50 protein-coding genes and 4 tRNA genes (1 of these 54 cut by a window edge) are annotated in these 57,457 nt (G+C 71.9%); 20 read left to right on the top strand and 34 right to left on the bottom strand.

What is annotated here, in order from left to right:
• Both ACI791_RS16680 and ACI791_RS16675 read right to left on the bottom strand, forming a co-directional pair.
• A protein-coding gene (locus ACI791_RS16680; RefSeq protein WP_456587057.1) for a hypothetical protein crosses the window boundary here: on the bottom strand, window positions 1-51 show its start. The gene continues 114 nt to the left of window position 1, outside the view; only the first 51 of its 165 coding nucleotides appear in the window; it begins with the start codon at window positions 49-51; the stop codon falls past the left edge of the window.
• Between the two features lie 76 nt (window positions 52-127).
• A complete protein-coding gene (locus ACI791_RS16675) occupies window positions 128-517 on the bottom strand; it encodes an ATP-binding protein (RefSeq protein WP_456587056.1) in 390 nt (129 codons plus the stop codon).
• 202 nt (window positions 518-719) lie between these two features.
• On the opposite strand from ACI791_RS16675, the gene ACI791_RS16670 reads away from it, so the two are divergent.
• Complete coding sequence (locus tag ACI791_RS16670; protein ID WP_456587055.1) at window positions 720-1,100, top strand: hypothetical protein; 381 nt, start codon at window positions 720-722, stop codon at window positions 1,098-1,100.
• 1,094 nt (window positions 1,101-2,194) lie between these two features.
• Here ACI791_RS16670 and ACI791_RS16665 read toward each other — a convergent pair.
• Window positions 2,195-2,974, bottom strand: a complete 780-nt coding sequence (locus ACI791_RS16665; RefSeq protein ID WP_456587054.1) for an enoyl-CoA hydratase-related protein — start codon at window positions 2,972-2,974, stop codon at window positions 2,195-2,197.
• A 193-nt stretch (window positions 2,975-3,167) separates the two neighbouring features.
• Between ACI791_RS16665 and ACI791_RS16660 the strand changes: the two genes are divergently transcribed.
• Window positions 3,168-3,431 (top strand): hypothetical protein, encoded by a 264-nt coding sequence (locus ACI791_RS16660; RefSeq protein ID WP_456587053.1) that lies wholly within the window; start codon window positions 3,168-3,170, stop codon window positions 3,429-3,431.
• 88 nt (window positions 3,432-3,519) lie between these two features.
• Here ACI791_RS16660 and ACI791_RS16655 read toward each other — a convergent pair whose 3' ends face one another.
• Window positions 3,520-3,669, bottom strand: a complete 150-nt coding sequence (locus ACI791_RS16655; protein ID WP_456587052.1) for a hypothetical protein — start codon at window positions 3,667-3,669, stop codon at window positions 3,520-3,522.
• 910 nt (window positions 3,670-4,579) lie between these two features.
• Between ACI791_RS16655 and ACI791_RS16650 the strand changes: the two genes are divergently transcribed.
• Window positions 4,580-4,981, top strand: coding sequence for a VOC family protein (locus tag ACI791_RS16650; RefSeq protein ID WP_456587051.1), 402 nt, complete (start codon window positions 4,580-4,582; stop codon window positions 4,979-4,981).
• Between the two features lie 46 nt (window positions 4,982-5,027).
• On the opposite strand, the gene ACI791_RS16645 is transcribed toward ACI791_RS16650, so the two are convergent.
• The 17 genes from ACI791_RS16645 to ACI791_RS16565 form a co-directional block, all read right to left on the bottom strand.
• Window positions 5,028-6,740 (bottom strand): thiamine pyrophosphate-binding protein, encoded by a 1,713-nt coding sequence (locus tag ACI791_RS16645; RefSeq protein ID WP_456587050.1) that lies wholly within the window; start codon window positions 6,738-6,740, stop codon window positions 5,028-5,030.
• The gene (locus ACI791_RS16640; protein WP_456587049.1) at window positions 6,740-7,969 is read right to left on the bottom strand and encodes an MFS transporter; all 1,230 of its coding nucleotides are present in this window, start codon (window positions 7,967-7,969) and stop codon (window positions 6,740-6,742) included. The genes ACI791_RS16645 and ACI791_RS16640 overlap by 1 nt, the downstream gene beginning before the upstream one ends.
• Window positions 7,970-8,025: 56 nt before the next feature.
• Complete coding sequence (locus ACI791_RS16635; protein WP_456587048.1) at window positions 8,026-8,991, bottom strand: MBL fold metallo-hydrolase; 966 nt, start codon at window positions 8,989-8,991, stop codon at window positions 8,026-8,028.
• Window positions 8,992-9,037: 46 nt separating this feature from the next.
• Window positions 9,038-10,039 (bottom strand): zinc-binding dehydrogenase, encoded by a 1,002-nt coding sequence (locus ACI791_RS16630; RefSeq protein WP_456587047.1) that lies wholly within the window; start codon window positions 10,037-10,039, stop codon window positions 9,038-9,040.
• Between the two features lie 51 nt (window positions 10,040-10,090).
• The gene (locus ACI791_RS16625) at window positions 10,091-10,864 is read right to left on the bottom strand and encodes an SDR family NAD(P)-dependent oxidoreductase (RefSeq protein WP_456587046.1); all 774 of its coding nucleotides are present in this window, start codon (window positions 10,862-10,864) and stop codon (window positions 10,091-10,093) included.
• Window positions 10,861-11,700: an enoyl-CoA hydratase-related protein gene (locus tag ACI791_RS16620; protein ID WP_456587045.1), complete on the bottom strand. Its 840-nt coding sequence runs from the start codon at window positions 11,698-11,700 to the stop codon at window positions 10,861-10,863. Before ACI791_RS16620 ends, ACI791_RS16625 begins: the two co-directional genes overlap by 4 nt.
• Before the next feature lie 84 nt (window positions 11,701-11,784).
• Window positions 11,785-12,576: an enoyl-CoA hydratase/isomerase family protein gene (locus ACI791_RS16615; protein WP_456587044.1), complete on the bottom strand. Its 792-nt coding sequence runs from the start codon at window positions 12,574-12,576 to the stop codon at window positions 11,785-11,787.
• Between the two features lie 74 nt (window positions 12,577-12,650).
• Window positions 12,651-13,700: an acyl-CoA dehydrogenase family protein gene (locus tag ACI791_RS16610; RefSeq protein ID WP_456587043.1), complete on the bottom strand. Its 1,050-nt coding sequence runs from the start codon at window positions 13,698-13,700 to the stop codon at window positions 12,651-12,653.
• Complete coding sequence (locus ACI791_RS16605; RefSeq protein ID WP_456587042.1) at window positions 13,697-14,872, bottom strand: acyl-CoA dehydrogenase family protein; 1,176 nt, start codon at window positions 14,870-14,872, stop codon at window positions 13,697-13,699. Before ACI791_RS16605 ends, ACI791_RS16610 begins: the two co-directional genes overlap by 4 nt.
• A 12-nt stretch (window positions 14,873-14,884) precedes the next feature.
• Window positions 14,885-17,032, bottom strand: coding sequence for an acetate--CoA ligase family protein (locus tag ACI791_RS16600; protein WP_456587041.1), 2,148 nt, complete (start codon window positions 17,030-17,032; stop codon window positions 14,885-14,887).
• Window positions 17,029-18,018, bottom strand: coding sequence for a quinone oxidoreductase family protein (locus tag ACI791_RS16595; RefSeq protein ID WP_456587040.1), 990 nt, complete (start codon window positions 18,016-18,018; stop codon window positions 17,029-17,031). Before ACI791_RS16595 ends, ACI791_RS16600 begins: the two co-directional genes overlap by 4 nt.
• Window positions 18,019-18,058: 40 nt before the next feature.
• Entirely contained in the window at window positions 18,059-18,817 is a 759-nt protein-coding gene (locus ACI791_RS16590) for an SDR family NAD(P)-dependent oxidoreductase (RefSeq protein WP_456587039.1), read from the bottom strand.
• Window positions 18,818-18,894: 77 nt separating this feature from the next.
• Window positions 18,895-19,947, bottom strand: coding sequence for an ABC transporter ATP-binding protein (locus ACI791_RS16585; RefSeq protein WP_456587038.1), 1,053 nt, complete (start codon window positions 19,945-19,947; stop codon window positions 18,895-18,897).
• Window positions 19,944-21,014 (bottom strand): ABC transporter ATP-binding protein, encoded by a 1,071-nt coding sequence (locus ACI791_RS16580; RefSeq protein ID WP_456587037.1) that lies wholly within the window; start codon window positions 21,012-21,014, stop codon window positions 19,944-19,946. The genes ACI791_RS16585 and ACI791_RS16580 overlap by 4 nt, the downstream gene beginning before the upstream one ends.
• Window positions 21,011-21,928, bottom strand: a complete 918-nt coding sequence (locus ACI791_RS16575) for an ABC transporter permease (RefSeq protein WP_456587036.1) — start codon at window positions 21,926-21,928, stop codon at window positions 21,011-21,013. Before ACI791_RS16575 ends, ACI791_RS16580 begins: the two co-directional genes overlap by 4 nt.
• Entirely contained in the window at window positions 21,925-22,875 is a 951-nt protein-coding gene (locus ACI791_RS16570) for an ABC transporter permease (protein WP_456587035.1), read from the bottom strand. Before ACI791_RS16570 ends, ACI791_RS16575 begins: the two co-directional genes overlap by 4 nt.
• 116 nt (window positions 22,876-22,991) lie before the next feature.
• Window positions 22,992-24,572, bottom strand: a complete 1,581-nt coding sequence (locus ACI791_RS16565) for an ABC transporter substrate-binding protein (RefSeq protein ID WP_456587034.1) — start codon at window positions 24,570-24,572, stop codon at window positions 22,992-22,994.
• A gap of 318 nt (window positions 24,573-24,890) precedes the next feature.
• Between ACI791_RS16565 and ACI791_RS16560 the strand changes: the two genes are divergently transcribed.
• The gene (locus tag ACI791_RS16560) at window positions 24,891-25,601 is read left to right on the top strand and encodes a TetR/AcrR family transcriptional regulator (RefSeq protein WP_456587033.1); all 711 of its coding nucleotides are present in this window, start codon (window positions 24,891-24,893) and stop codon (window positions 25,599-25,601) included.
• A gap of 19 nt (window positions 25,602-25,620) precedes the next feature.
• Here the strand turns inward: ACI791_RS16560 and hrpA are convergent, their stop codons facing one another.
• Entirely contained in the window at window positions 25,621-29,580 is a 3,960-nt protein-coding gene (hrpA, locus tag ACI791_RS16555) for an ATP-dependent RNA helicase HrpA (RefSeq protein ID WP_456587032.1), read from the bottom strand.
• 200 nt (window positions 29,581-29,780) lie between these two features.
• Here hrpA and ACI791_RS16550 point away from each other — a divergent pair, with 200 nt between their 5' ends.
• Entirely contained in the window at window positions 29,781-30,311 is a 531-nt protein-coding gene (locus ACI791_RS16550; protein ID WP_456587031.1) for a MarR family winged helix-turn-helix transcriptional regulator, read from the top strand.
• Entirely contained in the window at window positions 30,308-32,071 is a 1,764-nt protein-coding gene (locus tag ACI791_RS16545; protein ID WP_456587030.1) for an MDR family MFS transporter, read from the top strand. The genes ACI791_RS16550 and ACI791_RS16545 overlap by 4 nt, the downstream gene beginning before the upstream one ends.
• A 70-nt stretch (window positions 32,072-32,141) precedes the next feature.
• On the opposite strand, the gene ACI791_RS16540 is transcribed toward ACI791_RS16545, so the two are convergent.
• Window positions 32,142-33,311 (bottom strand): zinc-dependent alcohol dehydrogenase, encoded by a 1,170-nt coding sequence (locus ACI791_RS16540; RefSeq protein WP_456587029.1) that lies wholly within the window; start codon window positions 33,309-33,311, stop codon window positions 32,142-32,144.
• A gap of 76 nt (window positions 33,312-33,387) precedes the next feature.
• Window positions 33,388-33,843: a hypothetical protein gene (locus tag ACI791_RS16535; RefSeq protein WP_456587028.1), complete on the bottom strand. Its 456-nt coding sequence runs from the start codon at window positions 33,841-33,843 to the stop codon at window positions 33,388-33,390.
• Between the two features lie 113 nt (window positions 33,844-33,956).
• Here ACI791_RS16535 and ACI791_RS16530 point away from each other — a divergent pair, with 113 nt between their 5' ends.
• Entirely contained in the window at window positions 33,957-35,753 is a 1,797-nt protein-coding gene (locus tag ACI791_RS16530) for an acyl-CoA dehydrogenase (protein WP_456587027.1), read from the top strand.
• A gap of 66 nt (window positions 35,754-35,819) precedes the next feature.
• Here ACI791_RS16530 and ACI791_RS16525 read toward each other — a convergent pair whose 3' ends face one another.
• Window positions 35,820-35,999, bottom strand: coding sequence for a hypothetical protein (locus tag ACI791_RS16525; protein WP_456587026.1), 180 nt, complete (start codon window positions 35,997-35,999; stop codon window positions 35,820-35,822).
• A gap of 184 nt (window positions 36,000-36,183) precedes the next feature.
• Here ACI791_RS16525 and ACI791_RS16520 point away from each other — a divergent pair, with 184 nt between their 5' ends.
• Window positions 36,184-37,692 (top strand): MFS transporter, encoded by a 1,509-nt coding sequence (locus ACI791_RS16520; protein WP_456587025.1) that lies wholly within the window; start codon window positions 36,184-36,186, stop codon window positions 37,690-37,692.
• 116 nt (window positions 37,693-37,808) lie between these two features.
• Window positions 37,809-38,849, top strand: a complete 1,041-nt coding sequence (locus ACI791_RS16515; RefSeq protein ID WP_456587024.1) for a YihY/virulence factor BrkB family protein — start codon at window positions 37,809-37,811, stop codon at window positions 38,847-38,849.
• A 166-nt stretch (window positions 38,850-39,015) separates the two neighbouring features.
• Here the strand turns inward: ACI791_RS16515 and ACI791_RS16510 are convergent, their stop codons facing one another.
• Window positions 39,016-39,723, bottom strand: a complete 708-nt coding sequence (locus tag ACI791_RS16510; protein ID WP_456587023.1) for a hemerythrin domain-containing protein — start codon at window positions 39,721-39,723, stop codon at window positions 39,016-39,018.
• Between the two features lie 123 nt (window positions 39,724-39,846).
• Here ACI791_RS16510 and ACI791_RS16505 point away from each other — a divergent pair, with 123 nt between their 5' ends.
• The 3 genes from ACI791_RS16505 (at window position 39,847) to phaZ (ending at window position 43,817) form a co-directional block, all read left to right on the top strand.
• Window positions 39,847-41,028 (top strand): acyl-CoA dehydrogenase family protein, encoded by a 1,182-nt coding sequence (locus ACI791_RS16505; protein WP_456587022.1) that lies wholly within the window; start codon window positions 39,847-39,849, stop codon window positions 41,026-41,028.
• A gap of 217 nt (window positions 41,029-41,245) precedes the next feature.
• A complete protein-coding gene (locus ACI791_RS16500) occupies window positions 41,246-43,009 on the top strand; it encodes a PHA/PHB synthase family protein (RefSeq protein ID WP_456587021.1) in 1,764 nt (587 codons plus the stop codon).
• Window positions 42,993-43,817, top strand: coding sequence for a poly(3-hydroxyalkanoate) depolymerase (gene phaZ, locus ACI791_RS16495; RefSeq protein ID WP_456587020.1), 825 nt, complete (start codon window positions 42,993-42,995; stop codon window positions 43,815-43,817). The genes ACI791_RS16500 and phaZ overlap by 17 nt, the downstream gene beginning before the upstream one ends.
• A gap of 10 nt (window positions 43,818-43,827) precedes the next feature.
• Here the strand turns inward: phaZ and betT are convergent, their stop codons facing one another.
• Window positions 43,828-45,804, bottom strand: coding sequence for a choline BCCT transporter BetT (betT, locus tag ACI791_RS16490; protein WP_456587019.1), 1,977 nt, complete (start codon window positions 45,802-45,804; stop codon window positions 43,828-43,830).
• A gap of 245 nt (window positions 45,805-46,049) precedes the next feature.
• Here betT and ACI791_RS16485 point away from each other — a divergent pair, with 245 nt between their 5' ends.
• Entirely contained in the window at window positions 46,050-46,190 is a 141-nt protein-coding gene (locus ACI791_RS16485) for a hypothetical protein (protein WP_456587018.1), read from the top strand.
• Window positions 46,191-46,255: 65 nt separating this feature from the next.
• On the opposite strand, the gene ACI791_RS16480 is transcribed toward ACI791_RS16485, so the two are convergent.
• From ACI791_RS16480 to ACI791_RS16470, 3 genes are all read right to left on the bottom strand, one after another.
• A complete protein-coding gene (locus ACI791_RS16480) occupies window positions 46,256-47,113 on the bottom strand; it encodes a hypothetical protein (protein WP_456587017.1) in 858 nt (285 codons plus the stop codon).
• The gene (locus ACI791_RS16475) at window positions 47,103-47,327 is read right to left on the bottom strand and encodes a hypothetical protein (RefSeq protein WP_456587016.1); all 225 of its coding nucleotides are present in this window, start codon (window positions 47,325-47,327) and stop codon (window positions 47,103-47,105) included. Before ACI791_RS16475 ends, ACI791_RS16480 begins: the two co-directional genes overlap by 11 nt.
• Window positions 47,328-48,252: 925 nt before the next feature.
• A tRNA-Lys gene (locus ACI791_RS16470) sits at window positions 48,253-48,325 on the bottom strand.
• Window positions 48,326-48,743: 418 nt separating this feature from the next.
• Here ACI791_RS16470 and ACI791_RS16465 point away from each other — a divergent pair.
• Window positions 48,744-50,243, top strand: a complete 1,500-nt coding sequence (locus ACI791_RS16465) for a malate:quinone oxidoreductase (protein WP_456587015.1) — start codon at window positions 48,744-48,746, stop codon at window positions 50,241-50,243.
• 831 nt (window positions 50,244-51,074) lie between these two features.
• On the opposite strand, the gene ACI791_RS16460 is transcribed toward ACI791_RS16465, so the two are convergent.
• A complete protein-coding gene (locus tag ACI791_RS16460) occupies window positions 51,075-51,950 on the bottom strand; it encodes a Rieske 2Fe-2S domain-containing protein (protein ID WP_456587014.1) in 876 nt (291 codons plus the stop codon).
• Window positions 51,951-52,152: 202 nt separating this feature from the next.
• Between ACI791_RS16460 and ACI791_RS16455 the strand changes: the two genes are divergently transcribed.
• From ACI791_RS16455 to ACI791_RS16445, 3 genes are read left to right on the top strand one after another with little or no spacing between them, the layout of a single operon-like run.
• Window positions 52,153-52,671 (top strand): GtrA family protein, encoded by a 519-nt coding sequence (locus ACI791_RS16455; RefSeq protein ID WP_456587013.1) that lies wholly within the window; start codon window positions 52,153-52,155, stop codon window positions 52,669-52,671.
• Between the two features lie 54 nt (window positions 52,672-52,725).
• Window positions 52,726-54,264, top strand: a complete 1,539-nt coding sequence (locus tag ACI791_RS16450) for a metallophosphoesterase family protein (protein WP_456587012.1) — start codon at window positions 52,726-52,728, stop codon at window positions 54,262-54,264.
• 24 nt (window positions 54,265-54,288) lie between these two features.
• A complete protein-coding gene (locus tag ACI791_RS16445; protein WP_456587011.1) occupies window positions 54,289-54,621 on the top strand; it encodes a hypothetical protein in 333 nt (110 codons plus the stop codon).
• Between the two features lie 24 nt (window positions 54,622-54,645).
• On the opposite strand, the gene ACI791_RS16440 is transcribed toward ACI791_RS16445, so the two are convergent.
• Window positions 54,646-55,281, bottom strand: a complete 636-nt coding sequence (locus ACI791_RS16440) for an AMIN-like domain-containing (lipo)protein (protein WP_456587010.1) — start codon at window positions 55,279-55,281, stop codon at window positions 54,646-54,648.
• An 84-nt stretch (window positions 55,282-55,365) separates the two neighbouring features.
• Between ACI791_RS16440 and ACI791_RS16435 the strand changes: the two genes are divergently transcribed.
• The 3 genes from ACI791_RS16435 to ACI791_RS16425 all read left to right on the top strand — a co-directional run bounded on the left by ACI791_RS16435 (window position 55,366) and on the right by ACI791_RS16425 (window position 55,624).
• Window positions 55,366-55,438, top strand: a tRNA-Glu gene (locus ACI791_RS16435).
• Window positions 55,439-55,452: 14 nt separating this feature from the next.
• Window positions 55,453-55,526, top strand: a tRNA-Asp gene (locus ACI791_RS16430).
• A 24-nt stretch (window positions 55,527-55,550) separates the two neighbouring features.
• A tRNA-Phe gene (locus ACI791_RS16425) sits at window positions 55,551-55,624 on the top strand.
• Window positions 55,625-55,671: 47 nt separating this feature from the next.
• On the opposite strand, the gene ACI791_RS16420 is transcribed toward ACI791_RS16425, so the two are convergent.
• Complete coding sequence (locus ACI791_RS16420; RefSeq protein ID WP_456587009.1) at window positions 55,672-56,700, bottom strand: hypothetical protein; 1,029 nt, start codon at window positions 56,698-56,700, stop codon at window positions 55,672-55,674.
• 163 nt (window positions 56,701-56,863) lie between these two features.
• Window positions 56,864-57,280 (bottom strand): hypothetical protein, encoded by a 417-nt coding sequence (locus tag ACI791_RS16415; protein ID WP_456587008.1) that lies wholly within the window; start codon window positions 57,278-57,280, stop codon window positions 56,864-56,866.
• Window positions 57,281-57,457 lie beyond the last annotated feature (177 nt).

Raw genomic sequence — 57,457 nt, 5'->3', positions numbered from 1 at the left:
CTCCTCGTCGGAGATGCCGTTACCGGCAGCGTGGGTGTTCGGCTCGCTCATCGCGGAGTCCCTTCGGTGTGGCTGGCTTCCTCTTCGCCGGTCCCCGATCGGGAACCGCGGCAAACCAGCCGGTAGGTCACAGGTGGGAAGGCCGCAGCTCGAACCAGACGCGCTTGCCGTCGCGGTCCTCCTCGCACCCCCACCGGTCGGCGATCATCTCGACCATCAGCATGCCGCGGCCACGCGGCCGGTCCGGGGAGGGGCCGAGGACCTCCGGGCGGGCCGGTGAGCCGTCGACGACGGCCAGCCGCAGCCAGTCGTCGGACAGGGTGGCCTCGATCGTCAGGCAGGCGCTCCCGCCGACGTGGTCGACCACGTTCGCGACCAGCTCGGTCACCAGCAGCGCGGCGTCCTCGTGGTCCTGGCGGGCACCCCAGGCCTGTAGGAGCTGCCGGACCAGCCGGCGCGCCACCGGCACGCTGGCCGGGATGGGCGGCAGGTCCATGCTGGCGGTGAGGGTGGACATGAGGCGTTCCGTTCTGCCGGCGTGCTCAGCGACGTGAGAGTCCCCTGACCCCCTCATCGGCAGGACGGGGGCCGAACCGGAGCGCCGGGCGACCGTCCACTCGCAGTGGGTTGCGCGCCACATGATGCATGTCGCGGCTATTACCCGCAATAGAGGTTGTGCCTAGAGTTCGAACTGCCAGCGCCGACTTCGAGGGAGCCGCGTGAACGCCGTCGCCCCACCGCCGGTCCACGACACCGCTCTGCCCGCCCTCGAGCAGTTGATCGCCTGCATCGACGACTCGGTGGACGAGCTCGCGCGGGCCTGCGCCCGCGCCGAACGCCCGCTGGCCGAGCGACGCCAGGGACATCCGTGGCTCGAGCTGGTCAGGGAGGAGCCCCGGCCCCTGGTGGTGGAGACGGTCTCCTCGGTGCCGGCCTCGCTGGCCGCCGCCGGGCACACCTGGCGCCGCCGCGAGGAGGCCGCCGCACTCCGGCGGGAGCACGTCAGCATCTACCGGATCGCCACGCTGTTCGGCGTGACCCGTCAGCGGATCTCCGCCCTCCTCCGCGAACGCGACGGGGCAAGTCCTTCCGCCGGCTGATGCCGCCTACCGGGCTTGGTGATGTGTGGCAACATCGGGCGTCGACAGCGGCCTGGACAACCCACTCCGGGCGCTGATTCGCGGACACGCTTGACCAGCCACGCCTGGGGGAGCGAAAGAGACGCCGCTGGCAAGGAGACGTACTCGGAGGAGTTCTGCCGGGACCCACTAGAGCTGTACCTGCAGGCAGCGTGGTTGGGATCGCCGGGGCCTTGGGATTCTGGACGCGACACTGCTGGCCAACTGAACGCCATGGGCGTGCCGGTGCGAAGCAAGCACCACCAGGTCCGACGACGAGTCGCCCCTGCTGGGGCTGCGGCTGCTCACGAGCTCGCCCGGGCGCGGGCTAGAGTCGCCCCGCTGGAGGCGGCCGAGCGGAAGCTGAGCGCTCAGCAAGACTCCCTGCAGGCGGCGGCGCGGTACTCACCTGGGGAGGCGCGCTGGCGCCCCCTTCCTGCTCGTCGCCGACCGCCGGCACACGTTCGAGGTGCAGCCGCTGCGCCAGATCGTGCCGCCCGGTCGTCGTGCCCCGGCCTGGGACGCCGGGGCTACGCCGTGGGTCGGCCACACACAGACCGGCTCGGAGCTGGCCGAGCACATCTGGACGGAACGCCACCGACCGGGCCTACCGGGCGCCGCGGGTGAGCGCCGAGCACGACGAGGCTCCACCTGAACAGCGTGCGGAAACGGCCCAGCCCTGCACCTGGCCACCGTGATCGACTGCTTCTCCCCCAGCCTGGTCGGCTAGTCGATCGCCGACCACACGCCACCGAACCGGTCACCGACGCCCGCACCGCCGAAGCTCGACGGCGGGGAAGCCTGGCCGGGGCGGTCGCCCCATAGCGACCGCGGCGCCCAGGCGAACGCAGTTGGTCGTTGCAACGCTCCGATGCGCAGGGGTGCGACCACGGGGCTGGTCTTCCGCATCGGAGCTGCCAGCACGGTGATGCCGGCGTTGTTGAGCCGGCGTTAACGACCGCAGCGGCCTCCCACGCAGCGGGAATCTTGTCTGCAGGCAGCCCGATGCCGGTGCGGCACCGGTCCTTAGGGCGACCCGTCCACGAGGTCCGGCTCTCAGCCGGTTCGCCGGGGCGTCACGACCACGTCCAATTCGGCTGACGCTTCTCCAGGTAGGCGGTCATGGCCTCGCGCGAGTCGTCGAAACCACGGAGCCGGTTGGTGTAGTCCCACTCCGTCCGGTACTGCCGCTCGACGTCGTCGCCCTCAATCCGCAGGATCGACTCCTTCGCGAGCCGAGTGGCCAGCGGGCTCTTGCCCGCGATTTCCGCGGCGATGGCGAGGGCGTGCGCTTGCGCCTGCCCTGGCTCGACCACCTCCTCCACGGCACCGAGGCGATGGAGCTCCTCTGCCGGCTGCATGCGGCCGGTGAACATCATCATCCGGGCCTTTCGTGGCCCGAGCATGTTGATGGCCTTGCTGGCGCCGCCGAGCAGCCCGACGTTGATCTCGGTCAGACCGAAGGTGGCGCTACGGGAGGCGATGATCAGATCGCACACGCCGACCAGACCGAACCCGGCGCCGATCGCCGGTCCTTCCACCGCCGCGATAACCGGAACGGCGCAGTGGCGGACGGCGTGCTGGGCGCTGCGCCACTCCCAGCCGGGGTTGATCGCATTCTGCAACGGAAGGTCGGCCCCCGCCTGCTGGGAGCTCTCCTTCAGGTCGACCCCGCCGCAGAAGGCTCGCTCGCCCTCGGCGCACAAGACGACCGCCCCGACCTCTCGGTCCTCCGCGAATCCCGCGAACGTTTCGCGTAGTTCTAGCTGCATCTGCCGGTTGACCGCGTTGACTGGCGGCCTGTTGAGGCTCACCGTCGCCACGCCGTCCTTCCGTTCGACGATCAACGTCTCCATGGCTGGCCCTTCTCCTCACGGCTCGGCCTCATCGGGTCCGAGCGGTTGTCGATGCTGGCGCCGCGTACGGGCCCGACACCGGTGGGCCGTGGCCCACCGGACGTGCCATTCGTCGAGATGCCGACGTTCGCGGCTATCGCGAAGCACTCCTCGCTGGCGGAGGCGTTCACGTCCTGCCGCTCCGAGCAGACGGGTGAGCAAGATCACCCGCAGTGTGCAGGCTAGCGGTTCCAGCGATCTTTGTCGCCACGGGCAGCGTCCGGCCGAGCAAGCCTTTCCCTACGTTTTCGTCAATGCCGCCTACCGCACGGCTGAGTCAACCGCCGGGCCGTCTCCAGGCGGTGGTGGTGGCTACCGCCTGGCCGCCGACGGCCACCGGCAGATCCTCGGCTTCGCCGTCGGCGACTATGTCCCGCCCCGGGAAAGTAAAGGCCCGGAACTAGCTCGGCGACGGTAGTCGCCGAGGAGTTGTGCCGGAAGGAGGGGTCCTCGTGCTCGGCCGGTGGAACGAGACCGATCGCGCCGTGCAGGCATCCTTGGTTGCATCAGTCGAGGTACTCGGCGACGGTGATCTCGAAGTCGCCGATGCCCTTCCCCGGGCCGCGGTCGCGAACGACTGCCGCTGTGAACCGCCGGTTGGACGCCTCGGCCAGCGCGTTGTCATACGAGTCCCCGGTCGAGCCGACCGAGGCCACGGCGCTGACCTCGGCCAGGCGCTGGGTGTACCGCCCGGCGATGTACTGAGCGCCCGTCCGAGTGGCACATCAGCCAGCCGAGTTTCCGGCCGGCTCGGCGGCGCGTCCACGGGCCGATCTGCAACGGGTCGAGGGTCAGGTCGGTGCGCAGCGAGCGCGAGAGCTGCCAGCCGACCACCCGGCGCGAGTGCACGCCGATCACGAAGGCGGCGTCGACTCAGGCGGATAAGGTTCAGCGGTAGGTGACGCCGGTACGTGCAGCCGGTCTGGGCCGGCCGCACCGAGCGCCCGCTCGACCGGGGCCGGGCGGGTGCCTGGGCCAGCTCCGGCACGGTGGTCCGCGGGCCTTCGCCCGCGTGATGCCTTGGAGCCCGACGGCGCACATAGCCGCTCGACGGTGCAGCAGCCACGGAGCCCCTTGCGCAGCAACTGGGAATCGATCCCCGATTGCTCGCCGACCCGCTGCAACGCCCCGGGCCGAAATTCAGCGGGGTACTTCCTCGGTGCCGCCAGGACTCTCATCCTCACGAAACTTAAAAGCCTTCATGAGACTCGGCGGACGACTTCGCGAATCAGCCGGGCCAGGCTACGAAGCAGACGAGCGCCGCGGCATCCGGCGGCGTTTCCGACCGCCGGCCGTCGGTCCCGGGCAAGGCCGGAATGTCTCGCGCGAGCACCGGGGAGCGCAAGCTCGCGGCCAGCCACGCGGTGGCACAAGCCCTACGACCGCCTGGACCACGCCGACACTGTGAGCAGGCCCGCAAGACGAGGGCCTCACCCGGACCAGCGCGCAATAACCTCCGTCGACTTTGCTCGCGCAGCCATGTCGCGTGGGACCAGGTGCCCCACTTCGGGACCCGTCACCAGAGCGACCGACCGTCCGGTCGGTCGGATCGATAGAGTGCCGACCATGACTGTTGACCTGACCAAGGATTCGATCGATCTCGGCGTCGTCGCGAAGGACCCTGGCGCCTGTCTCATGTTCTACCGGGACGTCCTCGGGTTGAAGGATCTCGGGGAGTCCCCGATGCCGGGGGGCACCATGCACCGCCTGGGCTGCGGGTCCAGCGTCATCAAGTTGATCACGCCCCGGAAGCCGCCGGCAGCCGAGGCGCCTCCCGGTGGCCTGCGGGGCGGCACCGGATACCGCTACTTCACGATCAGCGTCAGCAACCTCCCGGAAGTCGTGGCCGCTTGCGAGTCGGCCGGGCACCCGGTGGTCGTCCCCGCCACGGAACTGCGGCCCGGGGTGTCCATCGCCATGATCGAGGATCCGGACGGCAACTGGGTGGAACTGCTCAGCGGCGAGTGACCGACCGCCAGCCGGGCGCCAGGTGACCGGCGCCCGGCTGCGATCATCAGTAGGACGCGCGTGCCGGGGCCGACTGCCCGGACATCGGCTTGATGACCGGGGTCTCGTACTCCGACGAGACGATCTCCACAACGGATGGCCGCCCCTGCACGGCAAAGGCCTCGTCGAGTGCAGCACCGACGTCCTCGATGCGGTCGACGCGGACGGCGTGTGCCCCGAGACTGCTTGCCGCTGCAGCGTAGTCGACGTCCCCGAAGTCCTGGGAGACGTAGTCGCCGGCATAGCGGCGCTGCACGACGTGCTTGTTCCAGCCGAGCACGGAGTTGTTCAGCACCACGGAAACGACCGGCATCTCGAACCTGGCCAGGGTCTCCACCTCGGTCAGGGAGTAGCCCCAACCGCCGTCACCGGCCAGGCAGACGACGCGGCCCTCGCTCCCGACGTCAGTCAACCCGAAGGCAGCACCGACGGCGGCGGGCAGGCCCCAGCCCAGGCCGGCCACCCCGCGCGGTGCCAGGATGCGGCGCCCCGGGTGTTCCACCCGCCAGCCCGAGCCCATCCAGCCGGAGGACAGGCTCGCATCAGTCACGACCAGGTCAGGCTCGGTCAGGCGCTCGCCGATGAGGCCGACCACGTCCTGCGGCTTGACGGCGTCTCCTTCACGCGGGCGGGCGAGGACGTGCTCGGCCTCCCACCAATCCGTGGCCCCGCGAGTCAGGCCATCGATGTCCCAGTCGAAAGACAGCTCGGCCGTCGACAGCGCGTCGAGCAGCGCCCGCAGGCCCAGCGCGGCGTCCCCGTGCAGGCCGAGGGCCGGGGAGTTGCGACCGATTTCGTCGGCGTCCACGTCCAGGTGAACCACGGCGGCCCCCGGCGCCGGCAGGTCCCAGCCCAGGGTGGCGGCCTGCCCGAGCTTGGCGCCCACCACGATCAAGCAATCGGACTCGGCGAGCAGGTCGTTGGCCACCGGCACACCGAAGGAGCCGGAGATCCCCATGGCGAGAGGGTGGGTCTCCTCGATGAGACCCTTGCCGCTGATCGTCGTCGAGAACGGCGCGCGCAGCCGCTCCACCAGCGCTCTGGCTTCCGGGCCGGCCCCGGCGATCTGCGCGCCGCCACCCAGGAGCAACATGGGACGGCGGCTGCGACCGATTACGGCGGCCGCTTCCCGCACCGCGTCGGGGTCGGGGGCGCTGCGGAACCTCGGGTAGCGCGCATCCACGGGCGGGAGCGGGGCCTCGACGGCGTCGGCCGAGAAAACGTCGTCCGGGATCTCCACCACCACCGGTCCCGGACGGTTCGACGTCGCGACCCGCAGGGCCTGCCCAACGACGTCGTCGATGGCCTCCGGGACGCCGACGTGCCCGAACCACTTCACGCACGGTTCGAGGAAGGATCGCTGCTCGAAGCCTTGGGACGCCGACCCGAGGTGCCGGCGGTGCTCCCACGCCCTCGGGATGTCGGCAACCACCGCGATGAGCGGGATCGAGGAGCTCCGCGCCTCGACGAGCCCGGAGACCAGGTTGGTCGCGCCCGGACCGACGGTGGCGTCGCAGGCGCCGGCCCGCCCGGTGGTCCGGGCGTAGGCGTCGGCGGCGAAGACGGCGCTGCGCTCGTCGCGCATCAAGACGTGCCGAATGGCATCCCGCCGAATGGCCATGCCGTGATACAGAGGGGAGGTCTGTCCTCCCGGCACTCCGAAGGCCGAGCGGATGCCGGCCTCAACAAGTAGATCGACCACGCGCTGTCCGACGTGCATCAGTTCACTTCCTGTCGTTGGTGTGGAAGGGGGGTCTGGGGGATGGTCGAGTTGGTGGCCGAAGCCGGCTGGGCCAGGGTCTCCCGGATGAAGAGGACGGCGACCACGCTGAGCGCCAGGGCACCCGAGCCGATGGCGAACGTGGTCGCCGTGCTCAGGCTCTGGAGGAGAAGCCCCACGGTGACCGGGCCGATGAACAGGCCCAGGCTGGACGAGGTTCGGTGGATGCCGACGGCGACGCCGCGGATGCTGGGGTCGGCGACGTCGGCGAGGATCGCCGGCAGGGCCGCGCCGGCCAGGCCCATCCCGATGCCAAGGGCGGTCACGCCGATCCACGTCGCCGGCTCGGAGCCGACGGTCAGGGCCACGAGTCCGGCACAGAGCACAGCGGTGCCTGTGAGTAGGACGGGCCGCCGGCCGAACCGGTCGGCGGCGGGGCCGGCCACGAACAGGCAGACGCCGTTGGCCACCGCGGCAGCGCCGAGCAGGAAACCGACGAGCAGCGCGGTGTAGCCGAGGCGGCCCTGGGCGAGAACGGGCACGGCGGTGTTCCGCAGCCCGGCGACCATCCAGAACAGCACGAAGGTCACGCACAGGCTGATGACGAAGGACCGGTTGGTCATCAGGCGGCCCAGTGGTCGACGGCCCGGGACCGGGACGGCCGTGCGGTGTGGCCGGGCGAGCCCTGGCATGACCACGATGGCCACGAGGGAGAGGACCAGGGATAGCGCCGTGGTGCCGGCGTAGAACCAGAAGGGACCGCTGACCCCCCAGGCGGTCACGGCCACGCCGCCCATCACCGGTGAGAGCGAGACGCCCAGTAGGACGACGCCCTGGTGCAGCGAGAGGAACCGGGCCATCCGTCCCTCCGGCAGCGCCGCGATGATCGACGACAGCGCGGCGGTGTTGTGCACCGCCGAGCCCGACCCCTGGACGGTCTGGGCCAGCAGCAGTCCCCACAGGGGCGGCTCCAGGCCGGCTGTCACCGCCCCGCCCAGCGTCAGCAGGCACCCGACGGAGGCGGCGTGCGCGAAACCGAGCCGGTCGACAAGCAGCCCGCCTGGGATGGAGGAGAGCAGCCGACCCAGTGCGAAGGCGCTGAGGATCCAGCTCGCCTCCGCGACCGTCAGGCCCCGGCTCCCGCCCAGGAGCGGCAGCCCGGGGGCGAGCAGGGCGACCCCCGACACCATGAGGAACGTCGCCACGGTGACCAGCGCGAAACCGAACATGGTCCGCCAGGGCGCCCTGGACCGCCCGGGACCAGGTGCTGGATCGCCGGGCCGAGTCACCTCGCTCTCTCGTAGACGTGCTCGGCGACCGACCAGCGGTCCGGTGGCCCCGGCTGGAGGCGCGCCCGGCCCTCCCGCATCAGCCGCTCGAGGTGGCTGTGCGTCTCCCCCAGAGCGGACCGACGTTGGAGACCGCGCAACTCGTTCCACGGCCGGGACCAGGAGACCGTGGTCGCAACCTCCCACACGGTCGAGGCACCCGCGCGAAGCACGGTCTCCACCTCATCCAGTCGCTCACGGTGGTGCTCGGCCAGGACGTCGATCCGTGCGTCCAGGTCCGGGATCGGCCATTCGTGGCCGGGCAGCCCGAGGACCGCGCCGGACCCGCGGACCTTCGCGATGGACCGGCGGTAGTGCCCGAGCGGGTCCTCCCCCTGCTGCGGCCGCTGGGAGATGTTCGGCGTCACACGGGGCAGCACGTGGTCACCGGTGAAGGCGATGTGTCGTGCCTCGTCCACGAAGCACAGGTGCCCGACGGTGTGCCCAGGCGTGTGCACCACGGTCGTCGTCGGCCGGCCCGGCAGCTGTTCCCCATCCCGCAGGAGGCGGTCCGGCCGGACACGGGACGTCGTCGCCGCAATAGTTGGCCCGTGGTCGCGCAGCGCCTGTACCTCATCGGGAGGAGCGCCGAGGGCTAGAAGCCATTGGACCATCTCGGCCAGGACCCCGTCGACCTCGTTGTCGCTGGAGGGGATCCGGGCCGCCTCGAGGGGATGCATGCCAATCCAGGCCGACGTCTCCTCGCGCAGCCGTCCGGCCAAGCCGTAGTGGTCGGGGTGGATGTGGGTGATCGCCACCCCGGTGAGGTCGGCGAGCGCCGCGCCAGCGGCGGCCAGCCCGTCCTGGAGCGCTGTCCAGCACTCGTCGGAGTCCCAGCCGGCGTCGACCAGAACCAGCCCGGCTTCCGATTCGACCAGGTAGGACAGCGTGTACCGCAGCGGGTTGGGGAACGGCAACGGCACGCTCCAGACTCCGGGCGCGACTTGGCAGGGCTGGGGCACGTGCCGCTCAGTCATCGCCGGCACCGTCGAGGAGCGTCTCGTCCGGGAACGCAAGGAGGACCTTGCCACGTTTGCCCGAGGAGCCAAGATGGTCGAACGCCGCGGCGGCGTCGGTGTGCGGGAAGCAGGCCTCGACGTGAGCGACCAGCCGCCGGTCGGCGAGGAGAGGGCTCACCTCGTGGGCGAAGGCCTGCACCGCCAGCGCCTTCTCCTCGGGGGGCCGGTTCCGCAAGTTGGTCCCGGTCAGCGAGGCGCGGAGCCGCATGAGCGAGCGGACCGACAGGCTCATCTCGTCGCCGGCCGGTACGCCCACGATGACGACTCGGCCGCGTGGGGCCAGTAGGAGAAGCAGCCGGTCGAGGTTCGGGCCGCCGACCAGTTCGATCACGAGGTTGAAGCGGCCGAGCTGATCGGGATCGCCGTGGAGCAGGTCGTCCTGGTGGACGGCGACCGCACCGAGGGAGCGGATGAACTCCAGCCCCGCCGGCGAGCGGCTGGTGCCGACGGCGGATCCACCGAAGGCCGCCACCAGCTGGATGGCCGCCGCGCCGACGCCGCCGTTGGCCCCGTTCACGAGCACCCGGTCACCGGGCCGGAGCCGGCCCACGGTCACCATCGCATCGTGCGCGGTGACGAACGCCTCCGGGACGGCCGCCGCCTCATCGTCCCCGAGCCCGTCCGGCACCGGGGACAGGCACCGGTCGAGGGCGACGACGCGCTCGGCGAAGCCCCCGCCGTCGACTAGGCCGAGCACTCGGTCACCGGGCTTCCAGCGCACGACCCCGTGGCCGCAGCGCTCCACTGTCCCAGCTACCTCGATCCCGCCGATGTCGGCGGGCGCACCGGCAGGCGGTGGGTAGCGGCCCTCGCGCTGGGCGATGTCCGCGGGGTTGAGGCCCACGCGCCGCACCCGCACCAGGACCTCACCTGGCCCCGGCTCGGGGACAGGCCGCTCGACCACGCGCACGACCTCGTTGCCGCCCGCACCTTCGAACACGATCGCCTGCATCTGAGAACCACCCCGTCGTCGACCCGGTGAGCTGAGGGACTGCCGATCCGTTCAGGGCGCCATGTACGCCCCGCCGTTGATGTCGATCGTGTCGCCGGTCAGGAAGCCGGCCTCGTCCCTGCACAGGTAGGACACGAGCGCGGCGATGTCCTCCGGCTCCCCGAACCGGCCGACCGGGGTCGCGGCGATCAGGCGAGCGTTGACCTCCTCGGAGACTCCGGCGGCCATCGGCGTCCGGATCCGCCCCGGGGCGATGGAGTTGATCGTGATGCCCATCGGTGCTACCGCCGGGGCCAGGGTCCGAGTCAGGCCGTTGATGCCGGTCTTGGTGACGCCGTACGGCAGTCCCGCGAGCATGGCTCCGGACCGGCCGGCCTTGGACGACATGTTCACGATCCGGCCCCAGCCGCGCCGCTGCATGTGGGGGATGACCGCGCGACAGGCCAGAAACGGACCGGTGAGGTTGACCCGGATCACCCGTTCCCACTCGTCCAGGCCTGTCTCGTGCGGCGGGACGCGGGCACCATCGGCCTTGGGCGAGATGGCCGCGTTGTTGACGAGGACGTCCACCGACCCGTAGTGAGCCACCACCTGCGCGACGCCGTCCTCGACCTGCTCCGGGGAGCCGACGTTGACCGCCATGAGCCGGAGACGGCCAGCGACATCGAGGTTTTCGAGGTCCTTGTTCGCGTCCACGACGTCCTCGAGGTCCCAGGCGACAACGGTCATGCCATCCTGGGCCAGGCGGAGGGCGATGCCACGCCCGATGCCCTGACAGCCTCCGGTGACGACGGCGACGCGCTGGGGGCTCTGGGTCTCGCTCATGGTCGGCTCTCCGTGTCGACGGGCGGAACAACAGGGGTCGGGTAGCCGGGGAACCGCGCAGGACGCTTCTCGAGGAAGCTGCGCACGCCTTCTCGGGAGTCTGCGGCGCCGAAGGCGCCGGCCATCTCGTCGGCCGCGGCGCGGAGGGCCGGCTCGAGCGGTCGCGCGGAGTCGGCGTAGACCTGGCGCTTGATCACGGCCGCCGAACGGGGCGAGACCGTATCGGCGATGCGAGTGAGCACCTCGAGCACGGTGGCGCGGAGCCCGGCCCGGTCGACGACCCGGCCGACGAGCCGCATCGCCAAGGCCTCGTCTGCGTCCACCGTGCGGCTGGTCAGCAGCATGTCGAGCGCGTCACCGAGCCCGACGATGCGCGGCAGCAGCCAGGACGTGCCGTGCTCGGCGATCAGCCCGCGTTCGGGGAACGCCGTCCGGAACCGGGCGTCGTCGGCGGCGATCCGCAGGTCGCAGGACAAGGCCAGGGCGAGCCCGATCCCGACACAGGCGCCGTGGACGGCCGCCACGATCGGGGTGGGATTGCCGGGGGCACGCGTGATCCGCCGCGCCACGACGTCCGCAGCGAGCTCCTCGGCCGGGCGATCGGTCGCCACCAGTTGCTCCAACCGGGACAGATCGGCCCCGCCGCAGAAGGCCCGGCCCCGGCTGAGGATACCGATCGCCCGTGTCTCGGGCTCGGCCCCCAGCTCATCGAGGGCGTCCATCAGGCCCCGCTCCAGTGCCGGGTTCCAGAGGTTGAGCGAACCGGGTTCGCCCATCTCGACCAGCGCGACTCCAGCGGAGGGCCGCGTGACCGACAGGGGGGTGAGAGCCGTCATCCACTGCTCCTTGCACGGGACGGGGGACACGAGGGGCCTGGCACCGGCGGGCGGCGGCACCGTCGCCCGCCCCCCGCGCTATCACTACTGGCCGGTGTAGACGCCGGGGCGCTTCTCACGGCGGGCGGCCAGGGCCTCTTGGTGGTCCTGGCTCATCATCGAGATCTTCTCCCAGGCCAAGGACGGCTCGAGGACGTGATTGTTCATCCAAGCCACGTACCGGTTGACCGATGCCTTGGTCGCACGGACGGCGTAGGGCGGCAGGGCCGCGATCTCCCTGGCGAGGTCGAGGGTCTCCTTGCGCAGTCGCTCCAGCGGAACCGAGCGGTTGACCAGCCCCATGTCGGCGGCCTCGCGACCGCTGAGCATCCGACCGGTGATCATCATCTCCTTGGCCCGCAGCGGCCCCACCAGGAGCGGCCACATCACCGCGCCGCCGTCGCCGGCGACCAGACCCACGTTGACGTGCCGGTCACCGATGGAGGCCTCGTCGGCCATGATCACCATGTCGCAGTACAGCGCCAACGTCGCACCCAGCCCGGCCGCCGGCCCATTGACCATCGCAATGATCGGCGTCTCGACCGACATGAAAGCGTTCATGAGGTGACGTCCCTGGGAGTACACCTTCTTGGGGGCCACGCCCGGCTTGTGCCGCTCGGTCATGCTCTTGACGTCGCCGCCGGCGCAGAAACCTCGGCCGGCACCGGTGAGCACGGCCACGCGGGAGTCCTCGTCGTCGTCGAGCTGCAGCAGCGTCTCCCGCAGCTGGTCGCTGGTCTCCGGCGCGATCGCGTTGAGCCGCTCGGGACGGTTGATGGTGACGATCACGACGTCGCCCTCGTAGGTGATGTCGATCTGATCGGTGGACTCGATCACGGGAACCCCTTGTTCAGTGGCTGGAGGGCTGCGGCTGACGGGCTGGAGCGACGGCGCGAGGCGGGCGGGATGGGTCAGGACGCGGTGCTCAGGGCGGGGCCGAAGGTCGCCAGGAGATCCGGGCTGGTCATGACGGCGTCGCCTAGGACGCGGTGGTGGTGGCGGAGGGAGCCGTAGGCCCCCTCAAGCGCCTTCCCCCGTTTGAGCCAGAGGTGCAGGTCGTGTTCCCACGTGAAACCGATACCGCCGTGCACCTGCAGGGTGTGGTAGCTGGCCGTGGTGGCGGCGGCATTGGCCGCAGCCTTGGCCGCGCTCGCGGCGAGGGCCGCGTCATCCTGCCCATCGGCGATCGCGGTGAGCGCGTACCAGGCGGCCGGACGCGACGTCTCGACCTCGAGTGCCACCTCCGCGAGCATGTGCTTGACCGCCTGGAACGACCCGATCGGCCGGCCGAACTGCTGGCGGTCCTTCGCGTAGGCCACCGTCATGTCGAGCAGCCGCCGGCTCACGCCGTTGAGGACCGCTGCCGTCGCCGCCGCGCCACGGACGCGGGCATCCACGAGTGCGGCCTCGGGCAGCCGGGTCCTTGAGTCCGGGACGGCGCGCAGTGCGGCCGTGTGCCGGGCACCGTCCATCGACCGGGCGGGCTCACGGGTAAGCCGGTCGCCCGGCACAAGGTGCAGGCCGTCCTCGAGCTCCAGCAACGCCAGGTCCGCCACCCTGCCGTAGGGCGCGGCGGGCGAGCCCATCAGCTGGGCCGTCGCCAGGGCCTCCCCCGACGCGATCCGGGGCAGCCAGAACGCCCGCTGATCGGCCGAGCCGTGCTCGCGCAGAACGGGGACCACCACCGCCGCGGTCTCCAGGAGGGGCTCGGGCAAGGCGGCGTACCCCGCCTCCTCCAGGAGGACGGTCAATTCTGCGTCCCCCAGTCCCAGGCCACCGAGCTCCGAGGGCACGTTGGCGCCGAGGAAGCCGAGGTCAGCTATGCGGCTCCACCGGGATCGGTCCTGGTCGGCGTTCGGCTCCCACGCGGCGCGGACATCGCCGGGAGCGCAGCTGCGCGCGAAGAAGTCCCGGGCCGTGCGGCGCAGGTCCTCCTGCTCGGGGGTGAAAGCGTACGTCATCGTCGCGGCTCCTTGGGCAGGCCGAGCACGCGCTCGGAAATGATGTTTTTCTGGATCTGGTTGGTCCCCGCGAAGATGCGTGCGGCGCGGGAGAGCCAGTAGTTGTCCCGCCACTGCTTGGCCCCGGGCAGGGAGTTCTCGTCGTCCTGCAGCTCGGCACGGGAGCCCAGCACGCGCATCCCCACCTCATGGATCTGCGCGTTCATCTCCGACCAGTACAGCTTGTTGTAGCTGGCCTCCGGCCCGACGTGGCCCCGCATCGTGTCGGCGACGGTCCGGCCGACGTGGTGGCGGTACACGGTGACCGCCGTGAGCAGCCGGCCGAGATCCTCCCGGACGGCGGTGTCCTCGTCCTGACCGAGCGAGGTGACGAAACCACGCAGTTGCGCGAGATCGTTCAGGAACTTGACGTAGGTGCGTCGTCCGGCGCCTCGCTCGTGTCCCAGCGCCTCCATGGCAACCTGCCAGCCGCCGTTCACCTCGCCCATGACGTTGGCGACGGGGACGCGGACGTCGGTGAAGAAGACCTCGCAGAACCCGGTCTGCCCGTTGATCTGTTTGATCGGGTGGACGTCGATGCCCGGTGTGCGCATGTCGATCATCACGTACGTGATGCCGCGGTGTCCCGACTGCGGGTCGCCGGTGCGGACCATGCCGAACATCCAGTCGGCGTGCATGCCCCCGGAGGTCCAGATCTTCTGGCCGTTGATGACGAGGTCTTCCCCGTCGATCACCGCGGATGTACGCAGGTTGGCCAGATCGCTGCCCGCGCCCGGCTCGCTGAAGCCCTGGCACCACAGGTGGTCGCAGCTGAGGATGGCCGGCAGCCAGAACTCCTTCTGCTCGGGCGTGCCGTACTTCATGATCGTCGGCCCGGCGAGCATGAGCCCGCCCAGGTTCATCCGCGGCGGGGCGCCGGCGCGCTCGTACTCCTCCTGGAAGACGATCCGGGCGTCAAGGTCGGCGCCCTTGCCGCCGTACTCCTCGGGCCAGTGCAGCGCCGCGTAGCCCGCCTCGAAGAGCCTCCGCTCCCACTCGCGGTGCGCGTCGAGGATGTCGCCGGACTCGGGGTCCGGAAGCCCGCCTTCGGGAACGTTGGCCTCGAGCCAGGCGCGGATCTCCGCGCGCCACTCCGCCAAAGCACTGGTCTTCTGCTGAGCCGCGGTGGTCATGAATGCGCTCCTTCAGTGGTGGGACGCTGTCGGCACGGTGGCGGCCCGGGGGACGACTACGGCGTCGACGGCGACCGCCCCGTCGCCCCGAGCGCCGACGATGAGTGGGTTGATGTCGAGCTCGGCGATCTCGTCGCCGACCTCCGATGCGAGCTGGGCCAAGCCCTGGACCGCCGCCACGACCGCGTCCTGGTCGCGCTCCGGTGCCCCGCGGAACGGGCCGAGCAGGCGGACCGAGCGCAGTCGGTCGAGCGCGTCCTTGACGTCGTCGTCCGAGATGGGCGGGAGCCGCAGCTGCACGTCTTCCAGGACCTCGGTCCAGGTGCCGCCGAGACCGAGGACCAGCACGGGCCCGAACGCCTCGTCGCGCTTGAGCCCGAGGAGCATTTCCAGGCCGGGCGCGACCATGGGCTGGACGAGCAAGCGGGCCCTGTCGGCGACCTCGCGGGGCAGTCGGGCCAGCATGCCCTTCGCTGCGACGCTCACTTCCTCGGTCGACGAGAGCCCCAGCAGGACCCCGCCCAGCTCACTCTTGTGCGCGACGTCGTCGGCCAGCAACTTGACGGCGACCGGGAATCCCACACGGGCCGCCGCCGCGGCGGCCTCGTCGGGATCGTTCGCCACGGCTTCCTGAACGACCGGCACGCCGTAATGCCGGAGCAGCTTCTTGGCCCGGTGCTCGTCGAGCACGCCGAGACCCACGTCTCGCGCCTCCGCCAGGAGAGCCTGGGCCTGCGCCCGGCGTTCCTCGTCAATCGGCGGCGACTCCGGTAGCGACCGGGCACTGGCTCGACGGGCCGCCATCAGGCCGGATAGCGCCTGGAGTGCCCGGCCGGGGTCGGTGTAGGCAGGAACCCCGCGTGAGGTGAGCTCCACGACCGGGCGGCCGCTGCCACCGACCCACACCACGATCAGCGGCTTGTCCATCTGCAGGCTTGCCTCGTGGAGCACCTGGATGAGCGCGTCCTCCTCCTTGTCCAGGTTGCCGATGAGGACCATGGCGACGTCGGTCCCCGGGTGCTGACCCATGAGCGTGAGCACCTCGCGCAGCGCCTCTGCACTGCCCCCGGTACCGGCCATGTCGATGGGGTTGCGGGCCGAGAGGTACTCCGGCAGCGCGCCGGCGAGCTTCTGCTGCCACTCCCCTTCCCAGGTCGCCATGCTGATGCCCAGGTCAGTGCAGTGGTCGGCGACGAGCACGCCGCCGCCGCCCGACGTGGTGGTGACCGACAGCCGGTCGCCGGCCGGGGGCTGGGCCAGGTCGACCATCTGCGCCCAGTCGGCCAGCGCCTCGACGCCGGCGATGCGGGTGACGCCGTACTGCTCGAACACCCCGCTGTAGACGGCGTCCGAGCCGGCCAGGGCACCGGTGTGGGAGGCGATCGCCTCGACGCCCAGCGGGGAGCGACCGACCTTGAGGAAGGCCAGCGGCTTGCCGAGCTCCTGTGCGCGCCGCAAGGCGCCGGCGAACGCCGCGCCGTCCCTGATCCCTTCGATGTATCCGGCGACGCCGCTGACCTTCGGGTCGTCGAGGAGGGCGTGCAGCATCTCGGGGAAGCTGATGTCCATCTCGTTGCCCGTGCTGATCAGGGATCCCAGCCCGACCCGGCGGGTCTGCGACATGTTGAAGACGAAGGCCCCCATGGCGCCGCTCTGGGTGAGGAATGCGATCCCGCCGTCCCGCAGGTCGAACCGGTCCTGATCCATGCCCGTGTTAATCGTGGCGGCCAGCTTGGACCGGACACTGACCAGTCCGACGCAGTTCGGCCCCAGGACACGGGTGGACGACCCACGCAGCACCGCCTGGAGCTCCCGCTGGAGCCGAGCGCCCTCGGCGTCCAGCTCGGCGAAACCGGACGTGATGGCGATGACCGCCGGCACCTCGGCGGCCACGCAGGACTCGAGGGCGGCGACCGAGTGCTCCGCCGGGGTCAGGATGACCGCGAGGTCGACCGGTCGGCCCACCGCGGCCAGGTCCGGGTAGGCCTGCTTGTCCTGCACCGTCGTGCGGCGGGGATTGATGGGGTAGACCTCGCCCTCGTAGCCGTACTTGTCGAGGTAGCGCAGCGTGCGGCCGCCGGTCTTCTGCCCGTCGTCGGAAGCTCCGATGAGGGCGACGCTGCGCGGCTGCATGAAGGCCTGGTAGGAGGCGGATTTCATTGGGTGACGGGATCCTCTGCGAGGTCGAGGACGTGCTTTCCCAGCGACGTCCGGGCGGCGAGTGCTTCATGGGCAACGGGCGCGTCGACCAGCGGCATCACGGTCAGCTCGAGGGGTGCCACGGCTCCGCGGGAGACGAGGTCGAACAGTCCTGCGGCGCGTGCCTGGAACTCGGCGAACGTGCCGGTGTAGTAGCTCAACCGCGAGTAGGTGAGGCTGAGGCAGCCGTTGGCCAGGCGGGCCGGGTCCAGCGGCGGGAACGGCCCGCCGGACCGGCCGTACACGATGAGCCGGCCACGGACGGCGAGGGACTCCAGGTCGTCCGCGAAGGTCGGGCCGCCGACGGCGTCGAACACCACGTCGACACCTCGACCCTCCGTCTGCACGCGCACCCACTGCGCGAAGCCGCCGTCCGGGTATGTGCCGGCAGCCGAGGCCCCCGCGCGCAGCGCCGCGGCCACCTTCTCCTCCGTGGAGGCCAGCCCGAGGACGCGGGCGCCGGCGTGCCGAGCCACCTGGACGATCAGGGAACCGGTGCCACCGGCAGCGGAGTGGACGAGCACGGTCTGGCCCGGGGACACCCGCGCCTCGACGGTGACCAGCGACAGGGCGGTCAGGCCCTGGAGCATCACGGCGGCGGCGGTGCGCAGCTCGACGTCGTCGGGTACGCGCGCCACCTTCCACGCCGGGATGACCGCCTGCTCCCCGTAGGTGCCGTCGTCGTGCATCGCGAAGGCGACCCGGTCACCCGGCGACACGTGGGTCACGCCGGCGCCGCACGCGAGGACCGTCCCCGAGCCCTCGCGACCGGGCACGAACGGAAGCGGCCGCGCGTAGACCCCGGACCGGTGGTGCAGGTCCAGGAAGTTGACGCCGGCGTAGGCGACCCGGACGTGGACGTCGTCCTCGCCCATCGGCTTCAGGTCGGCCATGTCCACCTGTAGGACCTCGGGCCCGCCGAACTCCCTCACGAGGACCGCGCGCATGTGACCACCTCTCGACGACTCGGCACCCTCGGACCGGGCATCAGTACGTGGTCCGGCCGCCGCTGATGTCGAAGACGGCTCCCGTCGAGAAGCTGACGCGGGGTGAGGCCAAGAAGCGGACGAGTTCGGCCACCTCCTGGGGCTGGCCGACCCGCCCCATCGGGATCTTGGACACCAGGTACTCGTGGTGCGCCGGCGTGACCTGCTCCACCAGGCGGGTCTCGATCACGCCCGGCGTCACGGCGTTCACGAGAACACCGGTCTGTGCCAGCTCCTTGCCCGCGGACTTGGTCAGGCCGATCGCCGCCGCCTTCGCCGACGAGTAGGCCGCCGAGTTGGGGTTGCCCTCCTTGCCGGCGACGCTCGCTATGTTGACAATCCGGCCGTAGCCGGCCTCGATCATGTGCGGGATGACCACCCGCATGAAGTAGAAGGTGCCGTGGATGTGCACCCGGTACATGTCGTGCCAGTAGTCGACGGGGGTCTCCCAGATCGGCCGGGCCGGGCCGGAGATGCCGGCGTTGTTCACCAGCACGTCGATGCGCCCGTGCCGCTCGGCGACCGAACGCACGCAGGCGGCCACGGCATCGGGCTCACCGATGTCGAGGACCTCCCCCTCGATGCGCCCGGCGAGGTCCCCGGCCCAGTCGCGGGCGCGCTTGGACAGCCCGTCGAGGGCGTCCTTGTTGCGGTCGACGCAGACGACCCGCGCGCCCTCCTCGGCCAGCACCTGGGCGATGGCGGAGCCGATGCCGCCGGCTCCCCCGGTGACGATCGCGACCTGTCCCTCGAGCGTCATGCGACTTCCTCTCGTTCAGCGGCCGCGCCGGGTGGCGACCGCTCCGGTACGTGGGCGGCGGGTGCACGGGCGACCGGTCATCGGGACGCCAGGGGCGTCGTCAGGTGCTCGCCGTGGATGAGCGGCAGGACGGAGGCGCCACGCAGCTGCGGGCCGTGGGTGTGCAGGTGGCACGCCGCGTAGCCGCCGCCGTCGACCGGGTACTGGGGCGGCGTCTCCTCGGCGCAGACCTCCATGGCGAAGGGGCAGCGCGTGCGGAACCGGCACCCGCTGGGCGGTGCCAGAGGGCTCGGCTGGTCACCACCGAGGACGATCCGGTCCCGCGTGCGCTGACGGTCGGGGTCCGGGATCGGGATGGCCGAGTTCAGTGCGGCGGTGTACGGGTGGGCGGGAGCGTCGTAGACCCGTGCACTCGGCCCGGTCTCCACCAGCTGTCCCAGGTACATGACCGCGGTGCGGTCGCTCACCAGGCGGACGACCGCCAGGTCGTGGGCGATGAACAGGAACGACGTCCTCGACTGCTCCTGGATGCCCAGCAGCAGGTTGACGATCTGGCTTTGCGTGGAGACGTCGAGCGCGCTGACCGGCTCGTCGCAGACGACCAGCTCCGGATTGAGGATCATCGCCCGCGCGATCGCGATGCGCTGGCGCTGCCCGCCGGAGAACTCGTTGGGGTAGCGCGTGGTGTAGCGGGTGCTCAGCTTCACCGTGTCCAGCGCGTCGTCCACACGGGCCCGGCGCTCCGCCTTGGACAGCGACGTGTGCACCTTCAGCGGCTCGTCGAGCTGCTGTCCGATCGTCATCGACGGGTCCAGGGACGAGTACGGGTCCTGGAACACGATCTGCATCCGCTTGCGCAGCGGACGCAACTGCCGGGATTGCAGGCCGGTCACCTCCGTGTCGCCGAGGTACACCCGCCCGGCGGTGGGCTCGGCCAGCCGGAGCACCGCCATCCCCGTGGTGGATTTTCCGCTGCCCGACTCGCCCACCAGGCCGAGGGTCTCGCCGTCGTCGACGTGGAAGGAGACGCCGTCGACGGCGTGCAGCTTCCGGCCGCGACCCACGTTGAACGTGACCTGGAGGTCCTCGACGCGGAGCTTGGAGACCCCGGCTCCTGATGTCGTCGTCACTGGACCGTCACTCCCTCGATCGGTGCCGGGTCCGCCTGTGCGGCGGACGGCTGGCGCAACTCCTCTGCTCGGACGCAACGCACGAGACCGGTGTCGAGCAGCCGCAGCTCGATCGGGTCGGTCGTGCAGCGACCCGCCTGCGCGTGCGTGCACCGGGGGTGGAACCGGCAACCGGACGGCAGCCGGTGCGGCTGCGGGACCACGCCGGGGATGCCGACCAGCGGCGTGTTGTTCTCCAACGCCGTCTGCGGCATCGCTGCGAGCAGGCCGGCGGTGTACGGGTGCTGGGGGTTGCGGAACAAGTCGCGCACCGGCGCGTGCTCCACAACCTGCGACGCGTACATGACGACGACGTCGTCGGCGATGTCCGCTACGACGCCCAGGTCGTGGGTGATGAACAGGACCGCCATGTCCTGCTCGCGCTGGAGGGTCTTGAGCAGTTCCAGGGTTCGCGCCTGGATGGTCACGTCCAGCGCCGTGGTGGGCTCGTCGGCGATGAGCAGCTTCGGGTCGCATGCCAGGGCCAGGGCGATCATCACCCGCTGACGCATGCCGCCGGAGAAGTGGTGCGGGTAGTCCTTGGCACGCTGGGCGGCCGAGGCGATGCCGACGCGGTCGAGCATCTCGACGGCCCGTGCCCACGCCTCCTTGCGGGATGCCTTGCGGTGCCGACGCACCACCTCGGCGATCTGATCGCCCACGGTGAACGCCGGGTTCAGGCTCGACATGGGTTCCTGGAAAATGAATCCGATGTCCTTGCCCCTGATGCGGTTGATCGCTCGCTCGGGCATGCCGACCAGCTCGTTCTCGGCGAAACATACGGATCCGCGGGTGATGCGGCCGCCGCGGGACTGGACCAGCCCCACCAGCGCCAGCGCCGTGACGCTCTTGCCGGACCCGGACTCGCCCACGATGGACAGCACCCGGTTCTGCGCCAGCGAGAACGAGACGCCGTCGACCACGGTGATCAGCCCGTCCGGAGTCGGGAACTGCACCGTCAGGTCCTGCACCTCGAGCAGTGGCTCGGTGCCCGCGGCGATGTCGTCGGAGCGCGCGGAGTCGGTCATGATTCGTCCCGTCGCTCGCGGCCGAGGGAGTCGCGGAAGGCGTCACCGAGCAGGTTGAAAGCCAGCACCGCGAGTGAGATGGCCGCGCCCGCCGCGATGACCGTCAGCGGGGTCCGGGTCATGTAGGGGAAGGCCCGTCCGAGCATCGACCCCCAGCTGGCGGTCGGTGGCTGGACCCCGAGCCCGAGGAAGCTCAGGCCCGCCTCGGCCAGGATTGCCAGCCCCAGCATGATCGTCGTCTGCACCACCAGCGGAGAGAGGATGTTCGGCAGGATGTGCCGGAGGATGATCCGCAGCGAGCTGCAGCCGGTCGCCCGCGCGCTCGTCACGTACACCTCTTCCCGCACGGAGAGGGCGCTCCCGCGGACCACCCGCATGATCCGCGGCGCGTAGACGATGCCGATGGCCAGCATTGCGTTGGTCAGACTGGGTCCGAGCAGACCGACGATGACGACGGCCAGGATCAGCGCCGGAAAGCTCATCAACGCGTCGTTGATGCGCATGATCACGTTGTCGACCCAGCCGCCGGCGTAGCCGCTGATCAGCCCGAACGGCAGGCCGATGATCAGGGCCACCCCGATCGCCAGCGCCGCCGCCGACAGTGACACCCGGCTGGCGTAGATGAGTCGGCTGAAGACATCGCGGCCGAGGTCGTCCGTGCCGAGCCAGTACTCGCCGCTCGGCCCCTCGAGCGAGCGGGCCAGAAGGCCCTGGTTCGGGTCCTGCGGCGCCAGCAGCGGTGCAAAGACGGCGATCAGGACGAGCGTGATCAGGACCCCGAGGGCCACCACGCCCACCTTGTTCCGCCGGAATCGGCGGAAGAAGCTGCTGGCGTTGAGGGCTTCCTCCACCTGCTCCGGGTCGGTGCCCGTGGGTTGGAGAACGTTGGCCCGCATCTCGGGACTGGACGTCATGCTGCACGCACCTTCGGGTCGAGGTAGCCGTAGGAGAGGTCGACCAGCAGGTTGACGAACAGGACGATGACGGCTGTGACCAGCGCCACCCCGAGCAACGTCGGCAGGTCACGGAGGAACACCGCCCGCACGGCCAGCGTCCCGATCCCGTTCATGGCGAAGATCTGCTCCACGATCACCGTGCCCGCGAGCAGGCGCCGGACCTGCAGGCCCAGGACCGTCACCACTGGCAGAGCGGCGTTCTTCAGTCCGTGCTTGCCGATCACCGAAGCTGTGGACAGCCCTTTCGCCCGGGCGGTCTGGATGTAATCCCGCTGCAAGACGTCACGCATCGAGGCGCGGACGTGACGGGTCACCTCCGCGGCGACGCCGATGCCGAGCGTCAGCGACGGCAGGATCAGACGAAGAGCCCATTCCGCGGGATCCTCACCGAAGGGCACGTAGCCCGTTGCCGGGAACCAGCCCAGCGTCAGGGAGAAGACGAGGATCAGGATCAGGCCGACGAAGAATTCCGGCGAGGACATCCCGATCGACGTGTTAAAGATCGTAAACCGGTCGAGCCAGCTGCCCGACTTGACCGCGGCGAAGATGCCGGCCGGAATGGCGATGAGCAGCCCGATGAGCAGCGCTCCCAGCGTCAGCGACAGGGAGACCGGCAGGCGGTCGATGATGCTCTCGAGGACGGGCACCCCGCTGGTGAAGGATTCGCCCAGGTCGCCGACGGCCACCGAGGAGATGTACTCGGTGAAGCGTTCGTGCAGTGGCGCGTTGAGCCCAAGTTGCTTACGGGCAGCCTCGATCGCCTCCGCCGAGGCGTCCGCCCCGGCGACGACGGATGCGGGGTCGCCAGGCGTCAGCTCGAGCATGAGAAAGGTCAGCAGGACAACGATCACGAGCACGGGCAGCGTCGAGAGGATGCGTTTCCCGACGAAGCGCATGAATGCCATGGATCATCCTTGAGAGGAGTCGGGGCGTCGGGCGCCGCGTGGTGGGGAGCGAACCGCTGGCCGCTCCCCACCACCACGTGGGCCGAGGTGGTCACGTCTCGGCGCCTGCCGGGATGTCAGGCGCAGTCGCTGCTGACGGTCACGTCGTTCATTAGGTCGTCACCGGCGGCCAGGTACGATGTGAGGTTGTCGATACACCCGGGCGAGTAGGCGAAGACGTTCGACCGCATCATGATCGGGAACGTGGCCGCCTCTTCCGTGACCACACGGTTGATCTCGCGGATGAGCTCCAGGCGCTCCGGGTTCTCGGGCGTCAGCGCGCTGGCTTGCGCGACGAGCTCGTCGATCCTGGGGTTGGCCACGCCGCCGGGCGTGTAGGTGCCGCTCGAGCTGGTGACTTCCTGGAATGTCATCAGCGGGTCGGCCCGGCCACCCCAGCGGGCCATCATGACCTCGCCCTGAGGACCGGCAGGATCGCGGAAGACGCTGGCCTGGGAGATGTCCACGACGTCGAAGGTGAGCCGAATGTCAGCCCTGGCCAGCATCTGCTGCAGCGCCTCGGCCAACTGCCGGTACTCGGTGTTGTTGAGCAGTACGAAGTCGATGTCCACGCCCTCGGGCTTGCCGGCTTCGGCCAGGAGCTCGCGTGCCCGCTCCGGGTCGTAGGGGTAGGCCTCGTCGAGCTCCTCGATCCACACCGGGTGCCCTTCCGGGAACAGCTGCTGGCTCGGCGTTCCGGTACCGAAAGTCAGGGCCTCCACGAGCGCCTGGCGGTCGATAGCATGCATGATCGCCTGCCGGACCCTGACGTCCCCGATGTCGGGGCCGGACAGGTTCGTGTAGATGTTCCACAGGCTGAGCTGAGGGTTGACCTGAATCTCGAGGCCGGCACCTTCCGCCACCGGGATCTGGTTGGCATCGAGGAGTGCCAGGTTGGCCTCTCCGGACCGAACCGCGTTCAGACGCGCCTGTCCGTCGGTGACGTAGTGGTGTTCGAAGCGGGCGGGGCGCCCCTCCGTGCCACCCCAGTAGTCCTCGTAACGGGCCATGTTCGTGACGACGTTGGACTGGAAGGACTCGACCTCATAGGGACCCGCACCGATCGGCTCGAAGTCGCTGCCGTAGGCGCCGGGCGTGAGGGCCGCGGGGCTGACCATCATCCCGCCGTTGGCGGAGAGCCAGTACTCCATCTGCCCACTGGGCTCGCTCAGGGTGAGGACGACGGTCTGCTCGTCGGGTGCCGCATAGGAGTCGATCAGATCGATGGTGTTCTGCACGTTCTGCCCGATGGGCTGATCGAGGGTCTCCATGCGCTCGAAGTTCGCGATCACCGCATCGGCGTTGACCGGTTCGCCGTCGTGGAAGGTGGCCCCCTCGCGCAGAGTGAGGGTCAACTCGGTGAGGTCCTCGTTGTACTCCCATTCCTCGGCGAGGCCGGGTTCGGGGTCACCTTCGTCGGTCAGGTGGATCAACCGGTCGTAGATGGCGAGAAGAGCTTCGTAGGAAAGGCTGCTGTTGTTTTGCGGGTGGGCCGGGTCCAGCGTCTCGTTGCCCGACGCGTCGAAGAAGATCAGTGCCGCATCCGGGTTCGCCGCCGTAGCCCCACTCCCGCCGTCTTCCCCGTCGCTGCCGCCACAGGCGGTGACCGCCAGAGCGGCAGCTAGCAGGGTTACCCCAAACTTGGACCTGAGGCGCACGTCCGACTCCTTCGACGGTTGGCCGAGTTCCCGACCGACCGGTCGGATGACGGCACCTTGTCGGGCGGATCACAAGCATGTCAAGAGTCACAGTGGAAGATCTTCGACGCCGACAGGACCGCCCACTCGGTCGAGTAGGGTCCTGGACGCGACCTGGTACGGCAAGGGCCGGGCGTTCGCTACGGGCAGCGACTTGGTCGCCACCCGGTGCGGCAACCGACTGGACGGTCGGGGCGCGATCAGGTTTCATTCCGGTATCGAGATGCAGGCATCCGCCTCTCGAACAGGTCCCGGAGGTCCCGGAAGAAGGTCGATCGAGTGGAAATCGTGACCACGCCTGCTCCGCTACCCGACGCGGCCGCCGCCGACCGAGTTCCCGTCAGGAGCGGCCGCCGCGAAAAACTCATCGCGACAGCGGCCTCCTTGTTCGAGGCCGAGGGCTATCACCAGACCTCGATGGAGCGCCTGGCGGACCGTGCCGGTCTGGCGAAGCCGTCGCTTTACCACTACTTCAAGTCGAAGGAAGAAATCCTTTTCGAAATTCACCTGAGTTTCATCCAGCCCCTGATCCAGCGGCAGAGCCGGCGGATGGAACTGGGGCTGCGGCCCAGTCAAATTCTGCTCGAAGCCGTCGTCGACCACCTAGAGGTCGTGGCGGAGAAGCCTGGGACCCTGCGCATGTTCTTCGAGCACCACCGGGAGTTGGGGCCCGATCGGCGAGCCCAGATGCGCGAGAACCGCGTTCGGTACCGACGGCTCATTGAGGAGACCATCACGGCTGGTGTCGCTGCCGGCGAATTGCGCCCGGTCGATGCCCGCCTGACGGCATTCGCCCTCTTTGGAATGGTTAACTGGGCGTACAAGTGGTTCCAGGTAAAGGGTCAGCTGAGTCCCCGCGAGACGGCGTACTTCCTCTGGGACCTGTTCATGCGCGGGGTCCAAGCCGACAGGGCGAACGGCGTCGGCGACCCGGTCCCCACGCCACTCATGTCGGAGCCGCTCCCGGAGATCAGCGAGCAGTGGCCCTGAGGGTCCGGGCCGGCCGCGCTTAGGGCAGGAGCGCGTCGATCGCCTTGTAGATGCGCTGCTCGGACACCGGCCGGGGGGTGCCCACGCTCTGGGCGAACAAGCTCACCCGCAGCTCCTCGATCATCCAGCGGATCCGCGTGACCGGGTCGTCGGGCGCCCCCGTCGGGGGCACCTGCGCCCGCAACTGCTCGTACTCGGTGGTCACCGCGGCCACCTGCTGGGTCCACAGCTCGTCGCGCACCGCGTTGGCCGGCAGCTTCTCCAGCCGGTGCGCCATGGCCGTCAGGTAGCGGACGACGTCGGGCAGCCGACGGCGTCCGGTCGCGGCCACGAACCCGCGGTGCAGCAGCCCGGTCATCTGGCGGCGGAGGTCGGTGATCGCGGCCTCGGGCACCCGGCGGCCCGGCGCGGCCCCGATGGCTCCCGCCACCTCGCGCGCCCGGGCCAGCACGGCCTCGACCCGGCCGACGACGTCGACGGTGAGCGGCTGCAGCTGTGCCTTGGCCGTGCTCACCAGCGCCGCGAAGGCCTCCGGCTCCCGCGGCGGCCCGCCTGCCGCCGCGATCAGCTCGTCGGCCGCCGCGTCGACGCAGTCGGCCACGAGGTCGGGGATCTCGCCGTCCGGGTTGAACTGCAGGGCCAGCCGGGTGGCCGGCCCCAACCGCTTGACGACCTGCTTCACCGGTGAGCCCGCCACGAGCACCAGCAGCCGCCGGGCGCCCCGCCAGGACAGCCGCGTCGCCTCGGCCTCGGTCGCCACCACGCGGACGCCGACGGTGCTCCCCTCGTCGACCAGCGCCGGGTAGGCCGTCACCACGTGCGCCCCGCGGCGGACCTCCACCGTCCGGGGCAGAGTGCCGAACTCCCAGGTCGTCAGGCCGGTGCGCTCGAGCTCGGAGGCGGCGCGGGCGAGGCTCGCCCGCGCCTGCGGGGCGACCTGCGCCTTGAGCGCCGCGAGGTCCTTGCCGGTCGCCAGCGGCCGGTGGTGGTCGTCGAGCACGCGGAAGGTGGCACGCAGGTGACCGGGCACCTGGTCCGGCTGCCAGGCGTCCGGCGGGATGACCACACCGGCGGCCCGGCGGAGCTCCCGCTCCAGGGCCGGCAGCAGGGGCTCCCCGGGGTCGATCCGCGGCAGCACCGCGCGGACCCGGTCGGGGATCGGGACGAGTGCGCGGCGCAGCTGCTTGGGCAGCGTGCGCAGCAGCGCCGTCACGAGCTCCTCGCGCAGCCCCGGGACGGTGAACGCCAGCGACTCGCCGGAGGTGCGCTGCACCACGGCGTCGAGCACCCCGAGCGGCACGTCGACGGTCACCCCGTCCTCGGCCGCCCCCGGCGCAAAAGCGTAGGCGAGCGGCAGGGTGAGGCCCTGCGTCAGGTGCACCTCGTCGGGATAGTCCTCCGGGCGCACCTCGGCCGCCACGGCCGCGTTGGTCAGCATCTCCGGCGTGAACGTGAGCAGGCCCGGCTGCCGGTGGCGGGCCTGCTTCCACCAGCGGTCGAAGTGCCGGGTGGAGACGACGTCAGCCGGGATGCGGGCGTCGTAGAGCTCGAACACCGTCTCGTCGTCGACGCCGATGTCCCGCCGGCGCGCGCGTTCCTCCAGCGCCGCGACCTGCTCGACGGCCCGCTGGTTCTCGGCCCAGAAGCGGTGGTGCGTCGTCCACTCCCCCTGGACGAGCGCGTGCCGGATGAACAGCTCCCGGGAGACGACCGGGTCGATCGAGCCGTACTGCACCCGCCGGCCGACCACCAGCGGCAGGCCGTAGAGGGTGACCCGCTCGGTCGCGACGACGGAGCCGCGCTTGGCGTCCCAGCGTGGCTCGGAGTACTGGCGCTTCACGAGGTGATCGGCGAGCTTCTCGACCGTCTCGGGGTCGATCCGGGCCACGGTCCGGGCGAACAGCCGGCTGGTCTCGACCAGCTCCGCGGCGACCACCCACCGCGGCGGCTTCTTCGCCAGCGGCGTGCCGGGCGCGATCACGAACCGGGTGTTGCGGGTGCCGAGGTACTCCCGGCCCGGGCGCTTGTCACCCTTCGCCTGCTCGACCTGGAGCCCGACGTGGCTGAGCAGCCCCGCGAGCATCGCGGCGTGGATCCCGCGCTCGTCGGGCTCGGCCGCCGGCTCGCCGACCGCCATGCCCAGCCGCCGGGCGGTGCCGCGCAGTTGGCCGTGCAGGTCCTGCCACTCCCGGATGCGCAGGTAGTGCAGGAACTCCCGCTTCACGGTGCGGCGGAACTGGTTGCCGGACAGGGCGTCCTGCTGCTCGCCGAGATAACGCCACAGGTTGAGCAGGGCCAGGAAGTCGGAGTTCTCGTCGGCGAACCGGGCGTGCATCTGGTCGGCGGCCTGCTGGTGCTCGGTCGGCCGTTCCCGGGGGTCCTGGATGGTCAGGCCGGCCGCGATCACCAGCACCTCGTCGAGGACACCGCGCCGGTCGGCCTCGACCACCATGCGGGCCATGCGGGGGTCCAGCGGCAGCGCGGCCAGAGCCCGGCCGGTCGCGGTCAGTCGGCCGTCGGTGTCGAGGGCGTGCAGCTCCTCCAGCAGCGCCAGGCCGTCGGCGACGGCGCGCCGGTCGGGCGGGTCGATGAACGGGAACTCGGCGACCTCCCCGAGGTCGAGCGAGGCCATCTGCAGCAGCACCGACGCCAGGTTGGTCCGCAGGATCTCCGGGTCGGTGAACTCCGGCCGGCCGAGGAAGTCCTCCTCGGTGTAGAGGCGGATCGCGATGCCGTCCGACGTGCGGCCGCACCGGCCGGACCGCTGCCGGGCCGAGGCCTGGCTGATCGGCTCGATCGGCAGCCGCTGCACCTTCGTGCGATGGCTGTACCGCGAGATGCGGGCGGTCCCGGGGTCGACGACGTACCGGATCCCCGGCACGGTCAGCGACGTCTCCGCGACGTTCGTGGACAGCACGATGCGCCGTCCGGTGTGCGGGGCGAAAACCTTGTGCTGGTCGGCCGTCGACAGGCGCGAGTAGAGCGGGACGATCTCGGTGTTCGGTAGGTCGCGGTCGGCGAGCGCGTCCTGCGTGTCGCGGATCTCCCGCTCCCCGGCGAGGAACACCAGGATGTCCCCCGGACCCTCGGCCACCAGCTCGTCGACGGCGTCGAGGACGGCACTGACCTGGTCACGGTCGGGGTCGGCGGCCGGGTCGCCCTCGGGTGCGTCGGGGTCGACGACCGGCCGGTAGCGCACCTCGACCGGGTACGTGCGGCCGCTGACCTCCACGATCGGCGCGTTGCCGAAGTGCTTGGCCACCCGCTCGACGTCGATGGTCGCGGAGGTGATGACCAGCTTGAGGTCGGGCCGCCGGGGCAGCAGCTGGGCCAGGTAGCCCAGCAGGAAGTCGATGTTGAGGCTCCGCTCGTGGGCCTCGTCGATGATGATCGTGTCGTACTGGCGGAGCAGCCGGTCGTGCGCGATCTCGGCGAGCAGCACACCGTCGGTCATCAGCTTGACCAGCGTCGAGTCCGACACCTGGTCGTTGAACCGCATCTTGTAGCCGACGGTCCCGCCCAGCGGCGTGCCGAGCTCGCCGGCGATCCGCTCGGCAACGCTGCGGGCGGCGATCCGGCGGGGCTGCGTGTGGCCGATCCGCCCGCGCACCCCGCGGCCGAGCTCCAGGGCTATCTTGGGCAGCTGGGTCGTCTTCCCCGAGCCGGTCTCCCCGGCCACGACCACGACCTGGGCGCTCCGCAGCGCCGCGGCGATGTCCTCCCGCCGCGCGCTGACCGGCAACTCCTCCGGGTAGCTGACGGCCGGGACGGCGGCGCGACGCCGGGCGATCCGCTCCTCGGCCGCGGCGACGTCGGCGGCGATGCGCTCGCGCTGCGCCTCCCGGGCCTGCGGGTCCCTCGTCCGGCGCAGCCCGTCCACCCGGCGGCGGAGCCGGTGCTCGTCGGCGAGGGTGAGCCCGGCGAGGCGGTCCCGGAGGTCGTCGCGTGGCGCCCGCTGCTCGGGGTGCACTGAACTCACGGGCGCGCTCGCGTTCCTCTCGGCCGGGGTGTGGCGGGAGCGCCGTCCACGAGGCGGGAGGCGCCGCTCCCCAGGATGGCACCGACCGGCACCGCCGTGCCGAGGGGTGGCCCGCATCACCCCGCTCGTGCTGTGCAGTTGGTTGCATGTAGCCAGCAAGGAGTTGTAGCGTGCATTCGAACCTCCGACCCGGGAGCAGCATGTCGTCCACCCCCCGCCCCGACGTCGGCACGCCGGCCGGCCGGCCGCAGGTCGAAGCGCTGTCCGAGCAGCTGCCCCGGTTCATGCGCCTGGTCAACGCCCTGAAGAGCCAGCCCGCCGGCCCGGAGTCCCGCGACCGTGCCGCGCTGGTCCTGCTGTTCCCCCTGGTCCGCCAGGGGCCGCTGCGGCAGGGCGCCCTCGCCGAGCTGCTGCACGCCGACCCGTCCACCATCAGCCGGCACGTCGCGGTGCTCGTGGAGCGGGGCCTGGTCCGCCGGGTGGCCGACGAGAGCGACGGCCGGGCCAGCCGCCTGGTCGTCACCGACGCCGGCCGCGCCGCCCTCGACGCCCTGCACGCCGAGCGGACGGCCCACCTCGAGCGGGTGACCGCCCACTGGGACGACGCGGACCTGGCCAGCCTGACCTTCCTCTTCGGCCGCCTGATCGACGACATCGCGGCCGACCTGCCCGGGGCCGCCGAGCACGCCGCCGGCACCGCGAGCACCCACCCAGCGAGAGAGAACCGATGAGCCAGACCACCCGCACCACCGCGGCGGGCCGCCGCGACGCCCGCGCGGCGGCCGCCGCACCGGACTCCGCCGGCGCCTTCAGCCACCGGCAGATCGTCACGATCCTCGCCGGGCTGATGGTCGCCATGTTCTTGGCCGCCCTGGACCAGACCGTGGTCGCCACCGCGATCCGCACGATCGCCGACGATCTGCAGGGCTACGACCTGCAGGCGTGGGCGACGACGGCCTTCCTGATCACGTCGACGATCTCCACGCCGCTCTACGGCAAGCTGTCCGACATCTACGGCCGGCGGCCGTTCTACCTGTTCGCGATCGCGATCTTCGTCGTCGGCTCGGCGCTGTGCGGCATCGCCGACACGATGTACCAGCTGGCCGCCTTCCGGGCGGTCCAGGGCATCGGCGCCGGTGGCCTGATGTCCCTGGCGCTCGCGATCATCGGCGACATCGTGCCGCCCCGGGAGCGGTCGCGGTACCAGGGCTACTTCATGGCGGTCTTCGGCACCTCGAGCGTGCTGGGGCCGGTCGTCGGCGGCTTCTTCGCCGGCCAGGGCTCGCTGCTCGGCGTCGACGGCTGGCGGTGGATCTTCTGGATCAACGTGCCGCTCGGCGTGCTGGCCTTCGCCGCCGTGTGGCGGGTGCTGCACCTGCCGCACGACCGTCGCGAGCACCGCATCGACTGGCCCGGCGCGCTGGCGCTGATCGCCTTCCTGGTGCCGCTGCTGATCGTCGCCGAGCAGGGCCGCACCTGGGGCTGGACCTCGTCGGGCGCCGTCACCTGCTACGTCATCGGCGCCGTCGGCTTCGTGCTGTTCGTGCTGGCCGAGCGGGCCTACCGCGACGACGCCCTGTTGCCGCTCCGGCTGTTCGCCAACCGCAGCTTCGCGGTGAGCGGCATCGGCTCGGTGGTCATGGGCGCCGGGATGTTCGGCGGCCTGCTGCTGCTCCCCCAGTACCTGCAGATCGTGCAGGGCTCCAGCGCCACGGTCGCCGGCTTGCAGATGATCCCGCTGGTCGCCGGCATCATGGCCGGCGCGATGAGCTCGGGCATCGCCATCTCGAAGACCGGCAGGTACAAGATCTTCCCCCTCGTGGGCATCGCGCTGATGGTCGTGGCGTTGCTGTCGATGTCGTTCCTCGTCGAGTCCGACACCTCCGTCTGGGTGCTGGTCCCGTTCATGGTGCTGCTGGGCCTGGGCCTGGGCTTCAACTTCCAGCCGGTGATCCTCGCCGTCCAGAACGCCGTCTCGCCCCGCGAGATGGGGGTGGCCACCTCCTCGGTCACGTTCTTCCGCCAGATGGGCGGCACGATCGGGACGGCGGCGTTCCTCTCGGTGCTGTTCACCCGGCTGCCGCAGGACATCGACGCCGCCGTGCAGGACACGGTGCGGGCCAACCCGGAGCTGGCCCCGCAGTTCCAGCAGCTCGGCGCGGGCAGCGGGGGCGGCCTCGACGACACCTCCTTCATCCAGGAGCTGCCGACGGCCCTGGCCGAGCCGTTCAAGGTGGGCTTCTCGAACTCGATCGACCTGGTGTTCCTCATCGCCGCCTGCGTGGTGGCGATCGGCTTCTTCGTGTTCCTGTTCCTGCCGCAGCTCGCGCTGAGCGACAAGTCCGGCATCCAGGCACGGCAGGGGGCCGCCGCCGGGACGGCGACCAGCGATCCCCGCGACCCGGCCGAGGAGGCCACCGAGGCGGTCGGCGCCGCGGCACCGACGTCGGTCCCGCCGCCGGTGGGCCGGCCGGGCGACACACCTCGCTGACCCGGCTGACGACGACGGCCCCTCCCGCTCCCGGGAGGGCCGTCGTCGGTCCGTGTCCGGCAGCCGGACGTCAGGGTTGGAAGACCGCGCGCACGCAGCCGTCCTCCTTCTCCTTGAACAGGCGGTACCCCTCGGGCGCTTCGGTCAGCGGCATCACGTGCGTGGCCAGGTGCTCGGTGACCAGCTCACCGGCCTCCATCCGGCGCAGCAGCTCCGGGATGTAGCGCTGGGCGTGGACCTGCGCGCCCCGGATCGTCAGCCCCTTGTTCATGGCTGCGCCCAACGGGAACTTGTCCACCATCGCGGCGAAGACCCCGAGGGTGAACACCGTGCCGCCCTTCCGGCACGCCATGATCGCCTCCCGCACCGCGGTCGGCCGGTCGGTCTGCAGCCGCAACTGCTGCTTGACCTGGTCGTAGATGCCGGGCGCCCCCGGGGCGTGCGCTTCCATCCCCACGGCCTCGATGCAGACGTCCGGGCCTCGCCCGCCCGTGCGCTCGCGCAGCTCCGCGATGACGTCGGTGGCCGTGTAGTCCACGGCCTCCACCCCCACGTGGGTGCGCACCTGCGCCAGCCGCTCGGGGATCCGGTCGATCACCACCACCTGCTCGGCGCCGAGCAACGTCGCCGCGCGGGCTGCCATCTGCCCCACGCCGCCGGCACCCCAGACGGCGACCACGTCGCCGGGCTTTGTCCCCGCGAGGTCGGCTCCCATCCACCCGGTCGACGCCGCGTCGGAGGCGAACAGCGCCCGGGTGTCGGAGACGCCGTCGGGCACCACGAACGTGCCGACGTCGGCGTAGGGCACCCGCATGAACTCCGCGTGGCTCCCGGCGTACCCGCCCATCGCGTGCGAGTAGCCGAAGCAGCCGCCCGGGCTCTGGCCCCACAGGCCCTCGGTGATGCCGGGGTTGGGATTCCCGTTGTCGCAGAGGGAGTAGAGCTCCTGCCTGCAGTACCAACAGCTGCCGCAGGCCGCGAACGGTGCCACGACGACCCGGTCGCCGACCTTGCGGTCCCGGACCTCCTTGCCGACCTCCACGACCTCGCCGATGAATTCGTGCCCCATCACGTCACCGGCGCGCATGAACGGGATGTACCCGCCGATCAGGTGCAGGTCGGAGCCGCAGGTGACCGACTGGCTGATCCTGAGGATCACGTCCCGGTCGTTGAGGAGCTGCGGCTCCGGGACGTCCTCCACCGACACCTCGTTGACCCCGGTCCACGTCGCGGCCTTCACAGCGCCCCCCGTTCGCTCCTGCGGATCGCTCCGCTCCTCGCTCGTTCCTCGCTGCGGTGCTCATGATCCTGTCCGCTCACAGGACACCCTCCTTCGGTGCCTGCTCGGTCATGCCCTCCAGGGCCGCGCCCTGAGGCGTCGGCTCCCGGTGGCCGTGCGGCTGCGGGTCCACGCGCAGCACCTCACCGGTCTCCAGCCGCTGCTTGGCCTCGCGCAGGGCGGCCCGCAGCTCACCGATCTCGTCGTCCGACGGTGTGTCGCGGAAGCGGGCCGCAAGCTCGGTGCCCTTGTCCACCGGGGCAGGGAGGATGCGCACCTCGAGGCGGTCGCCGAAGCGGTCCAGCGGAGGCGGCGGGGACACCGCGGAGCCGACCTGGTCGGGCTTCTTCAGCACGGTGACCGCCCGCCAGCGGCGGGCGGCGGTCGCCGGGTCGTCGGTGACCGAAGCCTGGCCGACCCCGGGCAGTCGGACGTGCTGGAGTGTGCTCAGCAGGGCACCTCCCGCGCGGCTGACGATGGCAGGTAGTTCCACGGGTGCTCCTCGGTCGACGGCGGGCCCCCGCCCTACCCGCAGTGCTCCGGGGAGCAACCGGCCTACTGTGAGGCGGTTCGCACCGCCCCGGAGACCCGCGCCCTGGAGACCTCGTGCCGTCGTCGTCACTGATCCTGTCCCGCCGTGACCTGGACTTCCTGCTCCACGAATGGCTCGACGTCGAGTCGCTGACCAAGCGGTCGCGCTTCACCGAGCACTCGCGGGAGACCTTCGACGCGGTCATGGACCTCGCCCAGCAGATCGCCACCGACCACTTCGCGCCGCACAACCGCACGGCCGACGAGAACGAGCCGCACATGGTCGACGGCAAGGCCGTGCTGATCCCCGAGGTCGCCAAGGCCCTGAAGGTGTTCACCGACGCCGGCCTCATGGCCGGGTCGTTCGACGAGGAGTACGGCGGCATGCAGCTGCCGCACACCGTCGGCCAGGCGGTGTTCGCCTGGTTCAAGGCGGCGAACGTCGGCACGTCGGCCTACCCGTTCCTCACCATGGGCAACGCGCGACTGCTGCTCGCCCACGGCAGCCGGGAGCAGATCGACACCTTCGTCCGGCCCGAGCTCGAGGGCCGCTGGTTCGGCACGATGGCGCTGTCGGAGCCGCAGGCAGGCTCCTCGCTGGCCGACATCACCACCAAGGCGGTGCCGCAGGACGACGGCACCTACCGGCTCAGCGGCAACAAGATGTGGATCTCCGGCGGCGACCACGAGCTGACCGAGAACATCGTCCACCTGGTCCTGGCCAAGATCCCCGGCGGTCCGCCCGGGGTGAAGGGCATCTCGCTGTTCATCGTGCCGAAGTTCCTGGTGAACCCGGACGGGAGCCTCGGCGAGCGCAACGACGTCGTGCTGGCCGGGCTCAACCACAAGATGGGCTACCGGGGGACGACGAACACCCTGCTGAACTTCGGCGAGGGCGTGCACACCCCGGGCGGGCAGGCCGGCGCGGTCGGCTACCTGGTGGGCGAGCAGCACCGCGGCCTGACCTACATGTTCCACATGATGAACGAGGCCCGGATCGGCGTCGGGGTGGGCGCCACGGTCCTCGGCTACACCGGCTACCTGCACGCGCTGGAGTACGCGCGCACCCGCACCCAGGGCCGGCCGGCGGGCGCGAAGGACCCCGCCTCGCCGATGGTGCCGATCGTCGAGCACACCGACGTCCGCCGGATGCTGCTGGCCGCCAAGTCCTACGCCGAGGGCGGCATGGCGCTGGGCCTGTACTGCGCGCGGCTGGTCGACGAGGAGCAGACCGCGCAGACCCAGCAGGAGCGGGAGCGCGCCCACCTGCTGCTGGACATGCTGACCCCCGTCGCCAAGGCGTGGCCCTCGCAGTGGGGGCTGGCCGCCAACGACCTGGCGATCCAGGTGCACGGCGGCTACGGCTACACCCGCGACTACCCGGTCGAGCAGTTCTACCGGGACAACCGGCTCAACCCGATCCACGAGGGCACGCAGGGCATCCAGTCCCTGGACCTGCTCGGCCGCAAGGTCGTCATGAAGGGTGGCGCCGGGCTGGCGCTGCTGGGCGAGACGATCGGGGCGACGACGGCCCGCGCGGCCGGCACCGAGTGGGCGGGGTTCGCCGCCGACCTCGACGCAGCGGTCGCGCGCATGGGCGCGGTCACCGCCACCCTGTGGGGCACCGGCGACCCCGAACTGGCGCTGGCCAACTCGCACGTCTACCTGGAGGCGGCCGGCCACATCGTGGTGGCCTGGCTGTGGCTCGAGCAGGCGCTTGCGGCCGAGGGGGGCACCGGCGCGTTCTACGAGGGCAAGCGCGCGGCGGCCCGCTACTTCTGGCGCTGGGAGCTGCCGCGCACCCGCGGCCAGTTCGACCTCCTGGAGTCGCTGGACCGCACGGTGCTCGACACCCCTGCCGACGCGCTCTAGGTACAGCACGGCACGGCGCCCCGCCACTCCGAGGAGTGGCGGGGCGCCGTCGCGCGTGGTGCGGGACTAGGCCCTGACGGCCTCGGAGGCGGAGTGCCGCGCGCTCGAGGCGCGGGTGGCGGCCCGCTGCTCCTTCTCGTACCGGGCGGTGGACTGGGTGCCCATCGCGATGACCAGGGCCGTCAGGACCAGGAAGCCCAGCAGGGTCACGGCCGGCCACAACATCATCAGATCGATCTCCTCCACTACCGTCGGATACCACCGCCGGGTCAGGGGCGGCAGCACGTCGTCGAGGCACTGTGTCCCCCGTTCGACCCCGTCTCAATCGTCCCGTGCGGCACATCACCTGACCGAGTGTGAGCAGAAGCACACCGCTTGGTCGGGCAACCGCGCCGTCCGGGCGTGCTGGTGGCCGTGGTTGCATCAGGGCGTGTCCGAGCCCACCGCCGCGGCGGCCCCCGCGGGCTCGGGGACCCGCCCGGCGGTGCTCGTCCTGGCCCTCTCACTGGGTGTCACCACGCTCTCGCTCCTGCAGAGCCTCGTCGTCCCGTCGCTCGGCCGGATCGAGGACCAGCTCGGGATCTCCGCCGGCGCCGCCGGCTGGGTGCTGACGGCGAACCTGCTCGCCGCGGCCGTCCTCACGCCGGTCCTGGGCCGGCTCGGCGACCTCAAGGGCGAGCGGCCGGTCATCCTCGGCATCCTGGCCGTCGTCTCGCTCGGCACCGTCCTGGCCATCGTCACGACGTCGCTGCCGGTACTGCTCGCCGCACGGGTGCTGCAGGGCGCCTCCTACGGGCTCTTCCCGCTCTCGATCAGCGTCCTCCGGCGGGAGCTCCCGGAGCGACGGCTCAGCGTGGCGATGTCGGTGGTCAGCAGCACCCTGGCCGTCGGCGGCGTCGCCGGTCTGGTCGCCACCGGCCTGCTCACCGGCGACGGCGGCGACTACCGGCACCCCTTCTGGATCGGCCTCGGCGTCGCGCTGCTCTCCCTGGCGCTCACGGCGTGGCTGCTGCCCGCCCGCCCGGTGGCCGGCACCGGCCGTGTCGACTGGTGGGGGGCGATCGTGCTCGGCGCCGGCCTGGTGCTGCTGCTCCTGCCCGTCTCCCAGGGCCACACCTGGGGGTGGGCGTCCCCGGCCACGCTCGGCTGCCTCGCCGGTGCGGTCGCCGTGCTGGCCGGCTGGGTCGTGCTGCAGCGCCGGACTCCTCACCCCCTGGTGCGGCCGGCGATGCTCGCCGACCGGCGCACGATCGTGCCCAACCTGGCCGGCCTCATGACCGGCGTCGCGCTGTTCGCCTCGTTCCTCGCCGTCCTCCAGTACGTGCAGTCGCCGCCAGAGGTGACCGGCTACGGGTTCGGCGCGGGTGTGCTCGAGGCGGCGGTGGTGTACCTGCTCCCCGGTGGGGTGCTCGGGATCCTCGTCGCGCCCTTCGCCGGCCGGGTGGTCACCCGCTTCGGCGCGCTGCCGACGCTCGCCGCGGGGGCGCTGTCCGGGGTCGCCGGGTTCGGCGTCCTGGCCGGCCTGCGTGCGGAGCCGGCGTGGGTGATCGTCGCCGGCGTGCTCACCCAGCTCTCGGTCACCGTGGCCTACGCCGCCCTCCCCGCGCTGGTGGTCGACGCCGTCGAGGAGGAGGAGACGGGCGTCGCGAACGCGGTGAACTCCATCGCCCGGTCCACGGGCCAGGCGCTGGGCAGCACGCTCGCCGTCACGCTGATCGCCGGCAGCCTCGACCCCGCCACCGGGCTGCCCCGCGCGATCGCGTTCACCCTGGTGGCGGTGATCGGCCTGGGCGCCTCCGCGGTGGTCGTCGCGGTGGCGCTCCTGGGCCTGCGCGCCGACCGGCGCAGCGGCGCCGGGCACCGCCGCGACCCGCTGACCGACGTGGAGCAGGCCACCGCCGGGGCCGGCGAGTGGTCACCGGTCTCCGGCATCCGCTGACGGCGTCAGCGATGCCGGAGTACTGCGGCCGAACCGTTACCGGCGAGTCCGGCATGGATTGCGATCGTCCGGGGCATCGAGGGAGGCGACCGCTCCCGCCTCCCGGAGGACTCTTCATGGCCCGATCCACCGGCTCGTCCGGCCGCACGACGGCTGGGACTCCCTCCGCCGGCAACCGCGCCGAGCACGATCCTGCCCCGCAGGACGACAACATCAGCGGCACGCGGTCGGACTACGCGCCCACCGGCGCGGACCCGAAGCCCACGACGGGCGGAACGATCAAGCGCACGCTGAAGGAGTTCAGCGAGGACGACCTGACCGACTGGGCGGCCGCGCTGACCTATTACGGCGTCCTCGCGCTGTTCCCCGCGCTGACCGCGCTGGCGGCCATCGTCGGCATCTTCACCACTCCGCAGCAGCTCACCGACGCGCTCACCGCGGTGGTCCCCCAGTCCGCGGCGGAGACCCTGAACCCGGTGATCCAGCAGATCGCGGGGAGCAACAGCGCGGCCGGCTTCGCCCTGGTCCTCGGTCTCGCCGGTGCGCTGTGGACGGCCTCCGGCTACGTCGGCGCGTTCACCCGAGCGGCCAACGTCGTCTACGAGACGCGCGAGGGCCGCAAGATCTGGAAGCTCAAGCCGTTGCAGCTGCTGATCACCTTGATCGGCATCCTGTTCGCCGCTCTCATCGTGGCGATGCTGGTGCTCAGCGGCCCGGTGGTCGACGCGATCGGGCAGGCCATCGGCCTGGGCAGCACCGTCCTGACCGTCTGGTCCTGGGTCAAGTGGCCGGTCATCCTGGTTCTGCTGGCGCTGATGATCGCGGTGCTCTACTACACGACCCCGAACGCCAAGCTGCGCGGCTTCAAGTTCGTGAGCCCCGGCGCGGGCGTCGCCATCCTGGTGGCGGTCGTGGCGTCGGCCGCGTTCGCCTTCTACGTGGCCAACTTCGGCAGCTACAACGCCACGTACGGTGCGCTGGCCGGCGTGGTGATCTTCCTGATCTGGTTCTGGCTGGTCAACCTGTCGCTGTTGTTCGGCATCGAGCTCGACGCCGAGGTGGAGCGCACCAAGGAGTTGAAGGAGGGCGTGCCGAGGGCGGCGAAGGAGATCCAGCTGGACGCCCGCGACGAGCCCGACGACAAGCAGACGACGTAGGCGCCGGCGCACGGACGCCGAAGTCCCCCTCCCGCAGCGGGAGGGGGACTTCGGCGTTTGCGGGGGCGGTGGGCGGTGGGCGGTCACCGACCGGGCCCTCGTGCGGAGAACGGGGGCCCCGGGACGTCCGCTCGGGCCCCGTGCCCCGCACGAGGGGGTGCCGCGCTCAGCGGCTGGTCGGCGACCGGTCCCCGCGGCGGGACAGGGGCACCCGCTCCACCACGCCGGCGACGGCGGCCAGCCCCTTGCTCACCGCGCGCCCGGCCGGCACGAACCGGTCCGGCGCCCGGCGCACCCCCGCGTCGACGGCGTCGCGCGTGCGGTCGATCAGCGACAGCGGCAGCCCCGACAGCGCGTTGCCCGGCGGGCGGCGGGAGACGGTGGGGTGCGGCCTGGTGGGGGAGATCCGCGCCATGAGCGCCCAGCGGCGGCCCAGCGCCCGCAGCTCCTCGGGGGTGAGCTGCTCCTGCAGGCGGGGGAAGAGCACGTCCTCCTCGTCCCGGACGTCCTCGCGCAGCACCTCCACGAGGCGAGCGAGCCGGGCGGGACGCTCCGGGTGGTCCAGGCCGTCCCGCTCGAGCGCGCTGACCAGCTCGTTGACCTCCTGGTGCTCCCGCTCGATCCGCAGGGTGAGGGCGTCGCCGTCGGGCAGGACCCGGCGGATGACCGGCCACAGCACCGTCTCCTCGGCGAAGGCGTGGCTGAACACCAGCCGGTCGATGCGCTGGAGCACCTCCTCCTGGTCGGCGCCGGTGGCACCGTCGAGCTCGTGCAGCATCCGGTCGAGCTGCATGTGGTCGCGGCGCTGGCGGACGAGCACGCTGCCTCGGCCGCCCAGCTCCTCGACGGTCTGGTCGGCGATGGATCGGGGCACAGGGACACCTCCGGGTCTCGAGTTCGCTCCGTGTCTGCCCGGGCGCCCGTTCCCGCATGCCTGGTTGCGCCCGGGGCGTCCGGGTAGGTGCGGACCACCGTCCGCAGCGCCTGGAGGCAGCACATGAGCGACCGGTCGACGATCACGTCGGACTTCTACGACCTCGAGGCCCTCCTCGACGAGGACGACCGGGCGCTGCTGCACCGCGTGCGGAGGTTCATGGACGAGCAGGTCGAGCCGATCATCAACGAGTACTGGACGCGGGCCGAGTTCCCGCGCCAGCTCATCCCGGCCATGGCCGAGCTGGGCATCGCCGGCACCTCGATCCAGGGGTACGGCTGCCGGGGTCGCTCGCCGTTGTTCGACGGGATGATCTCCATGGAGCTGTCCAAGGGCGACCCCTCGATCTCCACGTTCATGGGAGTCCACGGTGGCCTGGCCATGGGGTCGATCTACCTCTGCGGCTCCGAGGAGCAGAAGGAGCGCTGGCTGCCGGCCATGGCCCGCATGGAGCTGATCGGCGCGTTCGGGCTGACCGAGCCCGACCACGGCTCCGACGTCGCCCGCGGCCTGCAGACGACGTGCCGGCGGGACGGCGACTCCTGGGTGCTCGACGGCGAGAAGAAGTGGATCGGCAACGCCAGCTTCGCCGACCTGATCATCATCTGGGCCCGGGACGTCGACACCGAGCGGGTGCTGGGCTTCGTCGTCGAGCAGGGGACGCCGGGCTTCACCACGGTGGACCTCGAGGACAAGATCGCGCTCCGCGTGGTGCAGAACGCGCACATCACCCTCGACGGCGTGCGGGTGCCCGAGGAGAACCGGCTGCAGGAGGCGCACAGCTTCCGCGAGACGGCGAACGTGCTGCGGACGACCCGGGCCGGTGTCGCCTGGTCCGCCGTGGGCTGCTCCCGCGGCGCGTACGAGCACGCCCTGCGCTACGCCATGGACCGGAAGCAGTTCGGCCAGCCCATCGTGGAGTTCCAGCTGGTCCAGGACCTGCTGGTCCGGATGCTCGGCAACATCACGTCCTCGGCGGCGATGTGCGCCCGGCTCTCCCACCTGCAGGAGGTCGGGACGATGACCGACGAGCAGGCCTCGCTGGCCAAGGCGTTCTGCACCATGCGGATGCGCGAGACCGTCGGCTGGGCCCGCGAGCTGATGGGCGGGAACGGGATCCTGCTGGAGAACCACGTGGGCCGGTACGTGGCCGACGCCGAGGCCATCTACTCCTACGAGGGCACCCGTGAGGTCAACACCCTGATCGTCGGGCGGGGCGTCACCGGCGCCAGCGCCATCGTCTGACGACGGCGCTACTGGCGGCCCCACCACGCGCGGGCCGCCTCGGCCGTGGTGCGCCCTGCGGCCCGTCGACGACCAGGTCACGGCCGGCGACGCCCCATCCACGTCCTGGGACCGCCCTGCCGGGCACGCCGCGCTGTGGTTCAGTGGGAGAGGTCACAACCGCGCCTCGGGGGACCGCATCGTCGTCTCCGCGGGGCAGCGTCGAAGGAGACCATCGATGGCCCAGCCCGCGACCGAACCGGCACGATCCGCGTCGACCCCGCCGCCCGGGCGCCCCGATGCTGCCCCTGCTGCGGGCACGCCCGAGGAGGCGGCCGAGGCGGCGATGGGGCTGGACATGCTGCTGGTCGACGCCGCCCGTGGGCCGCTGCGGCGGATGGTGCCGCCGGCCGGCACCGCGCTGCGGTTCGGGTCGGCGCTGGTCCGGAGACCCGACGTGCTGGCCCGACGCGGCGGAGAACTGGTCCGCGAGCTGGGCAAGGTCGTGGTCGGCCGCTCCGAGCTGGAGCCGGGGAAGAAGGACAAGCGCTTCGCCGACCCGGCGTGGCGCGGCAATCCGCTGCTCAAGCGGAGCATGCAGGCGCACCTGGCGACGGCGCGGCTGGCCTGGGAGCTGATCGAGGACGCCGATCTCGACTGGCAGGACGACGAGCGCATCCGGTTCACCGCGACCAACCTGGTCGACGCGCTGGCCCCCAGCAACGTCCCCGGGCTCAACCCGGTGTCGCTCAAGGCGGTCATCGACACGGGCGGGGCCAGCGCCATCAAGGGCCTGCGGCGATTGATCCGCGACCTCGCCAGCCCGCCTCGGGTACCGACCATGGTCGAGCCCGACGCCTTCACCGTCGGCGAGGACCTGGCGGCCACCCCCGGCGCGGTCGTCTTCCGGACCGAGGTGTTCGAGCTCATCCAGTACCGGCCGACGACGGAGACCGTCCGGCGCCTGCCGCTGCTGATGGTCCCCCCGACCATCAACAAGTACTACGTCGCCGACATGGCACCGGGACGCAGCATCGTCGAGCACTACGTGTCCGCAGGCCAACAGGTCTTCATGATGTCCTGGCGCAACCCCGACCAGCGGCACGCCGACTGGGACCTGGACACCTACGGGCAGGCCGTCCTCGACGCGATGGACGCCATGGAGCAGGTGACCGGGAGCGAGCAGGTCGCCGTCCAGTCGATCTGCTCCGGCGGCATCATCACCGCGATGGTCCTGGCCCACCTCGCCGCGACCGGCCGGCAGGACCGCGTGGCTGCCGCCAGCTATGCAGTCACGGTGCTCGACTGGTCGCGTGCCGGCACCATCTCGGCGCTCATGGACGAGGAGGCCGTGCGGGCCGCCACGGAGAAGTCCCGCAAGAAGGGCTACCTGGACGGCGCCCAGCTGGCCGAGGTGTTCGCCTGGCTGCGACCCAACGACCTGGTGTGGAACTACTGGGTCAACAACTACCTGCAGGGCAAGCCGCCGCCGAACTTCGACATCCTGTACTGGAACGCGGACACCACCAGGATGGCCGCGGCGCTGCACCGGGACTTCATCGACGTCGCGGTCGGCAACACGCTGACCGAGCCGGGGAAGGCGACGATGCTCGGCACGCCGGTCGACCTGTCGAAGGTGACGGTCGACTCCTACATCACCGCAGGGATCGCCGACCACATCTGCCCCTGGCAGTCCTGCTACCGGAGCACCCAGCTGCTCGGTGGCCAGAGCCGGTTCGTCCTGTCCACCAACGGCCACATCGCCTCGCTGGTGAACCCGCCCGGGAACCCGAAGTCCACCTTCCAGGTGGCGAAGTCCACGCCGCCGGACCCCGATCGGTGGCTGGCGCAGGCCGAGACGGTCAAGGGCTCCTGGTGGCCGGACTTCATGAGCTGGCTGGGCGAGCGCTCCGGCGAGGAGGTCCCGGCGCCCCGCGAGCTGGGCGGGAACGGCCTGGAGGTGCTGGCCGAGGCCCCGGGGACCTATGTCTTCGACAAGTGAACCCGGCGTCGTCCGCACCCTGACCGTCGGCGGGCGGACGCTGCGGGTCGCCGTCCGGCCCGGTACCGACGACGAGGTGCCGGCGCTGGTGCTGATGAACGGCATCGGCGCGAGCCTGGAGGTGCTGCAGCCGCTCGTCGACGCGCTCGATCCCCGGCGCACCGTCATCCGGTTCGACGTGCCCGGGGTGGGCGGGTCACCCCGGCCCGTCCTTCCGTACGTGCTCCCGACGCTGACGCCGGTGGTTGCCGGGCTGCTCGACCGGCTCGGGCACACCGGGCAGGTCGACGTCCTGGGGCTGTCGTGGGGCGGCGCCCTGGCCCAGCACTTCGCCCTCCAGCACCGGCGGCGCTGCCGGCGGCTGGTGCTCGTCGCGACGGGCACCGGGACCCTGATGGTGCCCGCGCACCCGCGGGTGCTGGCACGGATGCTCACCCCGCGGCGGCACCGCGACCCGGAGTACGCGCGCGAGGTCGCCGGCCTGATCTACGGCGGCACCATGCGCACCGACCCCGGGCGCGCCGCGGCCGCGCTGCACACGCACACCCGGGTGGGGCCCCGGCGCGGCTACTACTACCAGCTGGCGGCCAGCGCCGGCTGGAGCAGCCTGCCGTTCCTGCGGCTCATCCGGCAGCCCACCCTGATCGTCGCCGGCGACGACGACCCGATCATCCCGATGGTCAACGCGCGGGTCATGGCGCGCCTGCTCCCGAACGCCCAGCTGCACGTCTACCGCGGGGGGCACATCTCGCTGGTCACCGAGGCCGACGAGCTGGCCCCGGTGATCGAGCGGTTCCTCGACGGCTGACCGGCGTGGCTCAGCCGGCGTGGGTCCGGCTCGCCAGGTGCTCCGCGTACTTCTGCAGGACGTCGTCGATCAGCTGGGCGTGGGTGTAGTTCATGACGTCGTAGCCGGTGACGTGCGCGCCATCCCCGGGCTCCAGCCGCACGTCGAGCCGGGAGTCCGCCGCATCGGCCGGGCGCCGGGCCTGCTGGCCGGTCTGGATCCGATAGCGGAACGGGGCGCCGCCGTCCACCTCTGCCGTCAGCTCCACGGAGCGGTTCCCGGAGTCGTCCACGACCCAGCGCGTCTCCGACGCCAGGTCGCGCGCCCGCAGCTCGGCCGCCACCTCGTCCAGCGCCGGCCGGGCGGTCTCGGAGAGGTACTGCGCGGCCCGCTCCCGGCCGCTGGGCACCGGCCGGCGCCGGCGCAGGCGGTCCCGACGCCGGGCGGCGGGGCGGCGGGAGGGGCCGACCCCGTGCCGGAGGGTGGCCCGGTCGGCCTCGTTCCGCAGCGCCCGGTAGAGCCCGACCATGACCAGCAGCATCACGAAGCCGAACGGCAGCCCCATGATGATCGTCGCGTTCTGGAGCGCCGGGACACCGCCGACCACGAGCATCGCCGCGGTGAGGACCCCGGTGGCGACCGCCCAGACGATGCGAACCCCGGCGGCCGCGTCGTCCTGCGGGCGCTTCAGCCGTGAGGACAGGTTCGCCATCACCAGGGCGCCGGAGTCGGCGGAGGTCACGTAGAACAGCAGCCCGACGAACGTCGCGATCGAGGCGATGAACGGAAAGGCCGGGTGTTCCGCCAGCAGCGTGTAGAAGCCCCGCTCCGGGGTGTTCATCGCCGTCTGCCCGAACGCGTCGTTCCCCTGCCGGATGAGGTCGATCGCACTGTTCCCGAAGATCGACACCCACATGAGGATGTAGCTGAACGGGAGCAGCAACGTGCCGGCGACGAACTGGCGGATCGTCCGTCCGCGCGAGATGCGGGCGAGGAAGAGGCCGACGAACGAAGCCCAGGCGATCCACCACGCCCAGAAGAACAGCGTCCACCCGTTCAGCCACTCGTCCGGCCGGTCGTAGGCGAAGGTGTCCATCGTCCGGCCGGGGAAGCTGCTCACGAAGTCGCCGACGTTGAGCACCAGCCCGTTGAGCAGGAACGCGGTGTTGCCGGTGACGAGGATGAAGGCGGCCAGCCCGAGGGCGAGGACCACGTTCAGCTGGGACAGCCGCTTGATCCCGCGGTCCACCCCGCTCACCGCGGAGACCGTCGCCACCGCCACGGCGAGCGCGATCAGCCCGATCTGCGCGGCCCGGCCCTCGGGGATGCCGAAGAGCACGGACAGCCCGTAGTTCAGCTGGACGACGCCGATGCCCAGCGACGTGGCGACGCCGAAGATCGTGCCCAGCACTGCGGCGATGTCCACGGCGTCGCCCATGCCTCCGTGCACCCGCCGGCCGAAGATCGGGTAGAGCACGGAGCGGATGGCCAGCGGCATGTTCATCCGGTAGGCGAAGTAGGCCAGCGCCATCCCCATCAGCGCGTACATGCCCCAGCCGTTGACGCCGTAGTGGAACAGCGTCCAGACCGTGGCCTCGCGGGCCGCGTCGACCGTCTCGCCCGCACCGACCGGCGGTGCCAGGTACTGGGTCACCGGCTCGGCGACGGCGAAGAACATCAGATCGGTACCGATCCCGGCGGCGAAGAGCATCGACGCCCAGGCGAAGGTGCTGAACTGCGGAGCGGAGTGCTCGGGGCCGAGTTTCACCCGCCCGTACCGGGAGAAGGCGATGGCCAGCACGAAGACCAGCACGGCCGTCGCGAAGGCGATGTAGAACCAGCCGAACCACTCGGACGTCCAGCCCACCAGCGAGCCGATCGTCCCGGCGGCCGAGGTCGGGCTGGCCATCGCCCACAGCGCGACGGCGAGGACGCCGGCGACCGATCCGTAGAAGACCCGGCGCTTCAGTCCGTTGCCCTGCTCACTTCGTCCGCTGTCCTGGTCCACCGGGCGGATGGTGGCACACCCGGCCGCCTCCGGCAGCGTGACCTCGTCCGTGCGGTTCAGCGCGTGCGGCCACCCGGGCGTGCGGCGAGGATCCGCCGGCCCCGGCTCCATCGGTCGGGTTCGAGCCCGTACTCCCCGGAGGGTGAGGACCGCAGGCCCGACCTCCCGGGGAACGCACAGCTGCGCCGGACCGGAATGTCAGACCCCGCCGCGACCTTGGGGGCACACCGCTGCAGAGGAGTTCCGTGAGCACCGTCCCCGCCAGAACCGATCGCTCGACCTCGGTCGGCCTGCCGCCCGCCGGCCCCCGGCTGCCGGCGCGGCTGCGCCGCCGCCCGGTCCTCGTGGTGCCACCGGCGCTGGACGACGCCGCGCGCCACCCGTGACCCTGCGGTGCCGGGGGGTCCCGCCGGCACCGCACCCGGCCTGGGCCGGGTGCACGTCGTCCGCCTCAGCGGGCCGGGCCCCTCACGAGGTGGCACCCGGTGTCGCCGAACTCCTCGACGGAGAAGCCCATCTGCTGCAGGACGGTCCCGACGGCGGCGGTCATCGTCCGCTGCACGGCCGCGTCCATCGCCGCGCCGCGCACCTGCTGCAGGCTCATCCGGTCGTGTTGGCGCCAGGTCACGAGCACGCCCGTGCCCGCGGGGTGCGGCGTGACGCAGACCCCGCCGCTGGCCCCGCCGGCCGGATCGACCCCCTCGCAGTCGTGCAGCGGCAGGCCGGCTTCGAGCAGCGCCGCGGTGACGTCCACCGCGACGGTCGTCAGCGCGTCCTCGTCGTCGGTCATGAACGGGGTCCAGTCCTCGGGCAGGCGGTCCAGCTGGCGGCCGAGCTCGGCCAGCCATTCCCGCTCCTGCGACGACTGCCGCCGGACCACGCCGCCGTCGGCGCGCCGGGCGCCGTGCACGACCTGCGCGGTGTCGGGCAGCTCCTCCGCGAAGAGCGCCCAGTCGGCATCGAGCCGGTCGGCGAACGGCCCGGCCACCGCGACGCCCCCGGGCTCGTCGACCAGCCACCAGCCGGTGGCCGACGGGCCGTCGGCGAGGTGCCGGCCGGCCGGGTGGGTCGCCAGGCCGACCGCGGTCCGCTCAGCCGCCGGCTGCTCGGGGCCCGCTCCCTCGACGGCGCGGACGGCGCCGGTGCGTGCGGGTGGCTGCGCGGCGGTGACCGCCCGCTGCGCCGTCTGCACGCCGTTGCGCTCGAACTCGTACCGGGCGGTCGAGCTGGCGCCCAGGGCGACGACGACGGCGATCAGCGCGCCGCACCCCACCAGCGGAGCCAGCACGGCCATCAGCTCACCAGGCACGCCACGCTCCCTGCGGGCCCTCGCCCCAGGCCGATGCCCGGCGCGACCACTCCTGGACCCGCGCGGCCCACCCCGGCCCCGGCGTGCCCGGGGTCGCGGGGACGGCGGCCGGCTCGTCCACCATCAGGTCGAGCAACAGGGCCAGGGCCTCGCCGTCGGGCACCTCGCGGGCGGAGGTGGACGGCTGGTGGAGCGGTACCACGGTGGCGTGCACAGGGACTCCTCGCTGTCGTGCTCCGCGACTGGGGAAGCGCCGCGGACGACCCGAAGGCTAGGTCCGGTGGCAGGGCCCGACGGCTGCTCCGGACACCTCCGGACGGCGCCCGTGTCCCATTCGTTGCACGGCGCACCCCGGGCGTGCGACGACCCTTCTCGGAAGGCGACGACCTGTCGACAAGACGCCCGCTCCCGAGCGTGGAATGCCGCCGCGGGCGCCCGGTCGTCCCCGCGGGATCCGGACGCGCTCGCGTGTCGTGGCGTGCCAGACGGGGCCGCGGCGTCCCTGACCCCCCGCTTCATCGGCACCTGCCGCGAGGGCCGCACCGTGTTCCCAGGCGCGGGCGTCGATGTGGTCGCTGGGACCACTCCCCCGACCTGCTGGCCCTGCTGGCGGCCGCAGAACCCCTGCTCGCCGCCACCGGCGACGCGGTCGCCCGCTGCCCGGGCTACGGCGAGCAGGCCAGGTACTGGCCGCCGCGGGTTCCGCTCCTCAGCCCGGGGAGTAGCTCGTCAGGACCACGAGCCGCCGCGTCGCCCGGGTCATGGCGACGTAGCGGTCGACCGCGCCCCCGATTCCGTTCCTGAACCACTCCGGGTGGATGAGCACGACCAGGTGGACCCCAGGCCCTTCGCCGGCACCGGGCTCAGCGAACGGACAGACGCCGTCGGCCGGAACGACGGATCGCCGATCGCTCAGGCGGTGCCCGCGGCGTGCCCCGCCAGCCAGCCGCGAGGAGCCGGTGCAGCCACTCGGCGTCGCCGACCATCGTCTCGCGCAGGTCCTCGCGGCGCAGGCTCGTCATGAGCAGCAGCTCGGCGCCCGGATCGGGGGATGCCTGCGGCTTTCGCTGGCCGCATTCGGACGAGCCGGTCCCGGAACCGCCCCTGATCAGCGAACATGCTGGTCAGGGGGCTTCACGTGGGCCCCGTGGGGATCGAACCCACAACCCGCGGATTAAAAGTCCGCTGCTCTGCCAATTGAGCTAGAGGCCCGGCTGGGCGTGGAACCACGACACGCCTGAGGCGTCTCGCGTTCCTCCACCCGCGGGAAGGCTACCGCCGGCGTCTCGCCCAGCCACTACGCTCGCCGGACGGCATCGCCGGTGCCCGGCCAAGTGGAGCAGCAGGCCGTTCAATTGGACGACTGGGTGCGCGGCGTCGGGTAGCCGGCCGTCGACGACGGCGTGACTTCCACGCCGCGACTCCGCGAGGGCCGCCCAGCGCCGGGTGAATGCGGACACACCGGCCCGCGCATGGGACCCGTCGGTGCCGGTCATAACCTTGAGGCGCCGCACCGGCCGATCGCGGTGACAGACCTCATACGCCGGCGGTCGCATGTACCGGCCGATTCCCGCCGACGATCGATGGGGGGCGCTGCAGCGCCTCGCCGAGCACAGCCAGAGAGGCAGACGTGACTTCCGAGCGCAGCGTTCCCGACAGCGCGAACCCCGACGTCGTACTCGTCGGGGGCGGCATCATGAGCGCCACCCTGGCCCAGCTGCTCGGAGTCGTCGCCCCCGAGTGGAGCGTCGCGGTCTTCGAGTCCGGCAAGGTCGTCGCCGGAGAGAGCTCGGGCCCCTGGAACAACGCGGGCACCGGGCACGCCGCCCTCTGCGAGCTGAACTACACCCCCGCGGGCCCCGACGGCCGGGTCGACCCGACCAAGGCCCTCACGATCAACGAGCAGTTCCAGATCTCCCGGCAGTTCTGGTCGCACCTCGTGCGCGGCGGGATGACCGGCTCGCCCAAGGACTTCATCTCCCCGGTTCCGCACATCAGCTTCGTCACCGGTGAAGAGGGCCGCAGCTACATGCGCGCCCGCCACGCCGCCCTCGCCGCCCAGCCGCTCTTCGAGGGCATGGAGTACAGCGAGTCGCAGGCCGAGATGGCCGACTGGCTCCCGCTGATGATGAAGGGCCGCGACCCCGAGCAAATCGTCGCCGCCACCCGCTCGGCCGCAGGCACCGACGTCAACTTCGGGGCCCTCACCCGCCTGATGCTCGACGACGTCGCCACCCGCGGGGTGAACGTGCACGTCAACCAGCGGGTGGACGCGCTGGAGAAGGAGAGCGACGGCCGGTGGAAGGTCACCGTGCGCGACACCGTCTCCGGTGAGCGTGTGACGGTGCGCGCCCGCTTCGTCTTCGTCGGCGCCGGCGGTGGCGCTCTGCCGTTGCTGCAGAAGGCAGGCATTCCCGAGATCCGCGGCTTCGGCGGCTTCCCGGTGAGCGGGATGTTCCTGCGCACCCGCTCGCCGGAGCTGGTGGGCACCCACCAGGCCAAGGTGTACGGGCAGGCGGCCGTGGGTGCGCCCCCGATGTCTGTGCCGCACCTGGATCTCCGCCTGATCGACGGCGAGTACTCGCTCCTCTTCGGCCCCTACGCCGGATTCTCGCCCAAGTTCCTCAAAGCCGGCTCGATGTTCGACCTGCCCAAGAGCGTCAAGCCGAACAACCTTGGATCGATGCTGGGTGTGGCGCGCACCGAGTTGGCGCTGACCAAGTACCTCATCGGCGAGCTGGTGCAGTCGCGCTCCGCCCGGCACCGCACCCTCCAGGGGTTCGTGCCCACCGCCGAGCAGGCCGACTGGGACATGGTCACCGCCGGTCAGCGGGTGCAGGTCATCAAGCAGGACCCCGAGAGCGGCAAGGGCGTCCTGCAGTTCGGCACCGAGCTGATCGTCGGTGGCGACGGCAGCATCGCCGGCCTGCTCGGCGCCTCCCCGGGTGCCTCGACCGCCGTCTCGGCGATGCTCACCCTGCTGGAGCGCTGCTTCCCGCAGCGCATCGACGCCTGGCGCCCCATGCTGCAGACGGCCATCCCTTCCTACGGCCATGCGCTGAACGACGAGCCGGCGCTGCTCGAGCAGGTCCGCTCCGAGACCATGAAGACGTTGGAGCTCAACGGCTGATCCGCAGGAGGCCGCCTCCAGCGGTCCGACACGACCCGGCATCCGCGCCCGGGCGGCAGGTCCGCACGCAGACCTGCCGCCCGGGCGTCGTCACAGCACGCCAAGCACGAGCAGCAGGATCAGGGTCAGCACCGCCGACAGGAGCAGCGATCCGAGACAGCCGAGGCGGCTGGAGAACAGGAAGAACATCCCGGGTGAGTGCCCCTGACGTGGTGCCCGCCACACCTCGTGTGCGCCGTGTCACCTACCCTGACACCGGACCACCCGTTCAGGGGATCGCGGGCGCCCCCGGCCGTTACGTACCGTCATCATCGTTCCGGTCGGGGGCGCGGTACCGCACTCCTGTCCGCCGCATCGTCCGCCCAGCGCTCCGGCGTCCGGCGGGAACGACCCCGGCCCGGCTGACCCGTTCCCCCCGGGGCAGCCGGGCCGGCCTCTTGTCCGGCCCCGCTCAGTCCGCGCGCCGGCGCACCCGGCCGACCCGGTCGGTGAGCGCCGCGCGCAGGCCGTCGTCCGCGGGGAGGTCCACCACCGCCGTCGGGCCGTCGCCCACCCGCATCGCAGCGGGACGACGTAGAACTGCTCGGCCTCCGGGACCACATGCCGATCGCGGGTGGCCACCGGGGAGCGCACCGCGCTGTCGGCCGTGCTCGCGCCGGGCCCGCAGCTCCAGGGCACCTGCGCCGCCACGGCGAGCCGGACGCTGCCCGCCACGCGCTCCAGGACCACCTCGTCCCGCCCTCCACGGCGGTGAGCGTTCGCCGGGCCGTCACGTCGTCGTCGGGACGGACGACCGTGAGCCGGGCGGCGGCGGGCCCGTTGCCGGCCGCGTCAGCGGTGGCGGCCCGGTATCCGCGCCATGACCCGGCCGGCCTCCATGCGCACCTCGAGCTTCTCCTGCGGGTTGGCCGCCGGGCCGCGCCGCGGTTCGCCGTTGTCCAGGTCGAACGCCGAGCCGTGCCACGGGCAGACCAGGCACTCGCTGCCCCGCACGGTCTCGACCGCCCCCTCGTCGAGCGGGCCGGACATGTGCGAACAGGCCGCGACGAAGACGTCGACCCGCGCCCCGCGGCGGACGGCGGCCAGCGGCACCGCCATGCTGCTGCCCTTCCCGGTACGCATCGCCGGCCGGCCCTCCGGCAGGTCGTCGAGCGGGCCGAGATCGATCCAGTCGGTGCTCAGCGCACGCACGGCGGTCGCCGCGTGCGAGGCGCCCGAGGACTGGGCGTAGGACATGTGGCCACCGATGGCGGCCGAGGCCCCGGCCAGGCCCAGGCCCGAGTAGGAGAGCACCCGGCCCAGCGTGCCCCGCCCCGCGCCCCGCGCCGCGAGGGAGCCGACGTACAGGCCGAGCGCGGCGGTGTTCATGACCGCGTGCAGCGCGCCGAGCCGGCGGACCCCGCTGCCCTGCTCCGACCAGTCCGCGGCACCGGCCAGCGCCGCGGGGACAGCGGCGGCGACGCCGGTGCCGATCAGCATCGTGGCGGCCGGCCGCAGCGGCGGCACCGCGTCCAGCAGCCCCGCGGAGACCCAGCTGCCGACCGGGACCTGCACGAGGACCGGGTGCAGCGGGTGGCCCAGCCACGTGCCGTGCAAGATGTCCTTGACCGCGCTCGGCATGCCCTGGACGGCGCGTCGCGCGGGCTCGATGGCCTTGTCGAACGCCGACACGTCCGCGATGCGGTCCAGGAACCCCATGAGACTCATGCGCGCCCCCTACCCGCCTTGCCCGTGCATGACGCACGGGCAAGGCCGACACCGCCAGCCGGTGATCCACAGGCAACCGTGAGCAAGGACACGGGTGAGCCACAGCCGCCACCGGCATGTTCGGTAGTGACAGGGGTTATCGCCAAGAGGAGCCTTGACCCCGCTCACCTCTGCCGCTCCCCATCCACCCGAAGGACACCCCGTGACCTCCCCGTCCCTGCTCCGCCGCAGCCAGGCTGCCGACGGCGTCGGCGAGCTGGTGCGGACCCCGGCGCAGGAGGGGCGGACGCCGACCCCGCGGCTGACCGCACGGCTGCACGAGAACGACACCACCGCACAGTTCCTGCGGTTCGTCCTCGTCGGCGCCGTCACCACAGGGGTCTACGCGGTGCTGTTCGTCGGCGTGCACGGGCGGGGCTACCTGGCGGCGCATCTGGTGGCCACTGCCGTCTCCACGGTGCTGGCCAACGAGCTGCACCGGCGGCTGACCTTCCGGGCCGACGAGCGGGTGCACTGGTTCACCGCCCAGTGGGAGGCCGGTGGCGTCACCGTCATCGGGCTGCTGGCCACCAGCTCCGCCCTCGGCTGGCTGAACGCCGTCATCGACGGCGCCCACCCGTGGCTGCAGATCGCCACGGTCGTCGTCGTCACCGGCCTGGTCGGCCTCCTGCGCTTCCTCGCCCTGCGGTGGATCTTCCGGCCCGAACCGGCCAGGGACTGATCAGGCCGCCGCGCCGACCCGAGGCCGGCATGGGCGACCGCTAGCGTGGGCGCGGTGACCGAGCCGACCGCGACGACGTCCCCGTGGCCGGACCGCGCCCGGACGGCCGGACGCTGGGCCGCGCGCGTCGCCCTCGCCCTGGGTGGTGCGCTGATCGCCGTCCTGCTGTTCGCCCGGGTCTCCGCGCCGATCGGCCCCTTCGACGCCACGCTGGCCTTCCGGCCGGCCTCCGGCGGCGCGGAGGTCGCCGTCCCCCCGCTCGGCTCGCTGGCCGTGGACGCCTACGACGGGCCGCTGCGGCTGGACATCTCCCTGCAGAGCGTCGACCAGGCCCGCGCCCAGGCGCTGGCCAGCGACCCGGTCCGGCTGGCCGGCGTCGTCGACCGCGTCACCGAGAACCTGCAGTCGGCCGTCGTCCGGCTGGTGTGGGTCACCGTGCTCTGGGCGCTGGCCGGCGCCGCGCTGACCACGTGGGCGGTGCTGCGACGCCGCCGCGAGCCGCTGATCGCCCTCGGCGTCACCACGGCAGTGCTGGCCGCCACCGGGGCCGTGGGCGTCGCCACGTGGCGACCCGAGGCGCTGTCCCAGCCCACGTACACGGGTCTGCTGGTCAACGCCAACAGCCTCATCGGGAACGCGCAGGACATCGTCACCCGGTTCGACGCCTACCGGGCGTCGCTGGAGGACCTGGTGGCCAACGTCGGGACGCTGTACGCGACGCTCTCGGCCCTCCCCAGCCCCACCGGGACCGACGACTCGGTGGCCCTCCTCCACATCTCCGACATCCACCTCAACCCCGCCGGCTTCGACCTGGTGCGGCAGGTCGTCGAGAAGTTCGACGTGGACGGCGTCCTGGACACCGGCGACCTCACCGACTGGGGCAGCGAGCCGGAGAACCGGCTGATCACCTCGGTGGGCGACCTCGACGTCCCCTACGTCTACATCCGCGGCAACCACGACTCGGCCACGACCGCGAGCATCCTCGCGGCGCAGTCGAACGTCACCGTCCTCGACGACTCGAACGTCAGCGTCGCCGGGATCCGCATCATCGGCGCCCCCGACCCCCGCTTCACCCCGGACAAGAGCACCGGCGACGACGAGGCGGGCGAGGACGTGCTGGTCCAGTCCGGAGAGGAACTGGCGGAGTACGCCGGCACACTCGCCGAGCAGCCGGCGATCGCGCTGGTGCACGACCCGAAGCAGGCACCCCCGCTGGACGGCGTCGCCCCCCTGGTGCTCGCCGGCCACACCCACGAGCGCACGGTCGAGAAGCTCTCCGAGGACACGCTGCTCATGGTGCAGGGCTCGACCGGCGGCGCCGGTCTGCGCGGCCTGCAGGGCGAGTACCCCGAGCCGCTCACGTGCACGGTGCTCTACCTCGATCCGGTCACCGGCGCCCTGCTGGCCTACGACGAGATCACCCTGGGCGGGCTCGGCAGGACCGAGGTGACCGTGCAGCGCACGATCGTGACGGCCGAGGACCCGGCGGTCACCGACGGCGCTGCGGTGCCGCCGGCCGAGGACGGCGCGATGGTCCCCCCCAGCCCCGCTCCCGCCGGCGACCCGGTGGCACCAGCGTCCCCTGCGGGCTGACCGACGGACCCTAGGCTGAGACCCATGACGTCGACGACCCCTGCCACCCGGCTCGCCGGAGGGCTGCTCGCCGGAGGCCTCTCCCTGGCCGCGTTGACCGGCTGCTCCTTCACGTCCCAGAACGTCTCGTGCTCCGCCGGCAGCTGCACGGTGACGCTGACCGGCGACGGCGCGCAGGCCGAGATCCTCGGCACCACGCTCTCCTTCGACGGCGTGCAGGACGGGCGGGCCTCGCTCAGCGTCGGCGGGAACAGCGTGTCCTGCGGCGAGGGTGAGGGCGTGGCCGCCGGGCCGCTGCAGATCTCCTGCTCGAGCGTCACCGACGACTCGGTGAAGGTGACGGCCAACCTCAGCTGACGACCGCTGCGCTCGGCCACCGGTTCAGTCCGGGTGGACCACCTCGACGACGATCCGCTCGGGGCCCTGCAGCGCGTACACCCTGAACGGTAGGCGGTCGCGCGTCCCGACGAACGCCGTCGTGACACCCTCGAAGGTGGCCGCGAACGCCACCTCGGTCACCGCTTCGGTGCCCGGGGCGGCCAGGGGGCCGGAGGATGTGAACTCCTCGACGCCGGTGTCGTAGGGATATCCGGCGCCCGTGATCCGAACCTGCAGCACGGCCTCCCCGGGCAGGTCGATCGCCCGCCCGCGACCCGGTTCGGTGGCCTGCTCGACGTAGCGGACATCCCACCCCGGCGTGCCGGTGCCGCGGGCCTCGAAGACCACCCGGTCGTACCCGTCGTGCGCCGCCACTCGCACGTCACGGACGGTGACGCGCGCGTCGGCCGACGGGTCGGCGGTCTCCGGCTCGGTGTCCGCGCCGGACGGGGCCGCCGCGGTCCCTGATGCGCCCAGCGTGCCGTGGGCCTCCGACGGCGGGACAGAGGCCGCCGAGCTGCTGGTCGCCGGCTCGGCGGGGAATGACGTCTCGCCGACGTCAGCGCCCCCGGCGCAGCCGGCGAGGACCATCAGCGAGGCCACGACGGCGGGGACGAGGACGTGAGGATCAGCGCGCACGGGACACAGACTCGCATCTGGGGACCCCCGGTCGGAGGAGGCGCGAAGGGCATGTATTGTTCTCGCTGCCCCCGGCGAACACGAGCCCCCATCGTCTAGCGGTCCAGGACGCCGCCCTTTCAAGGCGGTAGCACGGGTTCGAACCCCGTTGGGGGCACGCACCACCAGTAAGGCCCTGTAGCGCAGTTGGTTAGCGCGCCGCCCTGTCACGGCGGAGGTCGCGGGTTCGAGTCCCGTCAGGGTCGCTCTCCGGCGGAGAACGCCGGGAGGGGCAGGTAGCTCAGTCGGTACGAGCGCTCGCCTGAAAAGCGAGAGGTCGGCGGTTCGACCCCGCCCCTGCCCACACTCTTCTCCGCACGGGCCCGGCATCGCGCCGGGCCCGTCGTCGTCTCAGGCCCAGCTGCGGTCCGCCGCCACCCGCGCGTAGACCTCCGCATGCACCTCCTGCACGGCCGCCCGCTGCTGCTCGCGCCACGTGCGGTCGGCCGGCCGCGGCATCGGCCGGGTGAGGGCTGCACCGATCGCGGCGGCCAGGGACACCGGGTCCGGACCACCCTGCTCGTCATGGGCGTAGGGCACGACCTCCGACCACTGGTCGACGAACCAGCCGCAGCTCGGTGCCACCACGCGGGTGCCGACGTCGCGGCAGATCTCGACGTCACGCGAGTGCGTTCCGCACCGCTCCGGCAGCACGGCCACGTGCAGCTGCTGCAGCGCAGCCGCCCGCTCGTCCTCCCGGTAGGGGACCAGCTCCACCTGCCCGTCGACGGCCAGCGCGACGATCGCCGGGTCCAGCGCCGGGACGCCCACCTCGTCGACCAGGACGCGCAGCCGCCCGCCGCCGGAGACAGCGCCCGAGAGCGCTGCCCGCACCAGCGCCACCGGGTCGGGGACGGCGCTCGACGCCGGCCCCATGCACACGCCGACGAGCCCCCGCTCCGCCCCGAGCTCGGGGTCGGCGGCGGCGATCGAGGGGTGCGCGACCACGATCGGGGTGCGTCCGTACCGGTCCAGGATCTCGTCGGCCGCGCCCGGCGTGAGCGTCAGCACGACCTCCGCCGTGCCGAGCACCGCGGCCAGATGGGCGTCGTGCCGGCCCGGGGAGACCTCGTCGGCGTCGCGCAACTGGTGGACGGTGACGACCAGCGGTACGCCCAGCCGCTGCAGCTCCTCGGTCCACCTCACGAGCTCCGCGGTGTCCACGTGCCCGTAGCCGGCGTGCAGGTGCACCACGTGGACCTCGTCGGCGTGGGCCGTCAGGTGGGCGAGGTCCAACCACGGGCTGGGCTCGGTGGCGTCTCCGATGCGCGATACCCCCGGGGGCACGACGGCGTCGACGTACGGGTTGCTGTGCGGGATCGTCGCCACCCGGATGCCCGTGGCGGGCAGCCCCGGGGGCGGGAGTTCGGCAGGGGTCACGCGCGGATGCGTCTCCTCGTACGGTCGAGCGGTCAGGATGCTGCCGCTCGACATCTCAGGGACCGGCCGCGGTGCTCGAGCCCGTCGCCTGAGCCTGCTACCCCGACACGGTCGAGGCCAACCCGTGACCCACTCCATCGGGTGAGCCGGTGCGTCCGGTGCGTCACGTGGTCGAGGGGCGCCCCACGTCGCGGGCGGTGGCGTAGGCGGGCTCCCGGAAACGTGCCAGCGGCCCGTCGGCCGCCAGGCCCGGCGGCGCGTTGCGAACGGCGTCGAAGCGAAGCGCCGGCTCCGGCGGCCGGTGCGCGCCGATGGCCCGCAGCGTGGCGAACGGCCGCCACCCCCCGTGGCCGATGGCGGCCGCCAGCGTGAAGGCGACGGCGCCGCGGTCGGCCGCCCCGGCCACCGGTCCGGGGTCGGACAGGATGCCGGCGCGCTCCGGGAAGGCGGCCAGCCGCACCGGCCCGGCGGCGGACCGGTAGGCCATGATGGAGCCGTAGGTGGCCGCCGCATCCGACCGGAGCACCGGCAGGAACCGGGTCAGCCGCCCGCTCCCCGTGGTCGACAGCAGCAGGTCCACCGGGGCGCCGTCCCCGCCGGGCAACCGGATCGCCAGCCCGAGGACGTCGGGTAGGGGGGGGGGGGGGGGGGGGGGGCGGGGGGGCCGCGGCGCCCACCCCGCCCCCCCCCCCCCCCCCCCCCCCGCGCCCCCCCACCCCGCGCACCCCCCCCCCCCCCCCCCCCACCCCCCCCCCCC

It is taken from the genome of Blastococcus sp. SYSU DS0973 (genome assembly GCF_054051055.1).
The sequence above is the reverse complement of the archived record's forward strand: the minus strand, read 5'-3'. Positions and strand labels throughout refer to the sequence as shown.

Excerpts from the sequence above, each read along its gene's own strand:
- ACI791_RS16505 (WP_456587022.1), top strand. The coding sequence starts at position 39,847 with ATGAGCGACCGGTCGACGATCACGTCGGACTTCTACGACCTCGAGGCC.
- ACI791_RS16550 (WP_456587031.1), top strand. The coding sequence starts at position 29,781 with ATGTCGTCCACCCCCCGCCCCGACGTCGGCACGCCGGCCGGCCGGCCG.
- ACI791_RS16605 (WP_456587042.1), bottom strand. The coding sequence starts at position 14,872 with ATGACCACCGCGGCTCAGCAGAAGACCAGTGCTTTGGCGGAGTGGCGC.
- ACI791_RS16675 (WP_456587056.1), bottom strand. The coding sequence starts at position 517 with ATGTCCACCCTCACCGCCAGCATGGACCTGCCGCCCATCCCGGCCAGC.
- ACI791_RS16630 (WP_456587047.1), bottom strand. The coding sequence starts at position 10,039 with ATGCAGGCGATCGTGTTCGAAGGTGCGGGCGGCAACGAGGTCGTGCGC.
- ACI791_RS16590 (WP_456587039.1), bottom strand. The coding sequence starts at position 18,817 with ATGACGCTCGAGGGACAGGTCGCGATCGTCACCGGGGGAGCCGGCGGC.
- ACI791_RS16545 (WP_456587030.1), top strand. The coding sequence starts at position 30,308 with ATGAGCCAGACCACCCGCACCACCGCGGCGGGCCGCCGCGACGCCCGC.
- ACI791_RS16445 (WP_456587011.1), top strand. The coding sequence starts at position 54,289 with ATGACGTCGACGACCCCTGCCACCCGGCTCGCCGGAGGGCTGCTCGCC.
- ACI791_RS16600 (WP_456587041.1), bottom strand. The coding sequence starts at position 17,032 with ATGAAATCCGCCTCCTACCAGGCCTTCATGCAGCCGCGCAGCGTCGCC.
- ACI791_RS16515 (WP_456587024.1), top strand. The coding sequence starts at position 37,809 with ATGGCCCGATCCACCGGCTCGTCCGGCCGCACGACGGCTGGGACTCCC.
- ACI791_RS16620 (WP_456587045.1), bottom strand. The coding sequence starts at position 11,700 with ATGACGGCTCTCACCCCCCTGTCGGTCACGCGGCCCTCCGCTGGAGTC.
- ACI791_RS16650 (WP_456587051.1), top strand. The coding sequence starts at position 4,580 with ATGACTGTTGACCTGACCAAGGATTCGATCGATCTCGGCGTCGTCGCG.
- ACI791_RS16575 (WP_456587036.1), bottom strand. The coding sequence starts at position 21,928 with ATGACGTCCAGTCCCGAGATGCGGGCCAACGTTCTCCAACCCACGGGC.
- ACI791_RS16625 (WP_456587046.1), bottom strand. The coding sequence starts at position 10,864 with ATGAGCGAGACCCAGAGCCCCCAGCGCGTCGCCGTCGTCACCGGAGGC.
- ACI791_RS16610 (WP_456587043.1), bottom strand. The coding sequence starts at position 13,700 with ATGACGTACGCTTTCACCCCCGAGCAGGAGGACCTGCGCCGCACGGCC.
- ACI791_RS16580 (WP_456587037.1), bottom strand. The coding sequence starts at position 21,014 with ATGACCGACTCCGCGCGCTCCGACGACATCGCCGCGGGCACCGAGCCA.
- ACI791_RS16460 (WP_456587014.1), bottom strand. The coding sequence starts at position 51,950 with ATGAGTCTCATGGGGTTCCTGGACCGCATCGCGGACGTGTCGGCGTTC.
- ACI791_RS16640 (WP_456587049.1), bottom strand. The coding sequence starts at position 7,969 with ATGTTCGGTTTCGCGCTGGTCACCGTGGCGACGTTCCTCATGGTGTCG.
- ACI791_RS16665 (WP_456587054.1), bottom strand. The coding sequence starts at position 2,974 with ATGGAGACGTTGATCGTCGAACGGAAGGACGGCGTGGCGACGGTGAGC.
- phaZ (WP_456587020.1), top strand. The coding sequence starts at position 42,993 with ATGTCTTCGACAAGTGAACCCGGCGTCGTCCGCACCCTGACCGTCGGC.
- ACI791_RS16500 (WP_456587021.1), top strand. The coding sequence starts at position 41,246 with ATGGCCCAGCCCGCGACCGAACCGGCACGATCCGCGTCGACCCCGCCG.
- ACI791_RS16570 (WP_456587035.1), bottom strand. The coding sequence starts at position 22,875 with ATGGCATTCATGCGCTTCGTCGGGAAACGCATCCTCTCGACGCTGCCC.
- ACI791_RS16645 (WP_456587050.1), bottom strand. The coding sequence starts at position 6,740 with ATGCACGTCGGACAGCGCGTGGTCGATCTACTTGTTGAGGCCGGCATC.
- ACI791_RS16595 (WP_456587040.1), bottom strand. The coding sequence starts at position 18,018 with ATGCGCGCGGTCCTCGTGAGGGAGTTCGGCGGGCCCGAGGTCCTACAG.